The sequence below is a fragment of the Oceanobacillus sp. FSL W7-1309 genome, from assembly GCF_038002145.1.
GTDB classification, from domain to species: domain Bacteria; phylum Bacillota; class Bacilli; order Bacillales; family Amphibacillaceae; genus Oceanobacillus; species Oceanobacillus profundus.
Window position 1 is genome coordinate 692056 of record NZ_JBBOBX010000002.1, and the last position, 57671, is coordinate 749726.

General features: G+C 36.2%; 60 protein-coding genes, 1 other RNA gene and 1 pseudogene (2 of these 62 only partly in view). 40 read left to right on the forward strand and 22 right to left on the reverse strand.

Features of this window, described 5'->3' with window-relative positions; genetic code table 11:
• The 5 genes from dinG to nth form a co-directional block, all read left to right on the forward strand.
• On the forward strand, positions 1-2108 hold the 3' portion of the coding sequence (gene dinG, locus NST46_RS16090; protein WP_341137473.1) for an ATP-dependent DNA helicase DinG. Its footprint begins 694 nt before the window's first position; only the last 2108 of its 2802 coding nucleotides appear in the window; its start codon lies beyond the left edge, outside the window; its stop codon occupies positions 2106-2108.
• 381 nt (positions 2109-2489) lie between these two features.
• On the forward strand, positions 2490-2999 hold the full coding sequence (locus tag NST46_RS16095) for a cell wall elongation regulator TseB-like domain-containing protein (protein ID WP_341137474.1): 510 nt from the start codon (positions 2490-2492) through the stop codon (positions 2997-2999).
• A gap of 231 nt (positions 3000-3230) precedes the next feature.
• Complete coding sequence (gene asnS / locus NST46_RS16100) at positions 3231-4523, forward strand: asparagine--tRNA ligase (RefSeq protein ID WP_095309101.1); 1293 nt, start codon at positions 3231-3233, stop codon at positions 4521-4523.
• Between the two features lie 172 nt (positions 4524-4695).
• Positions 4696-5385 (forward strand): DnaD domain-containing protein, encoded by a 690-nt coding sequence (locus NST46_RS16105; RefSeq protein WP_095309027.1) that lies wholly within the window; start codon positions 4696-4698, stop codon positions 5383-5385.
• A gap of 4 nt (positions 5386-5389) precedes the next feature.
• On the forward strand, positions 5390-6043 hold the full coding sequence (gene nth, locus NST46_RS16110; protein ID WP_095309029.1) for an endonuclease III: 654 nt from the start codon (positions 5390-5392) through the stop codon (positions 6041-6043).
• 83 nt (positions 6044-6126) lie between these two features.
• Here nth and NST46_RS16115 read toward each other — a convergent pair whose 3' ends face one another.
• Both NST46_RS16115 and recU read right to left on the reverse strand, forming a co-directional pair.
• A complete protein-coding gene (locus NST46_RS16115; RefSeq protein ID WP_095309031.1) occupies positions 6127-8868 on the reverse strand; it encodes a penicillin-binding protein 1A in 2742 nt (913 codons plus the stop codon).
• 18 nt (positions 8869-8886) lie between these two features.
• Positions 8887-9471 (reverse strand): Holliday junction resolvase RecU, encoded by a 585-nt coding sequence (recU, locus tag NST46_RS16120; protein ID WP_095309034.1) that lies wholly within the window; start codon positions 9469-9471, stop codon positions 8887-8889.
• A 655-nt stretch (positions 9472-10126) separates the two neighbouring features.
• On the opposite strand from recU, the gene NST46_RS16125 reads away from it, so the two are divergent.
• The 6 genes from NST46_RS16125 (at position 10127) to NST46_RS16150 (ending at position 13611) form a co-directional block, all read left to right on the forward strand.
• Positions 10127-10324, forward strand: a complete 198-nt coding sequence (locus NST46_RS16125) for a hypothetical protein (RefSeq protein WP_095309036.1) — start codon at positions 10127-10129, stop codon at positions 10322-10324.
• Positions 10325-10405: 81 nt separating this feature from the next.
• Positions 10406-10756 (forward strand): DUF1798 family protein, encoded by a 351-nt coding sequence (locus NST46_RS16130; RefSeq protein WP_095309038.1) that lies wholly within the window; start codon positions 10406-10408, stop codon positions 10754-10756.
• Between the two features lie 57 nt (positions 10757-10813).
• Positions 10814-11215 (forward strand): cytidine deaminase, encoded by a 402-nt coding sequence (locus NST46_RS16135; protein WP_095309041.1) that lies wholly within the window; start codon positions 10814-10816, stop codon positions 11213-11215.
• A 195-nt stretch (positions 11216-11410) separates the two neighbouring features.
• Positions 11411-11719, forward strand: coding sequence for a cell division regulator GpsB (gene gpsB, locus NST46_RS16140; protein WP_095309043.1), 309 nt, complete (start codon positions 11411-11413; stop codon positions 11717-11719).
• Positions 11720-11801: 82 nt separating this feature from the next.
• An RNA gene (gene rnpB / locus NST46_RS16145) (RNase P RNA component class B) lies at positions 11802-12175 on the forward strand.
• 308 nt (positions 12176-12483) lie between these two features.
• Complete coding sequence (locus NST46_RS16150; RefSeq protein ID WP_341137475.1) at positions 12484-13611, forward strand: THUMP domain-containing class I SAM-dependent RNA methyltransferase; 1128 nt, start codon at positions 12484-12486, stop codon at positions 13609-13611.
• Positions 13612-13661: 50 nt separating this feature from the next.
• Here the strand turns inward: NST46_RS16150 and NST46_RS16155 are convergent, their stop codons facing one another.
• Genes NST46_RS16155 through NST46_RS16165 form a run of 3 tightly spaced genes read right to left on the reverse strand, consistent with a single transcriptional unit; the run spans position 13662 to position 16023 of the window.
• Positions 13662-15353, reverse strand: coding sequence for a b(o/a)3-type cytochrome-c oxidase subunit 1 (locus tag NST46_RS16155; RefSeq protein ID WP_419776329.1), 1692 nt, complete (start codon positions 15351-15353; stop codon positions 13662-13664).
• Positions 15353-15856: a cytochrome B5 gene (locus NST46_RS16160; RefSeq protein ID WP_341137476.1), complete on the reverse strand. Its 504-nt coding sequence runs from the start codon at positions 15854-15856 to the stop codon at positions 15353-15355. Before NST46_RS16160 ends, NST46_RS16155 begins: the two co-directional genes overlap by 1 nt.
• Before the next feature lie 29 nt (positions 15857-15885).
• On the reverse strand, positions 15886-16023 hold the full coding sequence (locus NST46_RS16165) for a cytochrome c oxidase subunit 2A (RefSeq protein ID WP_095309051.1): 138 nt from the start codon (positions 16021-16023) through the stop codon (positions 15886-15888).
• 414 nt (positions 16024-16437) lie between these two features.
• On the opposite strand from NST46_RS16165, the gene NST46_RS16170 reads away from it, so the two are divergent.
• The 4 genes from NST46_RS16170 to NST46_RS16185 all read left to right on the forward strand — a co-directional run bounded on the left by NST46_RS16170 (position 16438) and on the right by NST46_RS16185 (position 17921).
• A complete protein-coding gene (locus tag NST46_RS16170) occupies positions 16438-16869 on the forward strand; it encodes an SRPBCC domain-containing protein (RefSeq protein ID WP_341137477.1) in 432 nt (143 codons plus the stop codon).
• Positions 16856-17044 (forward strand): helix-turn-helix domain-containing protein, encoded by a 189-nt coding sequence (locus tag NST46_RS16175; RefSeq protein ID WP_341137478.1) that lies wholly within the window; start codon positions 16856-16858, stop codon positions 17042-17044. Before NST46_RS16170 ends, NST46_RS16175 begins: the two co-directional genes overlap by 14 nt.
• The gene (locus NST46_RS16180; protein WP_341137479.1) at positions 17037-17186 is read left to right on the forward strand and encodes a hypothetical protein; all 150 of its coding nucleotides are present in this window, start codon (positions 17037-17039) and stop codon (positions 17184-17186) included. The genes NST46_RS16175 and NST46_RS16180 overlap by 8 nt, the downstream gene beginning before the upstream one ends.
• Positions 17187-17459: 273 nt before the next feature.
• A complete protein-coding gene (locus tag NST46_RS16185; protein WP_341137480.1) occupies positions 17460-17921 on the forward strand; it encodes an SRPBCC family protein in 462 nt (153 codons plus the stop codon).
• Positions 17922-18499: 578 nt separating this feature from the next.
• Here NST46_RS16185 and NST46_RS16190 read toward each other — a convergent pair.
• Positions 18500-18700 (reverse strand): cold-shock protein, encoded by a 201-nt coding sequence (locus NST46_RS16190; RefSeq protein ID WP_095309061.1) that lies wholly within the window; start codon positions 18698-18700, stop codon positions 18500-18502.
• Positions 18701-19018: 318 nt separating this feature from the next.
• Here NST46_RS16190 and NST46_RS16195 point away from each other — a divergent pair, with 318 nt between their 5' ends.
• The 12 genes from NST46_RS16195 to NST46_RS16250 all read left to right on the forward strand — a co-directional run bounded on the left by NST46_RS16195 (position 19019) and on the right by NST46_RS16250 (position 27932).
• Entirely contained in the window at positions 19019-20689 is a 1671-nt protein-coding gene (locus NST46_RS16195) for a formate--tetrahydrofolate ligase (protein ID WP_303449239.1), read from the forward strand.
• A complete protein-coding gene (locus tag NST46_RS16200; protein WP_340001928.1) occupies positions 20689-21279 on the forward strand; it encodes an HD domain-containing protein in 591 nt (196 codons plus the stop codon). Before NST46_RS16195 ends, NST46_RS16200 begins: the two co-directional genes overlap by 1 nt.
• Before the next feature lie 299 nt (positions 21280-21578).
• Positions 21579-22535 carry a thymidylate synthase gene (locus tag NST46_RS16205; protein ID WP_095309067.1) on the forward strand — a complete coding sequence of 319 codons (957 nt, stop codon included), beginning with the start codon at positions 21579-21581 and terminating at the stop codon, positions 22533-22535.
• 17 nt (positions 22536-22552) lie between these two features.
• Positions 22553-23041 (forward strand): dihydrofolate reductase, encoded by a 489-nt coding sequence (locus NST46_RS16210; RefSeq protein WP_095309069.1) that lies wholly within the window; start codon positions 22553-22555, stop codon positions 23039-23041.
• A gap of 108 nt (positions 23042-23149) precedes the next feature.
• Positions 23150-23362 carry a twin-arginine translocase TatA/TatE family subunit gene (gene tatA, locus NST46_RS16215; protein ID WP_095309071.1) on the forward strand — a complete coding sequence of 71 codons (213 nt, stop codon included), beginning with the start codon at positions 23150-23152 and terminating at the stop codon, positions 23360-23362.
• 18 nt (positions 23363-23380) lie between these two features.
• Complete coding sequence (tatA, locus tag NST46_RS16220; RefSeq protein ID WP_095309073.1) at positions 23381-23563, forward strand: twin-arginine translocase TatA/TatE family subunit; 183 nt, start codon at positions 23381-23383, stop codon at positions 23561-23563.
• A gap of 486 nt (positions 23564-24049) precedes the next feature.
• A complete protein-coding gene (tatC, locus tag NST46_RS16225; RefSeq protein ID WP_095309075.1) occupies positions 24050-24817 on the forward strand; it encodes a twin-arginine translocase subunit TatC in 768 nt (255 codons plus the stop codon).
• An 11-nt stretch (positions 24818-24828) separates the two neighbouring features.
• Entirely contained in the window at positions 24829-25041 is a 213-nt protein-coding gene (locus NST46_RS16230) for a YozE family protein (RefSeq protein WP_095309077.1), read from the forward strand.
• Positions 25042-25459: 418 nt separating this feature from the next.
• Positions 25460-25738, forward strand: coding sequence for a YqfQ family protein (locus NST46_RS16235; RefSeq protein ID WP_240033789.1), 279 nt, complete (start codon positions 25460-25462; stop codon positions 25736-25738).
• Positions 25739-25893: 155 nt separating this feature from the next.
• The gene (gene msrA / locus NST46_RS16240) at positions 25894-26853 is read left to right on the forward strand and encodes a peptide-methionine (S)-S-oxide reductase MsrA (RefSeq protein ID WP_095309082.1); all 960 of its coding nucleotides are present in this window, start codon (positions 25894-25896) and stop codon (positions 26851-26853) included.
• 40 nt (positions 26854-26893) lie between these two features.
• On the forward strand, positions 26894-27103 hold the full coding sequence (locus tag NST46_RS16245; RefSeq protein WP_095309084.1) for a DUF6501 family protein: 210 nt from the start codon (positions 26894-26896) through the stop codon (positions 27101-27103).
• A 268-nt stretch (positions 27104-27371) separates the two neighbouring features.
• Positions 27372-27932: a histidine phosphatase family protein gene (locus NST46_RS16250; protein WP_340001926.1), complete on the forward strand. Its 561-nt coding sequence runs from the start codon at positions 27372-27374 to the stop codon at positions 27930-27932.
• Positions 27933-28026: 94 nt separating this feature from the next.
• On the opposite strand, the gene NST46_RS16255 is transcribed toward NST46_RS16250, so the two are convergent.
• On the reverse strand, positions 28027-29217 hold the full coding sequence (locus NST46_RS16255) for a M14 family metallopeptidase (RefSeq protein WP_341137481.1): 1191 nt from the start codon (positions 29215-29217) through the stop codon (positions 28027-28029).
• 143 nt (positions 29218-29360) lie between these two features.
• Here NST46_RS16255 and NST46_RS16260 point away from each other — a divergent pair, with 143 nt between their 5' ends.
• Both NST46_RS16260 and NST46_RS16265 read left to right on the forward strand, forming a co-directional pair.
• On the forward strand, positions 29361-29600 hold the full coding sequence (locus NST46_RS16260) for an indolepyruvate ferredoxin oxidoreductase subunit alpha (protein WP_303449252.1): 240 nt from the start codon (positions 29361-29363) through the stop codon (positions 29598-29600).
• Positions 29601-29771: 171 nt separating this feature from the next.
• Complete coding sequence (locus NST46_RS16265; RefSeq protein ID WP_341137482.1) at positions 29772-31298, forward strand: FAD-dependent oxidoreductase; 1527 nt, start codon at positions 29772-29774, stop codon at positions 31296-31298.
• A 47-nt stretch (positions 31299-31345) separates the two neighbouring features.
• Here the strand turns inward: NST46_RS16265 and NST46_RS16270 are convergent, their stop codons facing one another.
• Positions 31346-32233: a LysR family transcriptional regulator gene (locus NST46_RS16270; protein WP_303449256.1), complete on the reverse strand. Its 888-nt coding sequence runs from the start codon at positions 32231-32233 to the stop codon at positions 31346-31348.
• Positions 32234-32329: 96 nt separating this feature from the next.
• Between NST46_RS16270 and NST46_RS16275 the strand changes: the two genes are divergently transcribed.
• Positions 32330-33394, forward strand: coding sequence for a citrate synthase/methylcitrate synthase (locus tag NST46_RS16275; RefSeq protein ID WP_341137483.1), 1065 nt, complete (start codon positions 32330-32332; stop codon positions 33392-33394).
• A gap of 660 nt (positions 33395-34054) precedes the next feature.
• On the opposite strand, the pseudogene NST46_RS16280 reads toward NST46_RS16275, so the two are convergent.
• Positions 34055-34276, reverse strand: a pseudogene (locus NST46_RS16280) (alpha/beta fold hydrolase); the annotation flags it as partial.
• A 271-nt stretch (positions 34277-34547) separates the two neighbouring features.
• Between NST46_RS16280 and NST46_RS16285 the strand changes: the two are divergent.
• Together NST46_RS16285 and NST46_RS16290 are read left to right on the forward strand one after the other, a co-directional pair.
• Entirely contained in the window at positions 34548-35324 is a 777-nt protein-coding gene (locus NST46_RS16285; RefSeq protein WP_095306908.1) for a YqcI/YcgG family protein, read from the forward strand.
• 446 nt (positions 35325-35770) lie between these two features.
• Entirely contained in the window at positions 35771-37090 is a 1320-nt protein-coding gene (locus tag NST46_RS16290; protein WP_303449262.1) for an amino acid permease, read from the forward strand.
• Here NST46_RS16290 and NST46_RS16295 read toward each other — a convergent pair.
• Complete coding sequence (locus NST46_RS16295; RefSeq protein ID WP_341137484.1) at positions 37087-37716, reverse strand: LysE family transporter; 630 nt, start codon at positions 37714-37716, stop codon at positions 37087-37089. The genes NST46_RS16290 and NST46_RS16295 overlap by 4 nt on opposite strands.
• Positions 37717-38207: 491 nt before the next feature.
• Here NST46_RS16295 and NST46_RS16300 point away from each other — a divergent pair, with 491 nt between their 5' ends.
• Together NST46_RS16300 and NST46_RS16305 are read left to right on the forward strand one after the other, a co-directional pair.
• The gene (locus NST46_RS16300) at positions 38208-38984 is read left to right on the forward strand and encodes a hypothetical protein (protein WP_341137485.1); all 777 of its coding nucleotides are present in this window, start codon (positions 38208-38210) and stop codon (positions 38982-38984) included.
• Positions 38984-39856: a DUF3307 domain-containing protein gene (locus NST46_RS16305; protein WP_095306913.1), complete on the forward strand. Its 873-nt coding sequence runs from the start codon at positions 38984-38986 to the stop codon at positions 39854-39856. Before NST46_RS16300 ends, NST46_RS16305 begins: the two co-directional genes overlap by 1 nt.
• 245 nt (positions 39857-40101) lie before the next feature.
• Here the strand turns inward: NST46_RS16305 and NST46_RS16310 are convergent, their stop codons facing one another.
• Together NST46_RS16310 and bla are read right to left on the reverse strand one after the other, a co-directional pair.
• Positions 40102-42135 (reverse strand): penicillin-binding transpeptidase domain-containing protein, encoded by a 2034-nt coding sequence (locus tag NST46_RS16310; RefSeq protein WP_341137486.1) that lies wholly within the window; start codon positions 42133-42135, stop codon positions 40102-40104.
• Positions 42136-42163: 28 nt separating this feature from the next.
• Positions 42164-43081, reverse strand: a complete 918-nt coding sequence (gene bla, locus NST46_RS16315) for a class A beta-lactamase (protein ID WP_187393160.1) — start codon at positions 43079-43081, stop codon at positions 42164-42166.
• A 315-nt stretch (positions 43082-43396) separates the two neighbouring features.
• Here bla and NST46_RS16320 point away from each other — a divergent pair, with 315 nt between their 5' ends.
• Together NST46_RS16320 and blaI are read left to right on the forward strand one after the other, a co-directional pair.
• Entirely contained in the window at positions 43397-45166 is a 1770-nt protein-coding gene (locus tag NST46_RS16320; protein WP_095306917.1) for a BlaR1 family beta-lactam sensor/signal transducer, read from the forward strand.
• A 67-nt stretch (positions 45167-45233) separates the two neighbouring features.
• Positions 45234-45614 carry a penicillinase repressor BlaI gene (gene blaI, locus NST46_RS16325; protein WP_095306918.1) on the forward strand — a complete coding sequence of 127 codons (381 nt, stop codon included), beginning with the start codon at positions 45234-45236 and terminating at the stop codon, positions 45612-45614.
• A gap of 557 nt (positions 45615-46171) precedes the next feature.
• Here blaI and NST46_RS16330 read toward each other — a convergent pair.
• The gene (locus NST46_RS16330; protein WP_118889622.1) at positions 46172-46942 is read right to left on the reverse strand and encodes an HAD-IIB family hydrolase; all 771 of its coding nucleotides are present in this window, start codon (positions 46940-46942) and stop codon (positions 46172-46174) included.
• 87 nt (positions 46943-47029) lie between these two features.
• Here NST46_RS16330 and NST46_RS16335 point away from each other — a divergent pair, with 87 nt between their 5' ends.
• Positions 47030-47728, forward strand: a complete 699-nt coding sequence (locus NST46_RS16335) for a Crp/Fnr family transcriptional regulator (RefSeq protein WP_118889623.1) — start codon at positions 47030-47032, stop codon at positions 47726-47728.
• A gap of 349 nt (positions 47729-48077) precedes the next feature.
• Here the strand turns inward: NST46_RS16335 and NST46_RS16340 are convergent, their stop codons facing one another.
• Together NST46_RS16340 and NST46_RS16345 are read right to left on the reverse strand one after the other, a co-directional pair.
• Positions 48078-48644 (reverse strand): NADPH-dependent FMN reductase, encoded by a 567-nt coding sequence (locus tag NST46_RS16340; RefSeq protein ID WP_095306922.1) that lies wholly within the window; start codon positions 48642-48644, stop codon positions 48078-48080.
• Positions 48645-48656: 12 nt separating this feature from the next.
• Entirely contained in the window at positions 48657-49715 is a 1059-nt protein-coding gene (locus NST46_RS16345; RefSeq protein ID WP_341137487.1) for an LLM class flavin-dependent oxidoreductase, read from the reverse strand.
• Between the two features lie 162 nt (positions 49716-49877).
• Here NST46_RS16345 and NST46_RS16350 point away from each other — a divergent pair, with 162 nt between their 5' ends.
• Positions 49878-50228: a winged helix-turn-helix transcriptional regulator gene (locus NST46_RS16350; protein ID WP_095306924.1), complete on the forward strand. Its 351-nt coding sequence runs from the start codon at positions 49878-49880 to the stop codon at positions 50226-50228.
• 49 nt (positions 50229-50277) lie between these two features.
• On the opposite strand, the gene ku is transcribed toward NST46_RS16350, so the two are convergent.
• Positions 50278-51114, reverse strand: a complete 837-nt coding sequence (gene ku / locus NST46_RS16355) for a non-homologous end joining protein Ku (RefSeq protein ID WP_118889626.1) — start codon at positions 51112-51114, stop codon at positions 50278-50280.
• Positions 51115-51218: 104 nt separating this feature from the next.
• Here ku and NST46_RS16360 point away from each other — a divergent pair, with 104 nt between their 5' ends.
• Positions 51219-53018, forward strand: a complete 1800-nt coding sequence (locus NST46_RS16360) for a DNA ligase D (protein WP_340001919.1) — start codon at positions 51219-51221, stop codon at positions 53016-53018.
• 103 nt (positions 53019-53121) lie between these two features.
• Positions 53122-53556, forward strand: coding sequence for a DUF2383 domain-containing protein (locus NST46_RS16365; protein WP_118889628.1), 435 nt, complete (start codon positions 53122-53124; stop codon positions 53554-53556).
• Positions 53557-53607: 51 nt separating this feature from the next.
• Here the strand turns inward: NST46_RS16365 and NST46_RS16370 are convergent, their stop codons facing one another.
• From NST46_RS16370 to NST46_RS16395, 6 genes are all read right to left on the reverse strand, one after another.
• Complete coding sequence (locus NST46_RS16370; RefSeq protein WP_095306930.1) at positions 53608-54033, reverse strand: YugN family protein; 426 nt, start codon at positions 54031-54033, stop codon at positions 53608-53610.
• 131 nt (positions 54034-54164) lie between these two features.
• Positions 54165-54320, reverse strand: coding sequence for a DUF1540 domain-containing protein (locus NST46_RS16375; protein ID WP_095306931.1), 156 nt, complete (start codon positions 54318-54320; stop codon positions 54165-54167).
• 177 nt (positions 54321-54497) lie between these two features.
• Positions 54498-55490, reverse strand: coding sequence for an aromatic acid exporter family protein (locus NST46_RS16380; protein ID WP_340001918.1), 993 nt, complete (start codon positions 55488-55490; stop codon positions 54498-54500).
• A 98-nt stretch (positions 55491-55588) separates the two neighbouring features.
• The gene (locus NST46_RS16385; protein WP_095306933.1) at positions 55589-56020 is read right to left on the reverse strand and encodes a BrxA/BrxB family bacilliredoxin; all 432 of its coding nucleotides are present in this window, start codon (positions 56018-56020) and stop codon (positions 55589-55591) included.
• A 104-nt stretch (positions 56021-56124) separates the two neighbouring features.
• Positions 56125-57375, reverse strand: a complete 1251-nt coding sequence (locus NST46_RS16390; RefSeq protein WP_118889629.1) for a dihydrolipoamide acetyltransferase family protein — start codon at positions 57373-57375, stop codon at positions 56125-56127.
• Positions 57376-57396: 21 nt separating this feature from the next.
• Positions 57397-57671 carry the final stretch of an alpha-ketoacid dehydrogenase subunit beta gene (locus tag NST46_RS16395; RefSeq protein WP_095306935.1) on the reverse strand. It continues 709 nt past the right edge of the window, so 275 of the gene's 984 nt are visible here — the last part of the coding sequence; its start codon lies off the right edge, out of view; its stop codon occupies positions 57397-57399.

Genomic DNA, 57671 nt, shown 5'->3' on the forward strand with positions numbered 1-57671 from the left:
TAAATCAGTCCTTTGGTGAATATCTTGATGGAATTTATGAAACAAATGGTTCTATGGAGAAGCAGATGAAAGGGTATGAAAAAAGAACTGGTCAACGTGAAATGTCAGAATTAATCTTTGACTCCTTTCAAGCTAACTCACATGCATTGATTGAAGCTGAAACTGGAACAGGGAAGTCGCTGGCATACTTAATTCCTGCAATTTTTGAAGCGGTAAAGTCAAATCAAAGGCTAATTATTAGTACATATACTACACAATTGCAAAGTCAATTGCTGGAAGAAGAGATTCCTGCTTTAAGAAGGCTGATTGCCATTCCGTTTCAGGTAGCACTCCTAAAGGGAAAAAGCCACTATATTAGCTTAGAAAAATTTGCATATGAGTTACATGATAGTTCAAACGACAACTATGATATTGCGTTAACAAAAGCAATGCTACTGATATGGTTAACGGAAACAGATACTGGAGATATTGACGAAATACAGTTACCATCAAGTGGATATTTTTTCTATCATAAAATATCCACGGATGCAGAAGGAAAGGTAGAGCCTTTCTCTCCATGGTACTCAAAGTCCTTTTATCAGAAAGCCCGCAGAAAAGCGCAAAAAGCTGATATTGTGATAACGAATCATGCATTACTATGTACAGATATGTTCAATGATTATCAATTCTTACCAGCATATGAAAAAGTAATTATCGATGAAGCACATCACTTTGAAGAAACTGCATCACATCATTATGGAATGAAACTTGATTACAACAATATACAATTTACCTTTAATCAGATCGGCCGGACGCATGATGGTAAATTATTTAGTAAGCTTGTATCGAGTTATTCATTGACAGATGTGGATGTTCCACTAGAAAAATGGGATCACCTATTTGATCAGGCAAAATATGAAATTGATGACTTATTTCAAAGCTTATATCAATATGTAGTGTCTCAACATAAAAACAATAAATCATTAAGTGATATCGGTAGATTACAATACCGACTTGATGAAGAAAAAGAAACAGGACAAACATGGGATGCAATTCAAGAAATGGTAACAAGGCTTACATTTTTTATTAGAGATCTTATTCATGTCCTTGCACTTATGGAACAGCATTTAACGAAAAAGAAGATAATGGACAAATATGATAAAGAAGAATTAGATGGTATTACGAACACATTTGAGGACTTTATTGATCGATTGGAACTGTTTTTCTTTATTGAAGGAAACGTTCCACATGTTAAATGGATTGAAATTGATACAAAAGGCACCAAAAATGTGGTTTATTTATATAGAGAGCCAGCAGAGGTTTCAGAACTACTTGCTAATGATTTTTTCCAAAGTAAGAAAAGCGTTATCTTGACAAGTGCTACATTGACGATGAAGAACTCATTCGATTACATTCAGAAAAGGTTAGGGTTAATTACGGATCGATTAATAACGAAGAAAATAGCGTCGCCTTTCTCCTATAAGAATCAAGTTCAATTACTTGTTCCAAATGATTTTCCAGATATTAAGTATGGAAACATTGATGATTTTATTTACGCTACATGTGAAGCAATATTGTCTTTAGCTGAAATTACCGAGGGTAGAATGCTCGTCTTATTTACATCGTACGATATGTTGAAGAAATCCTATACACTTTTAAAAGAAACGATTGATACAGGTAAATATGTCTTAATTGGACAAGGAATAACGAGTGGTAGTAGGTCAAGACTAAAAAAGAATTTTCAAACCTTTGATCATGCGATTTTGCTTGGAACAAGTTCATTTTGGGAGGGTGTTGATATACCAGGTGACGATTTGTCGTGCCTCGTGATCGTTAGACTTCCATTTCAGCCGCCAAACCATCCAGTGTTTGAAGCGAAGTCTAATCTGTTAAAAGAAGCCGGAAAAAATGCATTTATGGATTTATCATTACCAAATGCCGTTATTAAATTTAAGCAAGGATTTGGCAGGCTTATCCGTTCATCAAGTGATAGAGGCATTGTTTTTATTTGTGATGCCCGTATCATTAAAACACGGTATGGCAAATATTTCACAGACTCAATACCAGACGTACCTATTTCGTTTAATTCCACACAAGAGTTACTGGATAAAGCAGAAGAATGGTTTTAAACAACAACAGCGGGAGCCTGTAGCGGTATAAAGGGAAGAGTGAAGTCTCGCTCGCAGGAGAGGGACGAAAAAAACTACTGATGTTATTACACCAGTAGTGAGTGAAGATGTGATATGGGTTAGGTTTTTTGGTCAAATTAACAAATTAAAGCAAAGTCTTCGACTACTGGATTATTGTAGTTGTGCTTTTTAATTCGACGTTGCTTTTATTGTTTACATCCTTACAAGAGCTATGTATAGTAAAAATATCTAAAATAGAAACACAATTGTTGGAGGGATGTTGATGAATCAATATACAGTAAGTTTATTTTCAAATACTTTTGTTGATTGTTCGCATCATAAAGTTAAAAATTCAATCTATAGGCTGAGTTATTAATAATGATGAATAAATCAAAATGGCTATTATGGAGCTCATTGACCTTACTTATTATCCTTATTGCATTAGGTATTTATGGTATCGTTCTCTACAATAACTTATATGATAGCAAGACAGCAGGATTTGATGAAACAAGCAGGCAGATCCTAAGTCAAACGTCTATTACAGAAATAGAAAAAATTGAGCAATATAATGGCTCGGCGGCTTATCATGTTTTATTTGGAAAAAATGATGCAAATGAAGAAAAGCTTATTTTTTACCCGCTCGAAGGGAATGAAAAAAGCTTGACAACGATTGACAAATCTGAAATATTGACAGAGGAAGAAATCATTGAAAGATGGCAAGCAGAATGCGATAGCTGTGAGCTCATCAAGGTCACACCTGCATTGGAAGAAAACGAAGCATTATGGGAAATTGCCTATAACGACATGAATGATGATTATGTGCTTGACTATAAGTCCATCTATGATGGATCCGACGTCCATATGTATCGCTTTAAAAGAATGTTTAATTAGTGCTAAACCCACCCAGCGTTCTAAGACGAGCTATTTATCACGCATTACCTCAAAGATTGAGAATAAAAAATGTAAAGAAGAAGGATAAAACAGCTCGTAAATTCCTGACTCTGCACAAGGGCCTGTGGCTCTCCCTTGTGGTGCTAACATTCAGTGGGGAGGAAAGAAAGCCTTCACTGAATGAGTTTCATTTTATGGAAAAACATTTTAGTATTTGGAGGAAATATAAATATGAAAACAACTATTTCACAAGCAGCAAAACATAAAGATCAAGAAGTAACAATTGGTGCTTGGCTTACAAACAAACGATCTAGTGGAAAAATTGCTTTTTTACAATTACGTGATGGAACAGGATTTATTCAAGGAGTAGTCGTAAAGAATGACGTATCAGAAGAAACGTTTCAACTAGCAAAAAGTCTTACGCAGGAAACCAGTATGTATATTACCGGTAAAATTGTTGAGGATACAAGATCTTCTTTTGGCTATGAACTACAGGTTAGTGACATTGAAGTTATTCAGGAAGCAGTTGATTATCCAATTACACCTAAAGATCACGGTACTGAGTTTTTGATGGATCACCGTCATTTATGGTTACGCTCAAAGAAACAACATGCTGTGATGAAAATCCGAAATGAAATTATTCGTTCAACATACCAATTCTTCAATGAAAATGATTTTGTAAAAATTGATCCGCCAATTCTTACAGGATCTTCAGCAGAAGGAACAACTGAATTATTCCATACGAAATATTTTGACGAGGAAGCATACTTATCACAAAGTGGTCAACTTTATATGGAAGCAGCAGCAATGGCGTTTGGTAAAGTGTTTTCATTCGGACCAACCTTCCGTGCAGAAAAATCGAAAACGCGCAGGCATTTAATTGAATTCTGGATGATTGAACCAGAAATGGCATTTGTCGATCATGAAGAAAGCCTAGTAATTCAAGAGAATTATGTAAGCTATATCGCTCAGTCTGTACTGAAAAATTGTAAACTTGAACTAGAAGTTCTTGGACGAGATACAACCAAATTGGAAAATATTAAAGCACCATTCCCTAGAATTACGTATGATGATGCGATTGAATTGTTAAAAGAAAAAGGCTTTGATGATATCGAGTGGGGAGAAGACTTTGGAGCTCCGCATGAAACAGCAATTGCTGAAAGCTTTGATAAGCCTGTGTTCATTATTAATTATCCAGCAGCGATTAAAGCATTTTATATGAAGCCTCATCCAGAACGCTCTGATGTCGTCCTTTGTGCAGATTTAATCGCACCAGAAGGCTATGGTGAAATTATTGGTGGCTCACAGCGTATTGATGACTTAGCATTAATGCAGGAAAGGTATGAACAGCACGGACTGACAGGACCAGCATATGAATGGTATTTAGAATTAAGTAAGTATGGAAGTGTACCACATTCTGGATTTGGATTAGGTCTAGAACGTACGGTTGCCTGGCTGTCTGGGGTTGAGCACGTAAGAGAAACGATTCCATTCCCTAGATTGCTTAATCGTCTATATCCATAAGCAACCCTTAAAATCCCTTGCAAAATTATAAGCAAGGGATTTTAATTTCTGTTTAAGGACTTGCTGGTCTGTCTTGTGGTGCTTACATTTGGGGGGATCCTACTAAATAAGCTCCACTTTATGTTAGAATATACCTTTCATGCTATACTTAAAATAGAGGTGCAGACAAAACATGACAAATAAATTTTCATTACAACAAATTATTCTCAATCAATTACAGGTACCAATCGAATTGCTTTCTAAGTATAAGCAACTAGGGTTAAATGAAAAGGAAGTAATGCTTGTTCTTCAATTACTTCGTTATCTACAAATTAGAAATGATTTTCCTACACCGTATGAGCTTTCTCTTCATGTAACAATGGATGAGCAAGAATGTGCAAACTTATTGCGAAAATTAGTCAAAAAAGACCTCCTTTCCATTGAAAAAAAAGAAAATGAAAGTAAGCAATTGAGTGAAGCTTACTCGCTGGATCCCCTTTGGGAAAAGCTATTTTCAAAAGAAGAAATTCAAGAAGAGCATTCGATTGATACGATTGGTACCATATTTATTGTGTTTGAACAAGAATTTGGAAGACCATTATCTCCTTTTGAGATAGAAACAATTAATGCTTGGATTGATGAAGATGAAATAACCCCAGCATTAATCAAAGCTGGCTTACGTGAATCTGTGTTAATGGGAAAGCTTAATTTTAAGTATATTGACAGGATACTTCGAGAATGGAAAAAGAAAGGGATTCATTCTGTTGACCAAGCTCGTAACGCAAGCAAAAAATTTCACCTAACCCAATCAACTTCCAATCAAGAAAATATACCAAAACGCGACACATCATTCTACTATAATTGGCTAGAGGAGGAAGATTGAGACAATGTTAACGAAAAAGCAAATAAGATATTGCCTTGATGTCATGGAGGAAATGTTTCCGAACGCAGAAGGAGAGCTTGTCCATTCCAATCCATTTGAACTTGTTATCGCAGTTTTGCTATCTGCACAATGTACAGACAAGCTTGTAAATAAAGTAACGGCAAACTTATTTAAGAAATATAAAAAGCCAGAGGATTATCTTAACGTGACACTTGAAGAACTGGAACAAGATATAAAGTCAATTGGGCTTTACCGAACGAAAGCTAAAAATATAAGAAAGCTTTGTCAAGTTTTACTCGATAATTATAATGGGGAAGTACCACAGACAAAAGAAGAATTAATGAAGTTAGCAGGAGTAGGAAGGAAAACTGCAAATGTAGTTGCTTCCATTGCATTTAATGAGCCAGCAATTGCTGTGGATACACATGTCGAACGGGTTTCCAAACGGCTAGGTATATGCAGGTGGAAGGATTCTGTGATCCAGGTAGAAGAGACGCTTATGCGTAAAGTGCCAAGAGATGAATGGAGTGTTACACATCACCGTATGATTTTCTTCGGGAGATACCACTGTAAGGCAAGAAACCCAAATTGCCCAGAATGTCCACTGCTTGAGCTTTGTAGAGAAGGGCAAAAACGAATGAAAAAAGCGATCATGTAATTTTAGGGAATCGAAATGAATAATTTGCTTTAAATAACGAAAAAAGAGGTAAACTTTGCTAGTTTACCTCTTTTTCGTTATCGTTATTCTTCAGATTCTTCCTGGTCTTGCCCTTGGTCTTCTCCTTCACCTTGTCCTTGATCTTGGTCTTCTCCCTGACCTTGGTCTTGTTCAGGCTCTTCTTCGTTTTCTTCCTCTTCAGGCTCAACGCCTTCGTTTTCTGCTTCATTTTCATTAGCTTCTTCTTCCGCAGGGACCTCAACAGTGGTACTTTGAGAATCACCACGAGTATTATTCGCCCCAATTGGGGTAACATTAATTGTGTAGGTTTGTCCTGGTGCTGCACCACTGATTTCAATTCCATTCGATTGAACAGTTTGTGTCTGACCGTTTACAGATACTTCAAAGGACGCATCTGGTCCGTCATAGTTCCAATTTACATCAATGATTGAAGATGCTGCAATATACTGTGCTGTTAAGCCGCTAACCGGCGGGATATCTTCCTCTTCATTTTCTTCCTCATCTTCTCCTGGAACTGTGACAGAGGTAGTACTTGGATCACTTTTCATGGAACCATTTACTGCGACAACCTGTATTTCATAAGAAGCCCCTGGTTCCACTTCAGTAATTTCCATTGATGTATCTTCTGTAGAGGATAGGTTTTGCATTTGACCACCGTCTACACTTGCGCTTACTTCAAAGCTAACGTCGTCATCAGCACTATAATTCCACTCAACCTGAATGGCGTTCGATTCCTCATCATAAACCGCGTTTAAGCCGGAAACTGAATCTAATTGATCGAATTTCTCTGATGTTTGTTTCGGCTCTGTTCCTTTCACAAATAACTCGGTAATTTTATCTGAGTCTGGTGTATACTCACTCGGTAATGCAGGTGGGTTAGACCCTTTCTCAACGGTAACCTCTACAACCGAATCGGGTTTTGCAAAATCAGGTGTTTCAATTCCTTCGGATATTTTTTGCATGGTGTTTTTAAATAATGCCTGCGCGATACTTGTATCATTTAATGGTGCCCGCTTTCCATCTTCTGTATAGCCGCCAGTCCAGGCTGTAATCGTATAATTGGTACTATATCCAGCAAACCATGAATCTCGATTTTCGTTTGTCGTACCAGTTTTACCAGCTACTGGAACACCAGGTACATTTGCTGCTGTAGCAGTACCACTCGTAACAACTGATTTTAACATATCCGTAACCATATAGGCTGTGTAATCGGACATTGCTGCAGTTGAATCTGGAGTTAAATCAACTACTCTTCCGTCTGGGAATTCAACACTTGTTACGGCATAAGGCTCTGTATAAATTCCTTGATTGCCAAATGCATGGAATGCTCCAGCTAATTGAAGTGGCGTTACATTTGTTTCAGTTCCACCAATAGCATCTCGAATGTTCATTTGATCATTAGGGAATTTGATTCCTAGTCCTTCAGCAAATTCTTGTGCCTTATCAATTCCAACTTCATCCAGTAACTTCAAAGTCGGTACGTTCAAGGATTGGTTCATTGCATGGCGCATTGTGATCCAACCAGCATGGCTTCGATTCCAGTTTCTAACCGGAGAAGAACCAGCAATTTCATATGGTGCATCATCATTTAGTTGATGATAGGTCGAAAGCTTATTATATTCAATAGCTGGACCAAATGACATAATCGGCTTGGCTGTTGATCCGATCTGACTACCATCACGAATGGCGTAATTGAATCCTTGAACTCCTTCATTATTTCTGCTACCACCTATCGCCTGAATGGCACCACTTTTTGTATCTAAAACAGTCATAGCTGCTTGCATGTTATCATCAGGATAGTTGATCGGATTCTCCTCACTGTCCGTAAGTAAAAATTCTACGTATTCCTGTGCTTTTGGATCTATTGTCGTATAAACCTTCAAGCCATCTGAATAGATATCTGCATCGCCGACTTTTTCTCTAACCTCTTTATCTACCTGTTGGAGGAATGCTTCATACGGTGTTGGGTCTGGACGAGATTCAACCAATAGGGAGGGGATATCTACCTCTCTAGCTTCGTCAGCTTCTTCTTCTGTAATTTTCCCATGTCTAACCATTAATGTTAGCACCGTATTCATTCGCTTTTCTGTTAAATCCGGATTTTCAAAAGGATTATATGCAGTTGGACGTTGGGGTAAACCGGCTAGTATGGCCACTTCTGGTAACGTTAATTCATGTAAATCCGTTTTACCAAAATAGTTTTTCGCTGCCTCCGCTACACCATATGCTCTGTTACCGTAAAAGACTTTATTTAGATAGAATTCTAAGATTTCTTCTTTGGAATATTGTCTTTCCAACTGTAATGCCAGCCATTGTTCCTGTACTTTTAAACTTATTTTCTTGTCAGGTGGTAAAAATGATTTCTCAACGACCTGATGCGTAATTGTACTAGCACCCTGGGAACCAAAGCCGTCCGAAATATTTGCTAATATTGCGCCGCCAAGTCTTCGTAAGTCAATACCTGAATGTTCAAAGAACCTCGCATCCTCCGTAGCAGTTACTGCGTCTATTAATTCTTGAGGTAAGTCTTCATAAGATACTTTTGTTCGTTTTTCATCTCCACTTAGACTTGCGAATTCTTCCCCATATTTATCATAAACAGTAGAGGAGAAAGTATCTTCTAATTTTGTTGGATCCAATTCTGGAGCTGTTGCAATCCAATACGCCCCTAAGGCTGCGCCTCCTACTCCTAGTAATAAAAATATCAGGAGAAAGGAAAATAGTACTTTCTTCCAAATAGGTTTCTTTTTCGTTTTCTTCTTTTGTTTTCTTCTAGCTGCTCGACTCTGGCTATTATCTGCCATCGTTCAATACCTCCGTCTCTAAAAATAAAGCTTATCTATAATCGATAAATAATCAATACGCTTTTGAAAATGGAATGGAATTAAAAAGCTTTCCTGCTGAATCTTTTCATAAGAAATAGATTTTTTCCCATTATTTAATTTGTCGTTCCAAAACTGGAAAAGTTTCTTTGCCTCTAAAAAATATGTTTCATCATAGGTTGCAAACCGAATAATAATAAAGCAAATCCCGCCTTGATTAACAATTGCTTTCATATGTTCTATCTGGTGATCATGTATGTTCGCTAACGGAAAAAGCGTTTTGTTTTTTGTTTCCTTTGCTTCAAAGTCAATATATTTACCTTGATAAATACCATTATAATCTGTAGTAGAAGCTTGCTTAAAATATGCTTCTGTAATAACAGCTGCACTTCGTTTTGGATAATTGACATTTACAATTTGGACAGGTGTCGGTTTTTTGTGAATGACTGCTTTACCTGTATCAAGATAAAATTGATTCGTAATATTAATATCCTCTTCTAAGGACATCCCTCGGTTGCTAAATGTATTTTTATCTTGCTTTATCCTAACTGGCATCAGTTTTTTTTGCCCATTTGGATAGTTCAAAAGATATTCCCTCCCAACATATGAAAGTATAATATCAGAAAAAGAGGTAAATGATAACTTTAAACCACAAAGAATAGCTTATTTTATTTGTATCGCATGCAAATAAAATATGTAGCTAGTACTTTATTATATCATGATATAACAATTTAAAACCGACCACATTATTGACAATTTAACGATTGTTTCGTCAGACACCTTCCATTCTTTATTGTACATAATTTCACAATTGATTCAAGTTTATAACAGTGATAAGAAGAAATATTAATGTAACGATAGGGATTTTTGTATGGGTAGAATAACAATTTAATTTCTCCAATAGTAATGTAAGTATGTAAAAGGATTTGTGTTGATAAACCACACAAATCCTTTTACATACAATAATTATTTTATTTAAGTAGATGGGCGGTTTGGTCCATTCAGTTTCTTATCACCAGTTTTTAATGATTTTTCTTCACGACCAGCTGCATTTTTGCGTGCGTTCTTCGATTGTTTCAACCATAACACCTCCTTTGGTTCTAGTCTGTCTCATTTTAGTGAAAAAATAACCCTTTACACTAGTTTTGTAATATTGCTTCTAGTTTTGTCGAAGGAGAAGGGGAGTAACCTCTCGTTGGAGAATTGTAGCATTATCAAATAAAAAATTAAGGGTGATATTATGTCCTATCCTTTAAAAGAACAAACTGGTATTAGCAAAAGTAAGGCACATCATACACTACAACAAATGGAGAATCAGTTAAGACTTATTGATCAAAAACTAAAAGTGCATGTGGACCGCGAAGTGTGGATGCACTTTCAAAATGAGATTCATCAAATTGACTTTACCAAATCGTCAATTGAGAAAATGAGGGCCTGAAAGAAATAGATGCCTTCTTGACATAAAAATGGTAAAGTAGGGTATAAACAGTTATAAACAAATTAAAGGCGGAAATACAGCATGGAATTAAAAAAACAAACAGAAAGTCTGAAAAATCATCTCAACCAGTTAAAGGAAAGATTTGAGCATAATGAGGCACCTGCAGACAGTCGCGATAAGGCATTTTTTTTGAAAGTAAAAGAAGAAACCTTGCCAGTGTATACATTGTTGGAAGAATGGGAAGCATCTGCATTAAAAGTTGTTAAAAATAGAGAAGCAAAAGTGCATCCCCACCAAATAACGTCAACAAAAGAAAATATGGAACTTCTCTTAATGCACAGTTATTATATTGATGCACGTAGAAAACGATATATGGAACTATATACTTCCATTTTGTATGTGTTTGATTTACTGTTAGATGATATACCGTAATATATATTTCCTGGAAGTAACTTTAATAACTTGTAATAAAGCTAAAGGATGAGTGGAATGTCAACGAATAAACTAATTGAAGAAGCAATTAAAATAAGAGAACGCGCTTATGTCCCGTATTCAAAATTTCAAGTAGGTGCAGCGTTGCTTACTGAATCAGGGAAAATTTATACTGGATGTAATATTGAAAACGCAGCATATCCTGTTGCGTGTTGTGCTGAGCGTGTAGCAATCTTTAAAGCTATATCAGAAGGAGAGACAAAGTTTCAAGAGCTAGCTGTTGCAGCGGATACTGCAAGACCTGTTCCACCATGCGGGTCTTGTCGTCAAGTAATGAGTGAGTTCTTTGACAAGTCGATGCCAATTCATTTAACAAATCTAAAAAAAGAAATAAAATCGTTTACCATGGAAGAATTACTGCCATTTTCGTTTGAAACGAACGATTTACTTAAAAATTAAAGAATATTATACCTACTAAAGGTAGTCATTTTTCCTTATTTACGAAAAATAAAGGAGACTGATATTCAGTTTCCTTTTTTATGGTATAATAAAAATATAATTTCGGTAATAAAGCTTCTTTTGATTCATACATTTATAATTGAACCTAATTAATTCTATTAAAAATAGTATAGATGAAGATCATGAGGTGATGAGATGAGTATAAATCGAGTTCAACTTAGTGGAAAAGATATTTTGGAAAAGGATTTTAAAACAGCAATGCGTGGATATAATCAAGAAGAAGTTGATGAGTTTTTAGATATTATCATACAAGATTATGATTTGTTTAAGCAAGAAGTCGACCGATTACAAGCCGAAAATGAAAAACTCAGAAAAAATTCTACTGACCAAACAAGATCAAGAGCACCACAAGCTACTAGTCAAGTTAATTATGACGTATTAAAACGTCTATCTAATTTGGAAAAAGCAGTTTTTGGTAAAAAATTCGTTGAATCAGGTGAATAGTTTTTATCGAGGTTTAAAGCAGTTTTATGCAGTTGTTGAAAAATGTTCACAGGTATGATATGCTTATACGTACGGTAATTAAATGCTCATGTAATCGCTGCATGTAAATGCAGAGGAAAGTCCATGCTCACACAGACTGAGATGTCAGTAGTGTTCGTGCTTGATGAATTCATAAGTCAAGGTAGCTTTTATGCTAACGGCAGAAAACATTCCTAAGTCAAAAATGATATGGAACTATTCTTTAAAGTGCCACAGTGACGTAGCTGGAGTGGAAACACTCTGGGTGGAACGAGGTAAACCCCACGAGTGAGCAACCCAAATAATGGTAGGGGCATCCTTTAGTAGGGAATTCAACCGAAACAGGGACAAGTTTTAACTTGTAGATAGATGATTACAACCGGAGTACGAGGTTGACCACCGTTTGCAGTACTATGGTACAGAACATGGCTTATCGAGCATTTAATGGTCTGATTACGAATAGAAACCTTTCTTTGCCGGTATCGGTATAGGAAAGGTTTTTTTATTTTAAAGTTCTAGAAGTTGTTTGAAAAAGCCTGGAAAAAATGACACATCGAGAACAGAGGACCTTCGACTAAGTATCGACACGTGCTAGTGTCGGCGTTGCAACAAAGCTTTTCGATAGGGCGAGTAATCGTAGTCCCAGAACGTTGCGTTCTTAGTCACCTTGGACCTTTTTATCCTCCTTTTTGAATGCACACTAATATGGTAAACTAGGACTAACTTAAATTGAAGGGAATAGTTGGATGCAAAAAGTAACATTAATCGCAACTGCAGCAATGGGTTTAGAATCAATAGTTGCACATGAAGTAAAACAATTAGGATACGAAGTAACTGTAGACAACGGCAAAGTTATATTTGAAGCACCACTTTCAGCTATACCGCGCTGTAATTTATGGTTGCGCAGTGCTGACCGAATTAAATTAATTGTTGGCCAATTTAAGGCTACAACATTTGATGAGCTCTTTGAAGCAACGAAAGCATTACCGTGGGAATATTATATCGCAGAGGATGGCCAATTCCCGGTCTCAGGTAAATCTGTGAAATCAACGCTATTTAGTGTGTCTGACTGTCAAGCTATTGTAAAAAAGGCCATTGCAGAAAGATTAAAACTAAAATATGGCCTGGCTACCAAAATGCCAGAAACAGGAGCTTTCTATAAAACAGAAGTTGCGATATTAAAGGATACTGTAACATTAACAATCGATACATCAGGTACAGGCCTTCATAAACGAGGATACCGCGTTGGACAAGGTGAAGCGCCGCTAAAAGAAACATTAGCAGCTGCACTGATTATGCTAACGAACTGGAAACCCGAATATCCGTTGATTGATCCATTCTGCGGTTCCGGGACAATTGCAATTGAGGCGGCCCTAATTGGACAAAATATTGCACCTGGCTTCAATCGGGAGTTTGCTTCAGAGGATTGGACGCTTGTAAGAAGAAAGCTGTGGGATGATGCTTTTGAAGAAGCAGAAGACAAGGCAAACTATGACCAAAAGCTAATGATTACAGGCTCAGACATAGACCATAAAATGATCCAAATTGCTAATGACAATGCAATCGAAGCAGGGCTAGGAGATCTGATAACCTGGAAGCAGATGCAAGTAAGTGATTTAACTTTACGCCAGGAGAATGGATATATTATTAGCAACCCACCATATGGTCAGCGTATTGGGGACCAGGACATTGTTGCAGAGATGTATCGAGATTTAGGAAATATAATGAAAAACCATCCGTCCTGGAGCGTTTATATCATTACTGCCTTTGAAGCATTTGAAAAACATTATGGTGGACAGGCAACAAAGAAAAGAAAACTATTCAACGGATTTATCCAAACGAATTATTATCAATATTTTGGTGGAAAATTATGAGTAAATAAAATGGAAGAAGCAGCTGTTATCGCTGTTTCTTCCATTTTATTTTAGGAATTACCAATTGGCCAGTCGAACGGTACTGATCCCGGTGGTGAATTCTGTATAATATCTACAAACGGAATGGTGTATGCAAAAAGTATTAAAGCTATCGTGATGGCAATCCATAGCTTCCAGTTTTCCATCCACTTTGGTGTCGGCTCAGCATTTTCTTCTTCCTCTGCAATTGGGAATTCTTCCACTCCTTTTGGTGAGAAAAAGGTCAGCTTGATGAAAATATATACCATGAGAATAATCCCGACAAAAAGAATGGTGCCTCCAATCGCTTGTGCCATTTGATAAGCACCCCACGAGACAGCTTGTTCAGTTCCGCCATAATCCGAATATGCAGAACGTCTCGGTCCACCTAGCAGACCTTGGATATGCATGGCTCCGGACATGATTAGCATACCGACTCCCCAGACAATCGTTTGAAAAATACCTAAACGATTAACGGATTTTGTAAGCTTCCTACCTGTTAAATGCGGGATAAGCCAATACGTAATGCCGAAAAACGTTAAAATAACTGTGGTGGCAACAGTAAGATGAAAGTGCCCCGTAACCCAAATCGTATTATGGACAAGCGTGTTCACTTGATGAGAAGCATTTATTATTCCACCTGCGCCCCCAGGAATAAAAGCTAGCATACCAACAAATGGAGCAAAGAAGCGAACATCTTTCCACGGTAGATGCTTAAACCAACCAAACAAACCTCCATATCCTTTACGTCGGCCTGTGATTTCAAAAGTAGCAAATAAAGAAAATGCTGTCATTAAACTAGGAATGATAACCATAAATGTTAAAACTACCTGGATAAATTTCCATGTAGGGTCAATCCCTGGTTCTGTTAGCTGATGGTGAAATCCAACAGGTATGGAAAAAAACAGAAATAGCACAAATGATAATCTGGCTAAAGAATCACTAAACAGTTTTCCGCCAATAATCTTGGGGATAATCGCATACCACGCCATGTAAGCAGGCAATAGCCAAAAATATACTAATGGATGACCGAAATACCAGAATAATGTTCGACTAACGAGAACATTAATTGTTTCCGCATAACCAAGAGACCATGGAATAAATTGTACTAGTACCGCTGCAGCAACACCCAATGAAGCAATAAACCACATAATCATATTAATCGTTACCATAAATGCTAGTAAGGGAGATTTTTCTCCAGGATGACCTTTCTTCCATAAGTAGAGCTGGCGCCAATTTACAAAGGCAGCAACCCAAGTACCAACGATGACTAAAGCTAAACCGATATAAAAGGCTGGATGGGCTTTTAATGGTGCATAAAACGTATAGAGTACACTCGCTTTGCCTAATAAAATAGTTACGGCTGTAACCAGTGTTCCAATCGTCATAATCCAAAAGGCAAGCCATGATACCTTACGTTGTTTAACTGACATTCCAACCGTTTTACTCATTAACGTAAACTGAAAGCCGATAATAAAAAATGTTGTTAGTACAAGTGCTAGGATAACGCCATGTACTGTTAAAATTTGATAGTAACCAATACCAAATGGAAGTGTGAAACTTCCCGACCGAACTAGTACTTGCAACAAACCCATTAAACCACCAATAAATAAAGATATAAAAGCTACATACATAAAAGACATATAAAGTTTTGCTTCTTGTTTTGGAATTGCAAGCAATTGTCTAGGATCTTCATTAGGTAATACGACATTTCGAAGCGCCATTATTGATACACCTCCACGGTTGTATACATCATATGGTGACCAATACCACAGTACTCATTACAGAGTAAGGTAAATTCAGCTGCTTGATTCATTTCAACCTCCATACTACTGATATAACCAGGTTCAACCATCATATTTACATTTGTCCCAGCAATATTAAAACCATGAATTACATCCTTTGTTACAACTTGAAATAGTACAGTTGCACCTTTAGGGATTTCAATATGATTTATTGCATTGCCATCTGCATCAACACCAAAGTCATAATGGAATGCACTTGCAACGACATTGACAATATATCGGTCTTCATCCACTTTTGTCAGCCCTAAATTTTCAGGCTTAAAAGCTTCATGGGCCTCTACATTTTGAGGGTCAATTGTCACACCATGGCTTTGAGGGTGAGTGCCAAGATAAAAAGCTCCGTAACCAAGAATAACCAAAAATAGTACTAATGCTCCGATACCAAATGTAAGCCATATTTTTTCAAACTTATGAAAATGCATCTTTTCTCACTCCTTTTTAATCACCTTTCTTATCTTGAAAGGAAAATTGCAAAAACAACAGTCCAACTAATGACAATAAATAAACCTAAGGCTCCCACCGATAATAATGTACCTTTTAAATTTGGCTCTTTCTCATGATTCGTGTAAGTTTTCCCATTCTGTTTCACTGCATATCATCCTCCCATCATGTTATCGGTTACTTATATTTTCATCATACACAAAGTGGAAACATAAATTAGTGAAATAATTAACGTTTCACAATTTGTTCAATTACGCTAGTAACTATATATCTTAGGACTTTACTAACTTTTAAGTATAAAAAGTATGTGAAATAAGTATGAATAAATACCTATTTATCTTGACAATAAACTGGACTACTGTATGGTTTTTTAGATTAGAAGAAATACGAAGAAGTAAACTATCCGCCCGTTCGCTCTATAAGGGCACTTTAAATAATAAAGACTAAAGCGACCACTCCAAGTGATCGCCAACCGCTAAATTTAAGTGCAATTATAAAGTTGGACATAGTAGAAATATGTGCTAACCTATGGTTGCACGTCCTAAAGTTAGGAGGAGTGGTAATGAATGATGATCGTATTGAACGAGAGATCTTTATTAATGCATCTGTTCAAACGGTATGGGAGTTGATAAGCCAACCAGCATGGTGGGTGGGTGATGCACCAGGACCAGACAGGGTACAAGTAGACGGGTCACATATTGTAGCGGATACGAAGTATGGTAAATTCACGGTATTAATTGAACAAGAAGATTCACCTAACTACCTTTCATGTCGGTGGGCAAGTTCATTTCCCGGTGAGGAGCCAGGAGAAGATAACTCTACACTCGTTGAGTTTATGCTGAAAGAAAAGGATGGGGGTACTTGGCTTAGTGTAGTAGAAAGTGGATTTTCCAGCCTTGCCGTTTCTGAGGAAGAAAAACATAAATTTTTTAAAGAAAATGTAAAGGGATGGATTTATCAATTGGAAACGGTGCGAAAACTTGCTGAGCAGTAATATGCCATCTGCAGACAATAAAAATTTTGAAAAGGTTCTAATTGCGTTAGCAGACCCAACTCGTCGTGAGCTGCTTGACCACATTGCAATTATAGGACAAGTAACAGCAACAACATTGGCGACTAAGGTAACTGTATCTCGTCAAGCGGTTGTTAAACACCTCAGTTATGGATAATGCTGGATTAGTTACCTCCAAACGTGTTGGGCGGGAAGTTCGATACAAAGTGTGTCCAGAACAACTATCGAGTGAAGCGGATTGGGATAGAAAATTAGAATGGATTAAACGTGTAGCAGAAACAAACAATAATTCCGACTGACATAACCCATATAATCTTCGATACAACAATGGATAAACCTGAAAAATACAGCAGTGGACGACCTACCTGATGCAAGATTATGTAACTCTTGTGATTCCTCCCTCAAGAATAGTTCAGATGTAACTATAAAACATAAAGTACATTCTAACAGGAAAGAGGTATATACCTCAAAAAAAGCTTGGATCGAAATGTTTGAAGCAATGAAAGATGTAGAAGTGTTAGTTAAAGAGACTTATGAGGAATTGATTTTAAATGATGAAAGGAGAAATTAAAATGATAACACTGAATCATATACCGGTTATAAAATCAGAAATGCTTATTCGCAGACCGGTTGAAGAAGTATTTGAAGCTTTTATCAATCCGGAAATAACTACAAAATTTTGGTTTACCAAAAGCAGTGGGAGATTAGAAGAGGGGAAGCATATAAAGTGGGAATGGGAGATGTACGGCGTTTCTGATGACCTTTTTGTAAAAGAAATCGAGCAAAACAAAATAATTCGGATTGAATCCTCAGACAGCACTAAAACTGAGTGGATATTTACTCCCCGAACAGAAAACGAAACATTTGTCTCAATTACAAACTCAGGGTTTCCAGGCAATGGAGATGATATGGTAAACTATGCTATTGGATCAATGGGAGGATACACGATGGTCCTTTGTGCACTAAAGGCACTTCTTGAGCATAACATCATTCTAAATGTTGTAGCAGACAAAGCTCCTGATGATCACATTTAATAGTAAGAGATAGTTTGTAATCTAACCTATGAACTTGATTTACTATTGTATATGCAAGAAAGAATAGCGTATTTCTAATTGGTTCTGATGCTTCAGATATACTTGACCTCGTTCCGATAATAGATATTCGAATTTAAGGTTGCCAGAATTATTGAGAGTATTAAGGGTGACGAATAATGTAATTTTTCACCTGATCGATTGTGTCAGACAGTGTTTGCTTGTTTAAAGTTTCCCAAAAAGGAGTAACTAAAAGCCCCATTTCTCATTTTTAATAAAGAAAAATTAGGCTTTTTGTAATTTCGTTAACGTTATTAATCCGTATTTTCTGGCACTCTGCATTCATGTACACAGTCTTTGTAAGATTAATCCTATGCTTGTTATTATCTTTTCATATAAAAGTTTACTTCTATATTTGGGTAAACGCTATATGGTACGTACAATTCACAAAGTCTATATAACGCTAGGAGATTTTTTCTTTTTCATGATACCTCTATAACTTTCACAGGCAGCGTCTATGGTTTTAAAAGTATAATAAAAAAGCAGTGAATAATCACTGCTTTCACTTCTATGTGTTTTGCTTATTTTTTTACAACATTTGCGGCTTGTGGACCGCGTTCGCCTTCAACAATTTCAAAAGTAACTTCTTGCCCTTCTTCTAAAGACTTGAAGCCTTCCTCTTGGATTGCTGAGTAATGGACGAATACATCATTACCTTCTTCCAATTGGATAAATCCATAGCCTTTTTCAGCATTGAACCATTTTACTACTCCGTTTTCCATGTCTTATTCCTCCCAAATTCCCACGTGAAATGCGTGTTAATACAAAGTATAGACTCAGAATATATTAAAAAAGGCAGGTTCTATAGAAGTGTAGGATCATATTGCATCCACTTCTATAGAAGCTGCCTTTTCGTCAATGATTCCGTACATCTTCTTTGCTTGCCCCTAATATAGCTTATTTGGAACAACTCGTCAAGAAATTAACACTTAAATTCTGCATTTATCAAATCTTTACATTTATCCATTATCCATTTGTTAATGAAAAAAGCAATGGAAAGGGTTAAACTATATTATAGAACTATGAAAAGGAGCATCGATATGAAAACAGATATAGAAATCGCCCAACAGGCAAAATTAAAACCCATAACCGAAATTGCGAAAATGCTCGATTTAACCACGGATCACTACGAACCTTATGGTTATACAAAAGCAAAGCTTTCCGATAAATTATTAGAAAAATGGAAAGACAAGCCAAACGGAAAAATAATTCTCGTAACCTCCATTAATCCCACACCTGCAGGAGAAGGAAAGTCAACCGTAACAGTTGGCTTAGGGCAAGCGTTAAATCAGTTAGGAGAAAAGGCTGTTATCGCCTTGCGTGAACCATCGCTTGGTCCTGTGATGGGATTGAAGGGAGGAGCCGCTGGAGGAGGTTATTCCCAAGTATTACCGATGGAAGAAATTAATCTTCATTTTACCGGGGATATCCATGCAATCACGAGTGCAAATAACTTGTTATCTGCCGTAATCGACAATCATATTCACCGCGATAATAAGTTACATATTGATCCGAGAAAAGTGGAGTGGAAACGGGTTGTTGATATGAATGATCGAGCGCTGAGACAGGTAGTTGTTGGTCTAGGAGGTTCTTCCCAAGGTGTACCTAGAGAGGATGGCTATACAATAACAGCCGCCTCAGAAATAATGGCCATTTTATGTCTAGCAGATAACATGGAAGATTTGAAAACAAGACTTTCAAAAATTGTTATTGGCTATACATATGATGATCATCCAGTTACAGTGAAAGATCTTGAAGTAGAAGGAGCTTTAACATTACTTTTAAAGGATGCATTCAAGCCAAATCTCGTACAAACAATCGAAAATACGGCAGCTGTCATCCACGGTGGTCCTTTTGCCAATATTGCACATGGTTGTAATAGTATAATCGCTACAAAAACCGCTGCAAAATTAGGTGATTATGTTATAACTGAAGCTGGCTTTGGAGCGGATTTAGGTGCTGAAAAATTCCTGAATATAAAAACGCAAGCAGGTAATTTTCATCCTGATGCAATTGTTATTGTAGCTACTGTCAGAGCATTAAAAATGCACGGCGGCGTAACAAAGGAGAATTTGAATACAGAAAACATCGAGGCGTTGAAAGCGGGCATGGAAAACTTAAATAAACATATTGATACCATTGAACGATTTGGGCTCCCATATGTAATTGCCATTAATAAATTCCCAACTGATACAAGTGCTGAAACAGATTTTATCGAATCTTGGTGCCAATCCAGAGGAATCGATGTAGCATTAGCAGATGTATGGGCTAAAGGCGGAGCTGGCGGTATTGAGCTAGCTAGGAAAGTTATGACGAAAACAATGACGTCTGAAACCAAGTTTACTCGAACTTACAATGCTAATGATACGTTAGAAACGAAGATAAGAAAAATAGCACAGACGGTATATGGTGCTGATGATATTGAATTATCACTAAAGGCAAAGAAACAAATTGTTTTCTTTGAAAAACAAGGATGGGGCAATCTGCCAGTCTGTATGGCCAAAACACAATATTCTTTATCAGATGACCCAACATTATTAGGCCGACCGAGCGGTTTTACAATTTCTATTCGCGAGTTAAAAGCTTCTATTGGAGCTGGATTTATAGTTGTTCTAACAGGTGATCTCATGACAATGCCAGGATTACCTAAGACACCTGCCGCCTTACACATGGATATAGATGCAAACGGGAAAATTATGGGATTATCATAATGGAAAAAGAAGTACAAATTAAGCACATTCGAGATTATGTATTCACATTGTTTCAAGCTGACGAATCAGGTCATGATTATTTCCATATGGAACGTGTTGCACGTATCTCTAGAAAGATTGCTGAAGTGGAGCAGGCTAATGTTTTTCTTTGTGAAGCGGCTGCTTGGTTGCATGATGTTGGCGATAGGAAGCTCTTCCATAATCCAAATGAAGCTATAGAGGAAATGAACACTTTTTTATGTGATATTTCTTTAAATAAAATCCAAATTAATGAAATTAATCATATTATTTCTGGAATTTCTTTTAGTAAGGGAATTGCTGTTCCAGACACTTTAGAAGGAAGAATTGTTCAAGATGCGGACCGACTGGATGCGATTGGGGCAATTGGCATTGCGAGAACGTTTGCGTTTGGGGGTGCTAATCAGCAACTAATGTATCACCCAAACAGTAAATCGACATCCATTCAGCATTTTTATGATAAGCTTTTGACGTTAAAAGATTTAATGCATACAGAATCAGCCAGAGAAATGGCGAAAGAACGCCATCAATATATGGAATCGTTTCTTAAACAATTTTTTCAAGAATGGTAAACGTGCAGTTTAAGAAATTTGATCATTCTATTTTTATTCAATAAATAACTGTCACGTATATTTCTAGAAATATGTCTAGAAAGGAGGAAGCTGGGACATAACAAAAGTGTTTAATGTTAAAGACGAACGTTGCATAAACTTAGCGAAGTATATATCCGGAGCGGGTTATTTGCACCAATCATGTTCGGTTTTTATTTCATAAAAATACTTTTGGCTCAGCCTCAATAAAATCTGTTATAATAACAATTAATGTTTAAATACTGTTTCTTATGCAAGGCATAGGGGTTAGGAGTGATAGCATGATAAAAGGTGAACAAGCCTACTTGGATCTATGTCAGCATATCCTTGATAACGGCTTTAAAAAAGGAGATCGAACAAATACAGGAACATACTCTGTTTTTGGACATCAAATGCGCTTTGACTTAAGTGAAGGGTTTCCATTATTAACAACAAAAAGAGTACCATTTCGACTTGTTGCAAGTGAACTTCTCTGGTTTCTAAAGGGAGATACGAATATACGCTATCTATTGGAAAACAATAATAATATTTGGAATGAATGGGCGTTTGAAAAATGGATTCATAGTGAAAAATACACCGGTCCAGATATGACAAATTTCGGAATCCGCAGCCAAGAGGATGAAGAATTTAATCTGTTGTATCAGGAGCAAATGAACTTATTTAAGGAAAGAATCTGCAAAGATGAGGAATTTGCAAAGACGTTCGGTGATCTTGGGTCTGTTTATGGAAAACAGTGGCGTAAATGGAAAACGTCACGCAATGAAACAATCGATCAAGTACAGGAAGTGATTGAATCCATTCGTCATAACCCTAACTCCAGAAGGCATATTGTGTCGGCATGGAATCCAGAGGATCTTCCGGAAATGGCATTGCCACCTTGCCACACCTTATTCCAATTTTATGTTGCAGATGGCAAGCTTTCTTGTCAGTTGTATCAGCGAAGTGCAGATGTTTTCCTTGGGGTGCCATTCAACATTGCAAGCTATGCTTTATTGACACATTTAATTGCACATGAATGTAACTTAGAAGTTGGGGAGTTTGTACACACACTTGGAGACGCACATATCTATTCAAACCATGTTGAACAAGTTCAAACACAGCTTAAGCGTGAGGTACGTGCCTTTCCTAGCTTAAAGATAAATCAGGAAAAATCATCTATTTTTGATTTTGAACTTACAGATTTTGAAATTGTAGATTACAATCCACATCCAAGTATTAAAGCACCAATCGCAGTTTAAGCAGTGGAGGGACAGAAATGATATCATTATTACTCGCAATGGATCGCAATCACGTTATTGGTCTAAACAATGAAATGCCATGGCATCTTCCAAAAGATTTACGTTTTTTTAAAGAAAAAACAACTGGTAATACGATTATTATGGGGAGAAAAACATACGATTCCATGGGAGGCGCGTTACCGAATCGTGAGAATGTCGTATTAACGAAGTCAAAAACTGATTTTCCGGAACATGTGAAGGTAATTGACCAGTTACAAACAGTAGTTGAATGGAATACGGACAATCCGGATAAAGAGTATTTCATTATTGGCGGCGGAAATATTTTTAATCAAGTAATTGATATAGCGGATCGAATGTATATTACTTGGATTGATGAAGAATTTGATGGGGATACCTTTTTCCCGAGCTTTTCAGAAGGTGAATGGGAATTAACAGCTAAAGTTAAAGGTGAGAGAAACGAAACGAATCCTTATGACTATTATTTTTTACAATATGATAGAAAATAGCAGCGCTTGTTTAATAGGGAATAAAGAGGTAAAATATAGATAGAATTTGCTGTATTCTAAAATCAGCTGATTTTATGAGTTAAATTTTAGCATAGAGAAGGTGTACACATGTTAGCAAATATCGGGGTGCCTGGGTTAATATTGATTGTTTTACTTGCATTGATTGTATTTGGTCCAAAGAAACTCCCGGAAATTGGTAAAGCTGCTGGACAGACGCTGCGTGAATTCAAAAACTCTACTCGCAATCTAACAGAAGATGCGAAAGGGGAAATAAACGAAGTAAAGGCAATTGTTCATGGTGACAGCAAAGAAACTAAATAAATTTCGGAGTGATACAAAATGTTAGGTAACATTGGGATTCCTGGTTTAATTCTAATACTTATTGTTGCATTAATCGTTTTTGGCCCGTCTAAATTACCTGAAATCGGCAAGGCTTTTGGAAACTCTCTACGGGAATTTAAGAATGCTACACAGGGCATCGTAAACGATAAAGAAAATAAAAGCGAAGATAAAAACAGTTAATAGATCGGTGATGGAGGTGTAGGGACTATTCCTTACATCTTCTTTTGTGCTAACTTAGGAAGCAATAAAATTTGAATGCTGTGGATAACATTGTTACCTAAACAGCCAAGTCCAGCTGCAGCGCTTAAGCGTTAGCGATACTTCCCTCACCTCATGACAGGATAAAGAAGACTTGCCGACTGGCTAATACAAGAGGCCTAGTCGCACGTATACCCTTGCGGTGAAAGCTGGCACCTGACTTTAGTAAAAGGATGGGCGATTAAAACCAGGCTACGCCTAACATGGGCATACCCTAAAGGGGTCTTTTTAGATGAACTTGACTCTCGCCCGTAGAGGCGAAAGTCATAGATCATCTTATACTTTGGAGTGAATCTCCTGCATAGGAATGTTCGATCCATCGAACCACGTCAAAGTTCGGGACGCAGTCCGTACGTCGCTAACCGGGCGTTTGCGCTTTTGTTCTATAGATGGTAGGGAGTGATTAGAATGACAGAAGACCAGCAACAAGTAAATAATGATAAGGATATGAATTTAGTTGGCCACTTATCCGAATTAAGAAACAGACTCATTATAACAGCAGTTTTCTTTATTGTTTTTTTTATTGTTGGGTTTATATTTGTAGAAGATATTTATTCTTTTTTTCGTAAAGATATAGATTTAGAATTAACCGTAATAAGTCCAACTGAAATTATTTGGATTTATTTTTCGATGGCAGGATTAGTAGCAATCATTGGTACGATTCCAGTTCTATCCTATGAAATTTGGGCATTTATTAAACCTGGATTGACGCCGTATGAGCGAAAAGCATCTTTATCCTATATTCCAGCTCTATTTTTACTGTTTATTGGTGGATTAGTATTCGGCTATATCGTATTTGTTAAATTGATTATGCCGTTTTTACTTTCATTAAACGATGGTATGTTTAATGTCATGTTTACAGTGGATCGCTATTTCAAATTCTTATTACGGGTAACATTGCCGTTTGCGTTGCTATTTGAATTACCACTCATAACAATGTTCTTAACGACTTTAGGAGTAATTACTCCTGATTTCCTATCTAAAAACAGAAAATATGCCTATTTTATTTTAATTGTAATTGGTGTATTAATTACACCACCAGATTTTGTTTTACAACTTGTAGTGGCTATTCCGTTAATAATTCTATATGAAATCAGTATCTATATGTCTCGAATCGTTTACCGAAAGAAGCTGCGGAAAAATGAAGCCTTTATGCAAGAAAACAACATTTCGTAATGGGGGATTAGATGCGTTCTTTTTATCATTTCTTATTGACTTATCGTGGTAAAACAAGACCTGATGAAAAATCAAGACTTGCAGACTGGGCATTTAAAGATCATAATTTCCCTAAACAAGCAACGGATTATAATGATGTAAGTGATTATTTAGAATGGAACAGCCCCTTTCCAAATGCAGTAAATGTTTTTGATGAATTGTGGGAGATCTATCAATCCGATTAAAAAAGACCAAACTTCTCGCTTAACCAACCCCCTAGAAATGTATCTAGGGGGTTAGTTAAATTCTAAAATTAAACAAACGTTTGATCAATTATCAGAAATCCCATGTATGTTAAGTGTGGCATTAATATTACAAATTACGACTTATTTTTTGATTTAGAATGAGAGATCGTGTAGTATTTGTTGATTCCTGCGGTTTCCCAGGAAATATTTCCTCACCTATTTATTTGCCTACACATATTAATGCAAATAAACGTAAACTAATCATAGAGGATTTTATGTTGAAAGGGGATATCCTATGTTACTTCCATCCAGGCAACAAAGACAACGACAGTTCTATCCTTCCACAATGAACAGATCAATGCAGCGTAGCATACAACCTAGCCAATTGAAGACAACTAAAGTAGGAGGAAAAGGAGTTATGAGCGGTCTTTCAAAGACACTCGACGGGGTGCAGCAAGTACTAAACATGGTTCAAACAGGAGCTCCGATTGTGAAAGAATACGGACCAATGATAAAAAATCTACCTGCAATGTATCGAATGATAAAGGTTTTTAAAGAAATAGAAAAAAGTGATGATAAAGAAGAAGTCACTGAGACGCATGAAAGTAAACCATCTGAATCACAAGAAAGTGCGGCTGCATCAAGAACAAAACGGTCATCTACAATCAATGTTCCAAAACCCAGATTGTATATATAACATTTTAAGTCGCCCCACTTGATTTTTCTCTATAAAAAGGGAAAAATAAAGATAAGCCATTGGATTACTTTAAGTTAATCTGATAAAGATGATAATTTTCATATGAGTATATATAGTTTGATAAGAGCAATTCAATTTATACTGGAGGTATTTACATGTCTACAAATTTAAAGTTAGCAACATTTGCAGGTGGGTGTTTCTGGTGCATGGTCGAACCCTTTGATCAACGTCCTGGAATTGAAAGCATCGTTTCTGGTTATACTGGAGGGCATGTTGAAAATCCAACATATGAACAGGTTTGCACAAATACCACAGGACATGTGGAAGCAGTGCAAATAACATTTAATCCAAATTATATGTCTTATGAGGAACTAGTAAACACTTTCTGGCAGCAAATCGATCCAACAGATGCAGGGGGACAATTTAATGATAGGGGAGAGTCCTATCAAACAGCAATCTTCTATCATGATGAATCACAAAAGCAGATTGCCGAGAAATCAAAGCAAAAATTGGAAGCAAGTGGGAAATTCTCTAAACCGATTGCTACACAAATTCTTCCTGCTAAACCCTTCTACCGTGCGGAAGACAGTCACCAGGATTATTATAAAAAGCAATCGTTCCATTACCGGCTATATAAAAAAGGATCAGGTAGGGAAGATTTTATTAAGGATAATTGGCAAGAGAAGTATGATAAAGCAGCGTTAAAGAAAAAGTTAACACCAATCCAGTATCATGTAACACAAGAGAATGGGACTGAGCGTCCTTTTCAGAATGAGTATTGGGATAATAACAAGGAAGGCATTTATGTTGATGTTGTGTCTGGAAAAGCCCTTTTTTCCTCACAAGATCAATATGATGCTGGCTGTGGTTGGCCAAGCTTTACGAAGCCGATTGACGCATATCAACTAAAAGAAAACATGGATACTACTCATGGGATGATACGAACAGAAGTTAAAAGTAATAGTTCAAACTCTCATTTAGGACATGTATTTGAAGATGGACCAGTGGAGGCTGGTGGGTTACGTTATTGTATGAATTCTGCTGCAATGCGCTTTATCCCGAAAGAAAAAATGGCTGATGAAGGGTACGGGGAATACCTACATTTATTTAATTAACGGTAATATTATTATGTAAACCAGAAAGAAGGAATAAAAAATGATTCACTTAAATTGGGGAAATAGAGAAACACTAAAAAAAATTGAATGTGTTCATGCAGATGCTAAGAAATTTATTGTTCATCATAAGCTTACACCAGGAAAAATCTATGATGTAAAAAATGAATCGGATGAATTTTACTTTATCATTGATAATAGTAACCGGATGGCAGGATTTAGGAAAGATTATTTTAAAGAAGTGAAGAATTAAAAAAATAACAGGAGCAATCCTGTTATTTTTTATTCCTGCCAGGAAACTATATAGTTTGTATGCAGTGGATAACTTCATCTCGGAGCGACCACGACCAGTCACACCTCGCTATGCAGGTGCTTTTGCTTTTGTTCATTATATTTTCATTAAATTTTAGAATATATTGTTTTCTATTCCAACATTTGATGCTATAATTTATCTACTCATTTACAACTTATCCAACTGTAGACTTAGTAGAGAACCATCCAAACTGGAGGGATGATCGAACATGAAAAAAATTTATTTTGTCAGACATTGTTCCGCTCACGGTCAACACAGGGATTCTCCGTTAACAAAAGACGGAATTAAACAAGCAAGAGAGCTAGCCGAATATTTTAATGAGCTGCCGATAACGTTTGATCTAATTCTTTCAAGTCCTTACTTAAGAGCGATTGAAAGTATTAAGCCATATGCAGAATTAACAGATTCAACGATTCAAATTGACGAACGTTTAAAAGAGCGTATTCTTAGTGAAGAGCCGGTTGAAGACTGGATGGATGGACTGGAACAATCCTTTTTGGATGAACATTTTTCGTTGCCAGGTGGAGAGTCTGCACGAGATCTATTGCATCGATGTAATGGGGTTTTAAATCCTCTTTATAATGACTCTTCTATTAAACATGCTATTATAGTCAGTCATGGAAATTTATTATCCCATGTTTTTCATCAATTTGATAAACGCTTTGGCTTTAATCAATGGAAAGAATTAAGAAATCCAGATATCTATCTGTTGCAGTTTGATGATACTGACAGTATGCTGGAATGTGTCTGGAGACCAAATGAATTGTAAGAGGTTGTTCAAAAAAATGACACATCGAGAACAGAGGACGTTCGATTAGCTACCGACACGTCCTGCTTTAGGTCCTTTTCATCTTGAACAAGAATTATAAGTATAAATTTGCTAACATTATTCCCAAGCTGTCTTCATAAATTTCCTGAAATTGCTCGATCGGCAGGGGGTTGACACCTTCTCCAAGTTCTACTGTAAAGCCAGGTCTTCGAAATTCTTGAATAAACCAATCCTTATATCCTGCATAACTATCAACATATTGAATAGGTGTATAGCCACTGACTCTTTCATACTCATTTACAATTTCTGCGGATTCAGGTGGCTCTAATCCTTCAAATCCCCAAAAAATAACTTTTCCTTGAGTATGAAAAGCGTTCATCCTTCTAAAGTTTCTTTCTTCAGCTAAATTTGCCATTGCAATTGCTTCTGGTTCTGTTAATGGAGCAGTTCCTGGAAAATCTCTAGGTTGTGGAATTGTTGGTTTTCTATCTGCTTCAATTTCCCATAAAGCAGGAAATTGATTATTTAAATCAACGCCATTAATATTTGCCTTCCAACCTGAAAAATCTTGACTTTGCTGATTAATAGCTAAAACAGAATTACTATAGTCACCAGCTGCAGATGCTCCCTGTATTACGAGATTTACTCCATCCGGATTAACCATCGGCACAGCTGAAAATAGCGTTGCTTGGTACATTGGTAACGTTGCAAGGTCATTGATAGGCAGTCCATTTGTAAGCGATAAAGCATACTCATTAATAAATCGCATGATAATCGGAGTAGTAATCCATTCATTTGCATGAAATGATCCATTTAGGTGAACTTCAGTTGGTCCAGCACCAATTTGCAGTTCCGTAATATCTTTGCCCATTACAGAACTACCGATAGATCTTTTCATAATAAATGGATAAATGGAAAGCAGCTTATTTATATCTGTTACCATTCTTTCATACGTATAATTTGCTATATCATCAATTACAAATTCAGTAACTCTCCGAGGCAGATAAATGGTCTGGCCAACCTGAAGCTGTGAAGAATCAATTGTCGAATTCATTAATTCTATCAAATCTAATGGTATATTATTTTCGATTGCTAGTGTCCAAAATGTATCATTCGGTTCAATTGTATAATTTTCTCGTAAATAGCCTGGTATTTTAATTTCTTGCCCAACTTGAATTTGTAATGCATTTATCCCGGGATTTGAGGTTTCGATTAAGATTACTGGGATGTTAAATAACTGGCTATAATACCAAAGCGAATCACCTAAACGTACAGTAATTTTCATTATCATTCTCCCTTTCAACATGAATATTACATCATATGTTTATTGAAAAGAATGATGAATCTTTTATTTTTTTAAGATAATACGCTATAATAGGTAAACATACATGTAATAATACATCATTGTGTACGAAGGAGGAGATTTGTTTGGCTTTTGTAATTACATCACCTTGTAAAGCAGAAAAAGCAGGAGAATGTGTAGAAGTATGTCCTGTTGATTGTATAGAAGAAGGCAAAGATATGTTTTACATTGATCCTGACATTTGTATTGATTGCGGAGCATGTGAGGCAGTTTGTCCGGTAGAAGCAATTTTTATCGAAGACGAGGTCCCAGAAGAGGAAACACCTTATATTGCATTAAACCGTGCATTCTTTGAAGACAGATAACAAATCAGTAAGCCGCATACCACCATGGTTGCGGCTTTTTTCTTGATGAAGCTAACTATGCTAACAATCTGTTTCTTATCGTAGGATTTTTATATGCGTTTTGTAAGTCGTACATAAATTTCCCTGTATTGGTAATAATGATTCTATCTAAATAGATAGGAGAGAGGCAGATTGGCTAAATCAACATTACCACAATTTCCTGAACCTATATGGCGTGAAAATCTATCATTACCGAAATTCTCGACCTTAAATGAATCCATTAAAACAGATGTAGCCATTATTGGAGGAGGCATTACAGGAATAACTGCAGCGTATTTACTATCGAAACAGAATCTTAAGGTAGCATTACTTGATGCAGGCTCCATTTTAAATGGAACTACAGGCCATACTACCGCGAAAATAACAGCACAGCATGGCCTGATTTACGATGAATTAATTCACCATTTTGGTTTGGAAAAAGCATCCCTGTATTATCAGGCTGCTGAAGAAGCGAAACAGTTTATTGAAGACATAATAAGTAAGAAGGGGATTGAATGCAGCCTCACCACAGAGGATGCTTATCTTTACACAAACAATGACACATATTTGGAAAAAATAGAGAAGGAAAAAGAAGCATATGACAAATTAAAAATAACTAATAAATTAGTCGAAAGCATACCACTTAATATTCCAGTAAAAGCGGCTCTTGTTATGCAGGCACAAGCACAATTTCATCCATTAAACTATCTGAAAGCATTAGTGGAAGAGAGCTTACAAAAGTCTGTAACTATTTATGAAAATACAACAGCTGTAGATATTGAATATAATAAGCATCCTAGTGTCATAACAAGGGATGGACATCGAGTAACATGCCGATATGTAATTGTAGCTTCTCATTTCCCTTTCTATGACCGGGAAAGCTTTTATTTTACTCGCATGTTTTCTGAAAGATCATATCTTATCGCAGGAAAGTCGCCAAATGATTTTCCAGGAGGAATGTATATTAGTGCGGAATCACCAACACGCTCCATTAGATCTGTAAAGTTGCATGATGATATGGAGTTTGTGCTCATTGGTGGAGAAAATCATAAAACAGGTCAAGGCGACTCTACAATTGCGCATTATGAAGCCTTGCAGAAATTTGCTAACGTACACTTTCAAGTCGAAAAAATTGACTATAGGTGGTCAGCACAAGACTTAACAACCTTGGATAAAGTGCCATATATCGGACCAACGATGAAAGACGAGGATGCAGTACTTGTTGCTACAGGCTATCGTAAATGGGGGATGACGAATGGAACAATTGCAGCTAAGATACTGTCAGATACCATCTTGCGTAAAGAAAATCCATATGCAGATCTATTTAAACCATCAAGATTTCAAGCTGATCCTTCGGTAAAGAAATTTATGGAGGTAAATGCCGATGTAGCGAAACATTTGTTAAAAGGAAAACTAGAATTTACAAAGGATACGGTTAAAGACCTTAAGGCCGATGACGCAACAGTTACCAGGATCGACGGTAATCGAGTTGGTGTTTATAAAGATAAAGATAGTAAACTCCATATGGTGGATACAACTTGTACACATTTAGGGTGTGAAGTAGAGTGGAACTCCGGTGAACGTTCATGGGATTGCCCTTGCCACGGATCTCGATTTTCTTATACAGGCGAGGTTTTAGACGGACCTGCTAAAAAGCCTTTAAAACGAATTAAAAATTAAATTAAAAACATGGTCCTATTGAACAGGACCATGTTTTTAATTGGAATTTAACTATAATGGTAATTTTTAATAAAGTGGACAAATTCTTTTTCTATCGGAAGTCCAGGCTTACAAATGATGTACATACTGGATGAAGGGACGTCTATAAAATCAATTGGAACTTCTAAAATTCTTCCTTCCATCAGTTCGCGTTTGATTATTGATTTTGGCAAAAAGCTAATACCAATGCCTTCCATTACAAAACGCTTTGTAGCATGTGTTTGATTTACTTTCATCATCCGTAAAGCAGGGATGAGCTGCTTGAGTTGTTCTTTTAGATTGCTCCAATAACTTGGATGATTATCTGTAAATAAAATATGATTCTCTAATAATTCTTTCGCATCGATAACAGGACCAATTTCCAAATCATATCCATCATGATTACAAACAAGGCTAACGGGTTCTTCGTGGAATTTTATTGACTTTACGTTTGATAACCCGGGAATACAGGATAAGCCAATATCAACTTCTCCATTTTCGATTAAAGAAGAAATTTCAATTGATTCAACAACTTGAATCGATACTTCAACATATGGATTTTCATCTATATATGTTCGTAATATACTTGGTAAAATAGTCTCTGTGAACATGGGAGAAATAGCAATACGAATCGTTCGTTGATATCCTTGTTTATATCGATTGATAGCTTCCAAGCTTTTATCCATTTGAGAAAGGATCTCTTGTGCCTCCTGATAAAAAAATCTTCCGAACTCAGTTAGCTGTACATTTCTACCGTGTTTTATAAAGAGCCTCTCACCAAGTTCTTTTTCTAATAGTTTCATTTTCGATGTGATTGCAGGCTGGGTCATAAATAATTTTTCTGCGACAATTCTAAAATTTTCAACCTCTGCAGCCATTAAAAATGTTTGTAAGGTTCTTTGGTCGATTATAATCACCTCATTGATAAAACTTATTTATTATTATACTAAAAAATTAAAAATTTTAATAATGATTCTGTTCATTTATACTTACAAGAGAAAGGGGAGGATTACGTGTATTATCCAGGTTTAAAAGGAGTTACAGCTGTTGAAACAAAATTAAGTGATATTGATGGAGCAAATGGTCATTTAACGTATAGAGGGATTTCAGTACAAAAATTGGTAGAAAATTATTCCTTTGAGGAAATAGCATATTACTTGCTGCATGGAGTTTTTCCAAATCCAAATCAATTGCAGCTGTTCCAAACAGCTTTACGTGGGAACAGGGAATTACCTCCTTATATTAGGAACATATTATCCAACATTCCTATAGAGCAATCGATAATGGATGCTTTACGTACAACGATTTCAGCACTTTCAGCAAAAGAAGAAGCAGAAGATACGGCCATACAATTAATCGCTATTATTCCAACCATTATCGCGAACCGTTACCGGGTAATGAAAAAATTAGGTGTAATTGAACCTAATCCAAGATTAAATCATGTAGAGAACTTTATTTATATGTTAACAGGTGAAACGAATACAGCTAACGCAAGAATACTTGAAGCGTATTTAATTATGACAATGGAGCACGGATTAAATGCATCGACGTTTGCAGCTAGAGTGACAATTTCAACAGAAAGTGATCTCGTTTCAGCAATCACAAGTGCCATTGGAACGATGAAAGGACCATTACATGGCGGAGCACCATCTGGAGTAATAGATTTATTAGAGGAAATCGCGACAAAGGATCAAATAAGTGAAGTAATTCACAATAAAATAAAAAATAAAGAGAGAATTATGGGATTTGGTCACAGGGTTTACAAGACTGTAGATCCACGCGCAGTAGCATTAAAGCAAATCATTTACAAACTGGAATCGTCACCAGAATGGATTGAATTAGCAGTTGAGACTGAGAAAGTAACGATTGATATATTAAATGAACTGAAACCAAATCAAAAGCTATATACGAATGTAGAATATTATGCTGCAGCAATTATGAAATCACTGGAATTAGATCCAGAATTATTTACAGCTATATTTAGTTCAAGCCGAATCGTTGGTTGGTGTGCACATGCAATTGAACAGAAAAATAACAATGTAATTTTTAGACCAAATGCAACATACGTAGGAAATTAAATAAAAAATTACGCTATGAATATATTTTATAGCGTAATTTTTTATTTTATCTCAATATCACAAGTATACTTATATTATGAGATGGGAATTTCGATTTCCTAGTTTACTTCCTATAATATATATTATGTAAACTAGGAAAAATTTATAGAAAAGAGGTTGTTTACTACAACCTTTTAATTGATAAAATGTAAACTATACCCTCTATCACGTCATTTATGAATAGATTATTCTCTTTGGAAATTTTTTTATATTAGTTAACAACTCTTTTTTATCATAAGTCGTTTTAAATTGAATCCGATCATCCGGTCTTGTTTGGCTATTAAAAGATATTTCATTTTGTGCTAATAAATTTTTCAGTCCAATTTCAATTAAATGATTGAGATGCATTCTCTGTTTTTAGCAATCATTTGAAATAAACTAATGTTCTACTACTAATATTTGCGGAAAGATATTCTTCCATTTTTCAAATCATCATTGTTAATATGCGTATAAATTTTACGTAATAATATAATTAAATGGTATTTTTACATGAATTATCTGTTCAAAGATATAAAAATCAAAATTATTAAGACAAGAAACTCTAAACTCCCCTCTTCTACAACTTTTAAGACATGAAAGTCTAAACGAAAAATTTGCTCATCATTATTTACTCGTTTAAAATAAATCTAATTCTTCTCGAATAGCTTCTATATCATATATTGTCTCCAAGAAACTTAATTGATACGGTTCATTGGCCTTGTCTGAATTACCTGCTTCTCTTAAATTTATCAAGAATACATTGTTGTTTTTTGTAAATGTCTCTGCAAAATAATCCCCTGTGTGATTAAATTCTGAATAATGATGAGTGACACAAAATGGGTCTCCTGTACCCTTTACAAATATTTCAAAAACACCACGTGATGTTTTTAAGTAAAGTTCTTTCCCAAATCCCCATCAAAATCTTCCTATCTTATAAAACAATCCTGCTTCGTTAGCTGAATTACACTTCTTTACAATTTTATCAAAACGTGTTGAAACATTTTATAATGTAGTTAATCAACCTGGAGAATAAATAATGGAGAGAAAAATCATGCAAAAAAGGTACCCGTGAAGGACCTTCTTCCATACTATATAGCAAAAGCCCATAATTATAAAATGCAGGAGCTTGTCTTTTATGCTATCAATAATCAAGGGAGATGTATATAGAGTGTTACCCCCTTCAACTATACTAACGAAGACAATTATCGAGGAGGATAATCAGTCTATCCCCGAATGGTTTAAAAAAGAATATGCCCATTGGAAAGAAGTGGTTTCTGACAGAGAATTTCCTTGCCCATTTGGAACAGTTGCTGAAATAAAGGGACATTTAAGGTATTTTTATGTTGAAAATGATAATTTTCATTCTTTGCCCCATGTCCTCAGGGAATTTCTCGATCTATCGAGAAGAACTAGGACTAGGCATGCCTTTGTTATTTTTATAAAACCAGAAATTCCAGAAAAACCTTTTGCTTATTATGAATCTTATTTTTGGGATATTATAAATTATTTACATGTGAATGATGAGATGGAATGGTGTGAAGATATCTCAATACATCCGGATGACGCCAATTGGGAATTTTGTTTTGATGGAGAACCAATTTTTGTTTCTGCCAACATGCCTGGGTATAAACACAGGATTACGAGAAACATTGGAAACAGCCTTATCTTAATCTTCCAACCGAGAAGAATTTTTAATGATATCTCTTACAAAACAAATCGCGGTAAAAATGCTATCAATTTAATTAGGTCAAGGGTGGAATCTATTGAAAAACTCCCTTTTCATCCAGATTTAGGAGAATACGGCAATGAAGGTTACAGAGAATGGAAACAGTATATTATTACAGATGGCATAGAACCAAGAAGCGGCCAATGCCCTTTTCGTTCAAATGAAATCAGGAATGAAAAAAAGTAATCACCTTGTTGCTTTGCATTGCACTGGTTTTCTTAAGAGGTGGTCTAATGAACCACCTCTTATCTTTATCTACACAACCAAATTCAGCCGATATATCTGCAAAAAAGCCCCCTTTGATCTCTGGGTCCATGTTATATTGTCTAAATTTATTTATAAAATTTTCCTGTATCTGGAATATGATTTTTCAGATTGATTACTTCCTACTTTTTCACATTCTTTATCCATTCAATTTGACCCATTTCACCTGTTTGTGATGCTTTTGTTTTATTACCGATTTTGTATGAATTTTGTGAGCGTGACGCAAAATGGCTCCTGTTAAATTTCATACCAACATGCAGAAATTAGATATACCTTTGCTTATGTATTTCTAGTTCACTGATTATAATATCCAACATTTATTTCTGAATCTTGGGGATTATATAGAATGCGTGTGAAGGAGGATCAACATGGCAGGGTCAAAAATAGATGAGAAACATATGAAATGGTGGCAATTATCTTTATTTGGCGTGGGTTGTACGATTGGTACCGGCTTTTTTTTAGGTTCAAGTATCGGTATCGGGCAAGGTGGACCATCTATCGTCATAGCATATGTTTTGGCTGGAATCACAACATATATTGTTTTCGATGCGTTAGCCAAATTAACGGCAAGCCATCCTGAAAAGGGAGCATTCCGTTCCTATGCCAAACAAGCCTATGGCCCTTGGGCCGGGTTTAGTATCGGATGGATGTATTGGTTTGCAGAAATATTAATAATGGGAAGTCAGCTTACTGCGCTTTCAATTTTTTCTCGCTTTTGGTTTCCTAATATCCCTTTGTGGTTATTTGCAATCGGATATGCGATTCTGGGACTTTTTGTATTGCTCGTCGGCGCAAAGAAGTTAACGAGCATTGAAAATATATTTGCCGTCATAAAACTTGCTGCAATTCTCATGTTTATCATTATAGCCGGGTCATTTGTTTTTGGTATGTTTGATGGTGTAGAAAAATTACATATACCCAGTAGCATGGACGAGCTTTTTCCGACTGGATTCGCGGGATTTTGGGCAAGTCTGATTTTTGCCTTCTATGCATTCGGAGGTATTGAGGTAATGGGTCTTATGGCCGTACAACTGAAGCAACCTAAAGAAGCCCCGAAATCAGGCAAAGTAATGATATTATCACTAGTAACTATTTATACGATAGGATTGGCTTTGGCATTAGTTTTAGTGCCATGGGACGTTTTTAATACGAAGGAAAGTCCATTTATCGTTGCCCTTGAGGACTTTGATTTAGGATTTGTTCCACATATTTTCAATGGTGCATTGATTATTGCTGGTTTCTCCACCATGGTTGGATCTTTCTACGGTGTAACTACGATTCTCGTTTCATTAGCCCAAGATGGAGATGCACCTTCCTTTTTTGCAAAAGATGGGAAGTTGGCTGTACCGTTTCCTGCCTTAGGTTTACTTATTTTAGGGATTGCCGGGTCCATCGTGCTATCCTTGGCGCTTCCAGACAAAATATATACCTATATAACAACAGGTGCAGGTTTAATGCTCCTATACAACTGGTTATTCATCATCTTATCCGCCAGAAAGTTACAGAAGGATAAACTAAAAAACCGAATTAAATATTACGTTGGGATTATGTTGCTAATTGCAGGTATTAGTGGTACATTGATCGATAAAACTAATCGGCCTGGCCTTTTTATCAGTCTAGGAATTGTCGGTCTAATAGGGGTTTTTGCATTTTTTGTGAATAGAAAAAGAAAGATTAAGGACCGCTAATGCTGGATTAATAATAAAATCCCTTGCCATCCAAAGAATAGCCCGAAGCCAATGAGTGCCAAACCGGAAATAAACGCGATGCCAGTAAGTATGCGTTCATTAAGTAGTTTTCGGAAACTACTTGAAACTGCAGCCATGATAAAGTCCCAGGTCAATAAACCGATAAAGATTGCACAACTATATAGAATTAAGGTTTGCGTTCCATAGCTTGATGCAGTTTTTGCAAGTACGGAACCATAAATACCTAACCAAAACAGAATAGTTAACGGATTTGAAATTGACATGATAAACCCTGCGAAAAAGGATTTATATAAGGGTTCTGCAGTCCTTTCATGACTTGCTTTTAATTCCTTGGCACTTATCATGCTCTCGAATCCTGTGTAAATTAAAACAAATCCACCAAATAACCATAAGAATGTTTTTATAAATGGTGTGTCAACGATATGGACTACCCCCATATACACGATTAGCATATAAAATGCATCAGCTGTTACTGCTCCAAGTCCAACAAACCAAGCATGAAAAAAACCGCCTTTAATTCCCCGATCCATTTGAGCTGCGTTTACTGGTCCGATTGGTGCTGCAAGTGATAAGCCTAAAAGAATATAACTAAAAAAGACACCCAAAGTAAACACTCCTTCAATGACTGCAATGTAATTATTTATTTATATTCATAAAGGAGGGCTTGTACAACTAGAAAGGAGGGGAATATTTATTACTTGTGTATTTCCTGAATACTCATGAACTAAGGGATTAGAGGAATTAAATTTCTTTTAATACTATGGTAATTAGATAATTTATCTATTATGTTACAGAAACCATCAGATAAGGGAGATTTAGTAATTTTATTCATGTGATACCATTCTTGATTATAATTTGGCATAATAAGGTAAAGTGTCTCTGAGTCTATTATTTAATATGATGAATTTTATTCAGGTGACTTGTTAATATGATAATAAACTTGTCATATAGGGAACGGTAGTCTGTTAATGATTGCATCGTATCAGTCTAAATCATCTAACTTCTATAAAGTTTGACTATTTCATCTAACATTTGTTATATTTGATTATATAATCAAACTCCCCTGCTCTTTGGATAAGAAAGGAGCTGTTTATACATGGCAAATGAAGTCTCTGTCTTTATTATGGACGTAAGTAATTCATCTAAAGAAAATATCGGAAATGAATTAAGTGAATATCTAGAGCAATTAAAAAGTAGTATTGCTGAGTGGACACAACCTGTTGGCGTGACAAAGGTTAGTCACCGTGCTGGTGATGAATTGGTGGTTATAAGCAGTGGTTATGCATCGGCATATACACTTGCTTTCTTTATAAGCCGTATCTGGAAGTTCACAGATCACAAGCCTTATTTTGGTTTATCCTTTGGTAATATCCAAGAGGATTTAAGCACAATAAACATAGAAACATGGATTCATCCATTAATGAAACAAGCGAGAAATGCTAATGATTACCTGAAAAAGCAACAGAACAGATTGCTATTTCGATTTGCATTACCTCGTTTATCAGATAAACAAGACTTCACCGTTTTCAGCAAACAGTTCGAAACGTTAATAAATACAAGTTTAACTCTCAAGCAAGTTCAAATAAACGAACAAACCGATATACAATCTCGAGTATGTTCTTTATATTTAATGCTCGGTCAACAAAATAAAGTAAGCAAATATCTCGGTAGAACAACAGGTACTATCTCCCATCATATGAAACAGGGTAAAACGCAAGTCATCTTGCACGCATTTAATGACATTGTTAGGGTGCTGGATTTATTAGGTACGCAGAAGAATGAGCAACGTTTAACAGATAAGCTGCAATCAACCATTCGAAACAATATTATGAACCATATAAACGATTACTTTCCGAGAGAAAGGAGATTATAATGCCTGTACTATTGCTGCTCCTGGCGCATTTGGTTGCTGATTTTTGGCTTCAAACAGATCTAATGGTGAAAAATAAAATAAAACATTTAAAAAAACATCTGCTTCATCATCTGCTGACAACTGGAATCGCACTTGTCGTTATATGGGGTTATCACTTCGCGTTTCAACATATTATCAAGTATTTTATTCTGCCATTTATTTTTATTATTATCACGCATCTTTTAATTGATTTATTAAAAATAAAATTAATAGACTCCATTCCAAAAAGTGCAACAGATAATATGAAAAAACTCGGATACTTTCTTTTAGACCAGGCACTACATGTCATAATGATAATCATATCCTGTATTCTTTTCTTTCATATGAAGGCCCCAGAATTAGCGGCGAGTCTTTTAAACTTGAATGGAACAAGTAGTTTAAGCTTGCCCAACATAGTATTATTTATGATTATCATTTATATTTTGGCAACAACTGTTAGTGGTCATATCGTTAAATATATCATTGGTTCGCTGCCATCAGAACTTGCAAACTTTGAAGGTGAACTGACATTAAAAAATCAATTGAGTGCTGGACAAGAAAATAATCGACCGAAGACAGAAAATAGTTTTACAGAGGAATATCATTACTTTACATACTCCTCCCCACTTCGTTCGCGTGGAAAACTCATTGGCTATATAGAAAGATTGCTTGTTATTACATTAACAGTGATTGGTGCATACCCGTCGATAGCTTTTATTATTGCTGCAAAGTCGATTGCCCGATTCAAACAGTTAGATGATCGAAACTGGGCGGAATATTTCTTGTTAGGTACACTATCTTCTATTTTTTTAGGTCTGGTGCTCGGTCTAGTTGTACAGAGAATTATTATGTAAAAGATAAGGAGCCATTAACGAATGGCTCCACTTTCAGTTAAACATTTGAGATCATATCCTGCAATACTTTATTATGTTCTTCAATTTTCCAAAGCGCTTCAATTCCTAGCTGGAGGATCAGAACCAAAAATAAAATGAACATAACCAGGAAAATAAGATTTGCTCGATAAGAAAGTATGGCTCTTTTCTTTTATTCATACTCCTCCCCTACCTATCAAAACAACGGAGCTCATTTATATTCATTTCTAATCATTTTGGATCGTTTCAAAGATATGTTTTACTTTCGGGATCACATAACCACTGCCACCCCTTCCTTTGACATCCTCAACCATCATCGTTAGCAATAACGGAGAATCCTCCTCTGTCGTAAAACCGATGAACCAGCCATTCTCTGACCCGCTTTCATCACCTTTACTTGCTTTAATTTCTGCAGTACCAGATTTACCGCCGATTGTCATACCAGGGATACGGGCACGATACCCTGTCCCATCTGGATCTTCCACAACTTGAATTAAACTTTCCTTTATAAGCTCGGCTATACCGGCTTCAATCAGACTCTTTTTCCAAACAGTACGTTCTTCTGACTCAAGCAAATGTGGATATAATAAGTCACCTTGGTTTAAATAAGGTGTATAGGTTAGAGCAAGATGAAGTGGGCTCATCATGATTTCCCCTTGGCCATATGCTGAATCTGCAAGCTGTACTTCACGATCAATCCCATTATTAGAAAGGGTTGATGGCGCAATTGGAAATGGAATTGGCAGCTTTTCATCGAAACCAAATTTATATACTTCATTTGAAAATGAATCTATTCCCATTTCAAGTGCTTCTTGAGCAAAGTAAATATTGTCGGAATAAACAATTGCATCACGCAACGTTACTAATTTTTTATCGTGAACACGTGTAACATAATAGTCACCCCATGAATCATCCTTCTTCCAATGCTTACCTACAATTTTTCGAACTTCTTCCTGACTTGTAACACCAGTCTTTAATCCTACTGCAGCTGTAGTCGTCTTAAAGACAGACCCGGGAGAATAACGATTCGTAAAACGATTCAGAAATGGTTTGTTGGGATCTTCACTCCATTGCTTCCATTGCTTATCTGACAAACCTCTAACAAAAGTGTTCGGATCAAATGAAGGCGTACTGACTAAGGATAATATGGCACCTGTTTTAGGATCCAGTGCTACAGCCGCACCCGCGTCTTCCTTCAACTGTTCAAAAATTTCAAACTGCAGGGCTGCATCAATTGTTAATTCAATATCCTCTCCAGGGATTGCCTCTTCTTTAGCAAGAGTTTCTTTAAAACTTCCATCCGAACGCTTGATATAGATATGTCCTCCGTCTTTTCCTCTCAATCTATCTTCAAAAACTTTTTCCAGTCCACTATTCCCAACAACGTCTCCTGAAGCATATCCTTCTTGTTCTAATTCGCTTAGTTGATCAGCGGTAATTTCCCGAACATATCCAGTTATGTGGGCCGCTGATTCTCCAAATGGATATGTGCGAACTGTCTTTTCTTGTATTTTCACCCCGGGAATTTCTAAAAATGCATCCAGATTTGTTTCTCCCATCGGCAGCGTAACTAGTGGCACAAATACATCAGGCTCAACCCATTCTGCCTCTAGCTTGTGCTCTATCTCATCAATCGAAATCCCTAACAGCTTAGCTATTTTTGCCTTGGATGTTTTAGGTTCATCACCAAGTTTACTTGGAACAATACCGATCACATCAGCATGGTCATTGATAGCCACGCCGCTGCCATTACGATCGCGAATTTCCCCTCTAGAAGCCTTTAGCGTTTGAACTCCCACTTTATCGCCATCTTCGAGTGAGGGGAAAATAAGAGATGGATTCCAATCAACAAACCATTCTTGCTCAGAATCCCCTTTTTCTTTAATTAAAGTCGCTTGATGTGTAAATTCAATAGGTCCAACGAATGTTTCCATTTTTACCTTATAATCATAGCTGACAGAGGATTTGTCTTGCTGCTTTTTGGTGTTGTTTGAATCAACTTTTGTATCAACTTGCAACTTGTTCATTTCCATTCCTTCGTAAATATTTTCATACCTTTCCACAAATTCCTTCTGGCTGATTTCTGCTTTTGCTTCCTTAGAAAGACTTTGATACATTGCTGCAAAATTCATCTCCTGCCAATTGGAAAGATAGGCATTAAAAATTTCTTCTGGTGTTTCCTTATTGGAACAGCCTGTCACAAAGACGATGATTGTAAAAATCATCGTCAATCCCAGCCAGAAATGTTTCAACTTTTTCAATCCCTTCCATAACTCTTTGTTAAAAAGGTTATTTAAGCGCATCTACTGTAATTTCAGTTGCTTGCTTTATCAAATCATCATTATATTCTGCGTCTTCTGTATCACGGTTTGAAAGAATTGCGATGACAATAGGTTCTCGATCAGGCGGCCATACAATCCCAATATCATTTCGAGTTCCATATCCTCCTGCGCCGCTTTTATCACCAACTGTCCAATCTTCAGGAACCCCAGCACGGATTAAAGTATCACCCGTAGTATTCGTTTTGAGCCATTCCAGTAGCATATCTTGCTTAGACTCAGACAGTAACTGATCATCAAGTGCGAAAGCTTGCAGGCTAGTAGCAAGTGCCTTAGGAGTACTTGTATCACGAACATCTCCTGGTTTTGCTTCATTTAAATTTGTCTCTGTCCGATCCGAATTTATAACGTTATCCCCTATTTCCCTCATTGCTTTCTCAAGACCATCAGGACCACCTAATTCATTAAATAATAAATTACCAGCAGTATTATCGCTGTAACGAATAGCCGCTTCACTTATTTCCAATAAGTTCATACCAGTATCAACATGTTTCTCTGTGATTGGTGAATATGTTACCAAGTCATCTTCCGTATAAGTAACCGTTTCGTTTAATTCCTCAAAGGAGTTCTGCTTTAGCACCGCTCCTGCAGCTAATGGTTTAAATGTAGATGTATAGGCAAACCGTTCATCGGCTTGATAATCAATAATTTTTCCTGAACCAGTGTCAAGCGCGTAAACACCGAGCTTCGCATCAAACTCCTTTTCTAATTGGGCGAAATCATTGTCTGTTGTCTGATTGGTTTCTTCGTTATTGGATTGAGACATTGACTCGCTTGAATCCGTTTCTTTTGCACACCCAATCAGTGCAACCATTGCCATTAAGCAAATTGCTAGCATGAATTTGCTCTTCCCCATGCTGTAAACCATACTGAATCTCTTCTTCAAAATAAACCCTCCTTAAAATTCAACTTGTAGACTACAAGTGTAATACAATACTACATTTGTAGTCATTCTGTTGTCAATTATTTTTTTAATCCATTTTTTTACATTGATAATGCTAATTTGGAATGTTAGAATCATAATATTACATTTGTAATATTAACTTGGAACAGAGTGCGCTGAATTGTTGATAAAGTCATTCTGGGTAATCCCCTTCTTAGCTGAGTGTTAAAGTTTACCTTATATGTTTTAGCCCTAATGCTTGATAACTTACTGGATACGTCAGAATTGAGGTCGAAAGCTATGTTCTTTACTAATTTTGTAATAAGTTTTATCCTATCTACTTTTACAATTGCAGTAATTATGCTGATTAAAAAGATATTCCAAAAGCAGCTATCAGCAAAATGGCATTATAATCTATGGTTTTTGTTATTATTCGCGTTAGCTATTCCATTTTTACCGCAAAATCTTATTACGTTTGATAGTCATTTTATTTCACTGGATTCCATTCAAGGTAATGCTACTAATCACGGCACTGATCTTGGAGAAGCGGAAGCTGAAAGCGGAAATTGGATGAATGATTTTTCTCTATCCGTCAATCGCTCAAGCCCTAATTTCTTAAACGTCATCTTCGCTTGTTTATGGATTGCTGGAATACTATTCATGGGCATCTTAACCATAAAATCCTGGTATAAGCTAATGACTATTAAAAGCACAACACAGTCCATTAAAAATAAAGAACTTCTAACGCTATTTGAACAATGTAAGCAGCATTTAAATATATCTAAGCCTTTTTTTCTTAGAGAATCTTCATTAATCAAATCTCCGATGGCTTTTGGTTTGTTTAAGTCCTATATTGTATTACCAACCAATTTAGATAAATGGCTCTCTACGGAAGATATAAAATACATTCTTCTGCACGAATTAAATCATTTTAAAAACAAAGATGTCTTGACCAATTACTTCGTTATCCTTTTCCAAATCTTATACTGGTACCATCCACTAGTTTGGTATGCCTTTAAAGAAATGAGATTGGATCGTGAGATTGCATGTGATATTGCTGTGTTAAATTCAATGGGCGAACACTATTCCGTAAATTACGGAAATACAATCTTAAATTTTGCCGAGAAAACTTCTCACTTAAAAAATCTGGCTTTGGCAAATCACTTAAATGGATCAAAGAAGCAAATTAAAAAACGTATTATCAAAATTGCTGCATTTACAAGAGAGTCTAAACTGCTGAAACTAAAAAGTGTACTCATTTTTCTAATGGCTGGGATAATCATATCGTGTCAGTTGCCATTTGTTTCCGCTATGACAAGCAGCGATGATCAATACGAATTTAATCACCAGCGTGTGACTTACGAGGATCTTAGTGCATATTTTGAGGATTATGAAGGCAGTTTTGTATTATATGATGCACAGGCTGACAGATATAGTATCTATAATGAAAATCAAAGTACATTAAGAGTTCCTCCAAATTCAACTTACAAAATTTATAGTGCATTGTTTGGTTTGCAGGCAAATGCCATAACAAGTGAAAATTCTACCATCAAATGGGATGGCCAGGACTATCCTTTTGATTCTTGGAATAAAGATCATAATTTATCTACAGCCATGTCAAACTCAGTAAACTGGTATTTTAGTGAGTTAGATAAAACAATGTCACTTGATGATATCCAAGAGAATTTAAAAGGAATCCATTACGGAAATTACGACGTATCTGGTGGCAGAGAACAATTCTGGATAGAATCATCCTTAAAAATATCTCCAGTTGAACAGGTTCAATTATTAACAGCATTTTATTTCAATGAATTTGGGTTTGATGAGAAGAATGTGCAAGCTGTTAAAGATTCGCTGCGAATAGAGGAATTAGACGACTTCTATTTATCCGGGAAAACTGGTACTGGTACGGTCAATGGTAAAAATATTAATGGTTGGTTTATCGGTTACGTAGAAAAAGGAGAAAATATATACTTTTTTGCTACAAATATACAAAACGAAACGGATGCGTCTGGAAGTGCAGCTGCAGATATTACATCATCAATTTTAAACGATAAAGGCATCTATTAAGAATCAATTACGATTTCACCTTTAATCAAAATACTTTACAACAAATATGATCGGGAGGTTAGTAGCAGTGTCTAAACATATACCTAATATCTCAGAAGCAGAATGGGAAGTCATGAACGTGCTCTGGGAGAGAGCACCGCAGACAGCGAATGAAGTGATAGCCTCTTTACAGGCAAAAACTGACTGGAAACCGAAAACTGTACGTACGCTTCTTGATCGTCTTGCGCAAAAAGAAGTGGTCGGTATTAATAAAAATCAAAGAATCTATACTTTTTATCCGATTTATTCTCAGGAAGAATGTCAGCGAGCTGAAGCACATTCTTTTATTAAGCGAATCTATGGCGGAACGGTAAAATCGATGCTCGTTCAGTTCATGGAACAAGAATCTTTGTCTGAAGAGGATATTAAAGAATTGAGGACTATTTTGAATAAAAATCAAAAAAAATAATGTTAAAATAGCTTCATTCTGTGAGGTGTCCCTAACAGAATGAAGCGCAAAGTTAAAGAATTTACTCGGTTTCCTGTACAGTTTCCAGGACTTTAAATGTATCAAGCCCCTTCGAATAGTTCAACTTGTGCATAAGACTAGTATCAATCTCTTGTAATATACCCGAGCCCGTAGATATTAACTATTCTCGTTCATAAGTATCGACCTAATGACCTTTTATTTATAGTAATTATTGATAACGAAGTATATAGACCCGAGGAATTTTATACTAAATCAGTTTAATTGATAATCACCTTGAATAATTGATAATAGCGTCATCAATAAATTCAATCATGTCATTGGAAATATAAGAAGATAATACTTAGGGCTCATTTAGGCGGTTGCAGCAACAATCAAAATTGGCAATATACATAATGCCGTATGCTTAACTTGGAAGACACAGCTGGTACAAAAATGGCAATGGAACCCCTCTATTATAGGGTTTTCTCCATTAAATCTTACCTGTTTAAAGAGTAAGATTTGGTGGTTTACTAGCCTAAGTTAATTCTCTGTAAACGCTATATTTGTAACATATGTGGGCTTGCTAGCTTATCTAATCTATTTATTATTTTGCGTTCTATATCCTGTTCGATGAATAATTGCTCTGATGCAAATGGTTTTAACTGCTGATTATCACCTATCATTACAGTATGACCAGCATGCTGAAACATCGTTCTATCATTCGAATCATTACCAAATGCAATGTATTCCCTTTCTTTCACTCCCAACTGTTGCAAACCGCTCCATTTATCTATACCTTCAGGGCTAATATCGAAGATGCCCTCATCTCCATGGATGTGCACAACCACCTTCATTTTACTAAGTCGTTTCAATACTTCTTTTCTATCATCTGATGTAAGTATTAGTATCTTTATAATGGATGATAACTTATGTAATTCAACGTTCTTAGCTCGCTTTAGTGGATCCAGATTATTTAATATTGGATGGTCAGTTGGTCCAGTGTAAGCATAGTCCCATTCACTATCAATTAAATAAGTGATGTTAAATGCTTCTAGTAAGCGGCCCGTAGCTGCCATTGTTTCTTCACTAAAACATATGGTTGAAATGATTTTTCCGTTTGCTGCAACCATAGATCCATTCCCACCAACCATGGGGTAATGATGAAAACGCTCATGCAAGATAGGCAGTAGATCTCGTATTGGCCTGGCTGAAGCAAAAATAACTTCATGCCCTTTTGCTTTTAGATCTTCTATCGATGTGAGTAGATTTTCTGAGACAGGCTTGCCGTGAAAGCAGATTGTCCCATCTAAATCGAATACAAATTTCATTTTATCCCTTCTTTCTTCATTTATTGTCCATATTATCAGTTTATCTTATAATGAAAAGGACATATGTCCCAAAAAAAGGAGATTTTCATGCGAAATATTCAAGATTCAGAGTTATTGGAGAAATATTTAGAGGAATTTCAAATTAATAGAATGTTTCATCAATCAAAACAACTGCCATATCATATGCAGCAATATCATTCAGGGGAAATTATACGCTTTGAAGGGATGGAAATGAATTCCCTATTATTCTTAGTCAATGGTAAAGCTAGAATAACATCAAGTATTGAAACCGGAAAAGCACTGTTATTACGTTTTATTTATCCCCTTTCTGTTATTGGTGATATTGAATTAATTCGAGATGTTCCTGTTCAGTCACAAGTTCAAGCTGTCGATGAATGTTTAGTGATCGGCATTCCTTTTGATTACATCAAAAAATATGAAATAGACAACCCAAGACTTTTACATATGCTTTTAGAACATGTAAGTTTTAAACTTCAAACATGTACAACAGCTTCTCGTGTAAATTTATTAGCATCTGTTGAAAACAAGTTTGCAAGTTATCTAATGTCTACGCTGTCTCCTGATGCGGATAACGAATTCGGGATCGAATTACAGACCTCGAGCGTTAAAGAAATAGCCAGTTTGCTAGGTACGACTTATCGACATCTCAACCGTGTAATAGCTTCTTTAATCGAGCAAGGTATTATTGAAAGACAAAAAAACTCAATTCAAATATTAAACTGGAAGGAATTAGAAAAGGCAGCAAATGGAATTCGGTATAAATAAAGTATATAACACCTGAATGAATAATAAAGAATAAGATTTCTTCACGTACCTAGATTCACTTTGGATTATAAAGTAATAAAAAAGATAAGTCCTCCTAGTAAAAACAGCCAAATCATTATGTTGCTTCTTCACCAGAAATTTCTGAAATCCTCCGTGACCACACGCATTTCTAAAAACAGATCTGTTTCATTGGTTTACGAAAAATTTATGATTTCTAGAATTTATCATTTCAAATGGCACACTTATTTTACTACTTAATAATATTTTTTTGATTCTTTATTGCAAATTTTTCTAGATAATAGAAAAAGCCGCCTTTTTTTAGACGACTTTGAAAAAATAAGTAACCGGCTTAAAATCCATAAGCTGCTTCTTTTTCTTTACGGATTTTAATATAGGTCTCTGCTAGTAAGACTGTATCTTCAATTAAGCGATCGATTCGAAATAACACATCATCACTCGTTATTTCGTTTCGATAAAAATCCTTCTCCTCTATAAATACATACTTTTGGACAATTTGAGCTTGCATGTATGCAAGTATTGGTTTTAATTGCTGTTCTGCAATTAAATAATGCTTGGAAGAACCTGCTGTAACAAGCAGACTGACTATTTTATCTTGAAATGCGTTTATCGGCAGTAAATCAAATATATTCTTTAATGTAGCTGGGATTGATGCTTGAAAGATTGGCGTTCCAATTATGATAATATCTGCTTCCATGATTGTTTTTGCTACATACTTCGTATCCCCTGCATATTCTAAATAGTTACGTCCGTCACTAAACTGAATATCATAGTCAGCTAAATCAATCAGTGTCACATCCATTTCTGGAATTTTATCGTTTATTGATTTCACTGTGTAATTCATCGCTGTTTTTGTTTTCGTACCAACTTTTGATCCGGATAAAGCAACAATCTTCACTTTGCTTCCCTCCTATTTTCTTGCTGTATGCTTTTTAATTGCCGGTAAAATTTCTGTGCCAATCAATTCAATGTTTTTCTTTAACTTTTCAAATGGCACGCCACCGAAATCCATTTGGCCAATATAACGCTGGTGGCCAAACACTTCATGTTGATAAAGAATTTTCTCGATGATTTGTTGCGGGCTTCCAATATTCATAACGTCTCTTGGATCAGCCCCTTGAGCAAAATGCTGCTTTGGATAGCCTCGTCCATTCGTTAGCTTCATTCCTTCATTTATATAAGGATAATATTCTCTCTGAGCCTGCCCAGTTGTTTCGGCAGCATAGAAGAATCCTGCTGTTGATATCGGAAGCTCTGCTGGATCAAACCCGCTTTGACTCGCAGCTTCACGGAATGCATCAATCGATCGTTTGAAGCTTGTCGCTGGTCCTCCTAGCATAGCCAGGAACATCGGGACCCCTGCATATCCTGCCTTAATAGCACTGGCAGGTGCACCGCCTACTGCACGCCAAATCGGCAGGGAGCCTTCTTTCGGACGTGGAATTACCTTTGCGTTGTTTAGTGGAGCACGGAATTGTCCGCTCCAATTGATAACCTCATTTTTATTGATTTCAAGTAATAGTTCAAACTTTTCTTCATACAATTCTTCATAATCACGAAGATCATATCCTAATAAATCAAAAAGTCCTATTCTAGAAGCACGCCCTGCTATAATTTCTGCTCGTCCTTTTGAAATTAAATCAATCGTTGCAAAATCTTCATAAACACGAACTGGATCCAATGTGCTAATAATTGTAGAGGAACTAGCAATCTTGATCTTACTCGTCGCCTGCGCAATGGCCGCTAGTACAACTGAATGTGCCTGTGTTGTGAAATAATCCTGATGGCTTTCACCTACACTAAAAAAGTCAATACCTGCTTGTTCAGCAAGTTTCGCTAATTCAATAATTTCATGAATTCGCTGTTCTGCTGAGATTCGTTTTCCTGTATGTGGATCTGAAATATGATCGCCTAATGTGTATAGTCCAAACTCCAATCCTTTACTTGTATCGATACGGTAATTTTCCATACATACTTCAACCTTTCACTTCTAATGTCCTAATGCCTTCTAACAAAGAAGAATCTTCTTCCATCACATTCTATATAATGTTATTATGTCTTATATAACGAAAAATTGTAAGTACGCACTTTAATGGTACATAGTATACTAAAAGATACTTAGGAGGATTACATGGAAAAGAAACCAGAACTTTGTCGTGTTGAAGACGCTTTAGGAATATTGGTTGGGAAGTGGAAACCAATTATTTTGTTAAATCTTTTACAAGAAGGAACCAAACGATTTAGCGAATTAAAGCGAAGTATGCCAGGAATCACACAAAAGATGTTAACGAATCAACTGCGGGAATTAGAGGCTGAGGATATTGTGATGCGTAAAGTTTATCCGCAAGTACCTCCAAAAGTGGAGTATTCCATTACAGAATATGGAAAAAGTTTAGAACCAATTTTAGAAGCAATGCATGAATGGGGAGTGAAACACACATTGCATAAAATGGAGAAAGAAAATCGAGAGAATATACAGTAATAAAGAATTGGTGTTTTCACATAAGATACCTCCAACAAGTGGAGATGTCTTATGTGGCAACCTTTTTCTTCGTTGTTGTTTTTCGTTTTGCTTGTTTTGGCTTTGGTTTGTCTTTTTTCGCTCTATCCAATGATGCTTGGAGTGCATCCATTAAGTTCGTAACATTATCTGGTACGGCTTTTTCCTTACCAGTAGCAGTCTGTTCATTGTTTTTCTTTTCTTCAATTAATTCCATTAAAGCTGTACGATAATCATCTGTATACTTCTCAGGTTCAAAGTCGTTCGTTAACTGATCGATCAACATTTTAGCCGTGTCTAATTCTTTCTTTACGATTTCAACCTCTTCTGGGATGTTCGGAACATCCTGAACGCTTCTTACCTCATCTGGATAATGAATGGTCTCTACAACGAGTACATTTTCGTAAACCCGGATAATTGCAAGCTGTTCCTTTGCTCGAATGATCATTTTGGCAATCCCGATTTTCCCCGTATCACTCAGCGCGCTACGCAATAATCCATATGCTTTACCCCCTCCTTCATTTGGAGATAAATAATAACTCTTTTCAAAATAAATCGGATCAATATCCTCTAATTGGACAAAGTCCAGAATTTCAACAGCTTTGTCCTCTTGTTCTTTCTTTAAGGACTCTAGCTCTTCCTCATCTAAGATAACAAATTTATTTTTGGCATATTCATATGCTTTTACAATGTCTTCGTTTTTAACCTCTTTTTCACAGATGGGACACACTTTTTCATATTTTACTGGGGATTTGCATTCCTTATGCAGCTGTCTTAGTTTAATATCTTTATTTTCGGTAGCAGCGTGCATCTTTACGGGAATATTAACCAAGCCAAAGCTGATAGTTCCTTTCCACATCGTATGCATCGTAACAACCTCCTTTTTTCTTTAGTTTGCTGTTACTTTAAAATTCTATTCGATGGATTAATTTTCTCGAAATATGCCACTTTATGAATATGGAGGTGCTTCCAATGGATATTATGAAGCCTAGAATATCTTCTGAAATTCCACTTGGTGAAGATTGGATTTATGAGATGAAATATGATGGATTTAGATGCGTGTTTACATGGAGTGCGGATGGGACAATTACATTAGTGAGTAGAAATAATACAGATTTAACATTAAATTTCCCAGAGATAACTTCGTTTTGTAAGAAATTTTATCCAAGTATCAAATCTTCTTTACCCTTAACATTTGATGGAGAACTTGTTATCTGCAATACTGACTACCAAAGCAATTTTTCCCTGCTCCAAAAGAGAGGACGATTAAAGAATCAAGAAACTATCCAAAGTGCCGCACGTGTTCGGCCAGCTACATTTATTGTGTTTGATTTGCTGGTGTTAAGAGGGAACTCATATAAAGCCCAAAAACTTTACGTAAGAAAAAAAGCTCTTGAAGCTATATTCCGTAAACTGACTGGATCGCGTATACGACTAATCGAATCATTTCGTAGCGACGAGCTAATTACCACAATTATGTTTGATCAAAAAGCAGAGGGTATTGTTGCGAAAAGGAGAACAAGCACTTATCAAATTGGAAAGCGACATCATGATTGGTACAAAATTAAAAATTGGAGGGAAATTCAAGGATTTTTAACAGCATATGATATGAGCAACGATTATTTTGATATTGGTGTTTTTCATCATGAACAAATACGAACAATTGGTAAATGTAAGCATGGACTTGACGGAGAATCGTTTCAAACGGTAAAGCAATTATTTATGGCAAATGGGAAAAAACAAGGAAAACGTTATCTATTGCCTCCAGCCATTTGTGCTTCTATCCATACACTTGATTTATATAAAGAAGAGTTACGGGAACCTGAATTTGCTGATCTATTACCACAACGCAAACCGGAAGAATGTACGTTCGCAAACCTGGAGCTAGATTTAGCAATGCTTCCTAAGACAATTGATTTAACTAACACGAAAAAAATGCTATGGCCAACTGCTAATTTTTCAAAGGGGGATCTTCTTTTGTTCATGCGGGAAATTTCTCCATACATGCTCCCCTTTCTTCAAAACCGGGAACTAACGGTTATTCGGTGTCCGGATGGTATCGAGAAAGAACATTTTTTTCAGAAGCATTTACCGGACTATGCCCCTGATTTTATCACTTCTGTACCTTCTGGAAATGAACGGACATTTGTTTGCGATCGTTTAGATGCATTGATCTGGTTTGCGAATCACGGCGCAGTGGAATATCATATCCCTTTTCAGCATGTCAGAAGCGCTGTACCAGCAGAAATCGCTTTTGATCTAGACCCACCTGACAGAGAACATTTTCATTTAGCTATTCGTGCAGCCAAGCTTATAAAATCTTTATTAGATGATCTAGATCTTATCTCCTTTGTTAAAACATCTGGAAACAAGGGTTTACAGATTCATATTCCATTAAGACCCGGAAGTATGACGTACGAAGAAACCGCAACCTTCACGAAGGCAATCGCCGTTACAATTGAGAATACGTATCCTAAATACTTTACAACAGAGCGAATGAAGAAAAAAAGAAAAGGACGTTTATATATTGATTATGTTCAACATGGCAAAGATAAAACGTTGATTGCACCATATTCCCCTAGGATGACAACAGAAGGGACCGTCGCTACTCCGCTGTTTTGGGAAGAAGTTAACGAAGAACTTTATCCAACCTTATTTACAATTGACAATGTTATGGAGCGAGTGCAACAGTTAGGTTGTCCATTTGATAATTATTTTGAAATGGCCATGATACAGAAGCTGCATAAAGTCTTAAATTTAGTGAGAGATTAGGAACTCACTTCATAAATTCCAATTGTATATAATTATGTATCTTACTCAAAATAAGGCTGAAAACTATCTATTTGGCAACTATATTAAAGGAGATTACATCAAAATGAACGATAAGGATATTGTTAAGGAATTAAATGCGTATTTACAAGGAGAGTATATGGGCATCCACGCATATGAGCATTACATTAAACATACCAATGACCCAAAACTTAAAAATGAACTGCAGCGTATTCAGCAAGAGCATAAACAGCATGCTGCAAAGACTGCCGAACAAATCCAAAATCTGGGTGGTAAGGCCGTAGAAGATAACGGAATGAAGTTATCTGTGCAAGAATTGATGTTGCGTATGAAAGATTACCCTGACTATAATGAAGGTATTATTAAAGGTGTACTTAAAGGACAAGAAATGGGTATTCACCAGGTGGAGGAAATTATCCGAGGAGATATGGACTCGAAAAGTCTCGAAATTGTTAAGCATAATTTAGATGAAGACAGAGCCCATATAAAACAATTAAACCAATTAATGATGGATGAATAGCGTAAACAGAAAAAATCGACCCTTTATTGGAGAGGGGCCGATTTTTTCATGTTAGGAAATTTGCAAGTCATTGATGGAGCGATAAATACGATGTACGTGTTGTTCTCCAGCTTCTTCCCACCTACTTTTATCTATTATGTTTCCATCCTTATCAATCGGATTTTGAAACTGATTGAACCCGGTAGTCGTTAATAATGAACTTTCGTCCCAATCTAGTCCTGTATTGACAACATGTTTGATAACATATGGTTGTCCAAATTCAATATATGCACTGGGACGATCTAATTCACCTTTCAAGACATTAAAGGGAATTCTGATGTAAATTGTTTCACCTGCTTCTCGACATAACGCCATATCAAACTTTCCATGATCATAGTCAAAATTACTGCAAAAGGTAAATCCATTCGTTTTAAATATTTTATGTACATCACCAAAGTATGCTTTCATTCCTTCAATTTCGGTTTGTAATTTAAGCATTTTAATTCACTCCTTTGGTGACTAGTATTCACTTTTTCATAATTAAGATACCTACAGATGGACAATTTTCTAGCAAGTAACCGGTCATACCATAATTAAAGGGCAACCATTATATTGGTTACCCTTTAAAATTAAACTTTTGGGACAAATGTTTTGCAATCTGTTTCCTCGCTATTTGAAGCTTCTTTTCCTTTACGATTAACAATATAAATCGCATTGGCATGACATCTGTTCCCAGGTCCCCAGTACGTACAGCTATTTACTTCACACAATACATCCTTAGCCATCAAAACCCACCTCCCTTATTTGTTATCATGAACAAATTCGAGTTATTCATGCTATTATCGCATATGGAAAAAACTAACGCTTCATAACACGAGATTTGTGTCATGAAGCGTTAAACATTAGCTTTCACATTGCTTTTTTGCCTTTATAATAATGATTGAAGGCCTGCAGCTTGCATGTTAATTTTTTGTCTTTTTTTGATTTTTCAAACGTTTAAACACATTAACATCACTTTCTTTATATTTCAACTTGATGATTAAGTAATCTTCAATTTCATGTAATAATTGGAATAAATTTGCCCTAGCTTCAAAATCCTCTCTGGTCTTAGGGAGTTCTTCCTCATTAATTTGGGATCGTAGTTCTTTTAATTGATCAAGATAAATAATTGCAGTATTTCCTGGATGAACATTTTTGGAAAGCCCTTCAAAAAATTCAGCAATTTTTTCACCAATTGGGTCAGCATCTGGTAGTCTCGACACAAGCGGAAGCATTTTTTTCAATAACTCAAATTGCCTAGTTCGCATTCGGAAATAATCTCGATATGGATGTTTATTTCGTAGTAAATGATTTTCTCTATCACGTTCTACTAGCGTATTCGCTTCTAGTAAAATATCCTCTGATTCCGCAAGTTCGTCTCCTTTCCAAGTCGTATGCTTATATCGAATGTACTGAGAGTATTCATATAAAATAATCGTGAAATTCTGTTCCAATTTTTGTTGTTTTTCTTTTAACGGTTTATCCAGACTCGGCATATACAAATTTAATAAGAGCCCAACGCCAATACCAACAACAATTAATAGAAATTGATCGAATAGAGATGCCAATGTTATGGAGGAAGCACTGTATAAGTTTAAAATAACAACCGAGCTCGTTGCTATACCAGGAGTTACCTTAAGAAAAACAGTTGTAGGTATGAAAACAATTAACATAATACCGAGGACAAGAGGATGATAAGCGATCCACTCGAAGAAAATGTAAGCATATAGTGTAGCAATGATACATGCTGTAAACCTGTGCAAAGCGCTGTAGTAAGATCTCTTTCTAGAGGGCTGAATACACAAGATAGTTAGAATTCCAGCTGATACAAAGTTCGTCAAGCCTAATAGCTGAGCAATAGATATAGCTAAAGGTGTACCAATAGCTGTTTTAATCGTCCGATAGCCAATCTTCATTTTTCATACTCCTTGAAAAAATTAATCTGTTCAGCTGATTTCAAGTTATAAAAAAGAGACTGACTTACATGACAGTCTCTTTTTTATTCTAAAATCAATTAAAGTTCAGTACAATGCTCATCAAAAATTGTTTGTAATTTTGTAGTTACTTCCATAGGGCTATGACCCTCGATGTCATGACGTTCAATCATTGTTACAATCTTGCCATCCTTTAGTAAAGCAAATGAAGGTGAAGAAGGAGGATACCCTTCAAAGTATTCACGTGCTTTTTCAGTTGCTTCACGGTCTTGACCGGCGAAAACTGTTACAAGATTATCTGGACGTTTATCAAAATGAACTGAATGGGCAGCTGCCGGACGTGCAACTCCACCAGCACATCCACATGTTGAATTGATCATAACGAGTGTTGTTCCTTTTTCACTAAGTACAGCATCTACTTCCTCTGGAGTTTTTAACTCTTTATATCCTGCTTCGGTTATATCTTTTCGTGCAGCATCAACAACATCCTGCATGAATAAATTAAAATCCATTTAGCATCTCCATCCCTTTACGTTAATTTGTATAAATATTCTTCTTTAGCTTATCAAGTCTAGGCCTATTTTTCAATTTATAAATCTGAAGAAAGTATAAAGCATTAATACAAATTGATCGTATGCTCATTCATACTCTCAAGTATTTCTTTAACCCTTGATAAAAATCTGCCGCATACAAGACCATCTAAGATACGGTGATCCAACGATAGGGAGAGATTTACAATATCACGTGCTGCAAACATGTCATTAATAATTACTGGGCGTTTAACGATTGATTCTACCTGTAAGATTGCAGCCTGTGGATAGTTAATAACCCCCATTGAGGAAATTGATCCAAATGAACCCGTATTGTTAACAGTAAACGTTCCACCTTGCATATCCTGTGCAGTTAATTTGCCGTTTCGTGCTTTCATTGCAAGTTCATGGACATCTCGAGCAATTGCTTTAACTGTTTTTTCGTCTGCATGCTTAATAACTGGAACAAAAAGCTCGTTCTCTTTTGCCACAGCAATCGAAAGGTGAATATCCTTTTTCTGAATAATCTTATCGCCTGCCCACATGCTATTTAATTGAGGGTATTCTTTCAAGGCTTGTGCAACTGCTTTTACGAAAAAGGAAAAATAAGTTAAACTAAATCCTTCATCTTTTTTAAAAGCATTCTTGACTTTATTCCGATATGTTACAAGATCACTTACATCAACTTCAACAGTCATCCAAGCATGAGGGATTTCCTGTTTTGATTTGACCATATTTTCAGCTATTACTTTACGAACACCTTTGACAGGAATTTCAATATCACCGGCTTTCGTTTCTACAAATATGTCATTTTTTGTTTCATCTCTCGTGCTAGACGAACCTTGAATCGTTTCTTTCATTTCACCTATATCTGTTGGAATTTCACCAGAAGCAATTATTTTTTCGATGTCTTTTCTTGTAATTCTTCCTCCACGACCTGAACCTGTTACGTGTTCTAAATTAATATCGTTTTCTTGTGCTAATCGAAGCACTGCAGGAGAATAGCGTTTTTTCATCGAATCATCTACATCTGTTGGTTTGGAAGGCTCTGCTTCTGCTAGTTTGCTTTCAGTAGATTCGGTACGATTACTCGGTTCCTCTGTATCGATATAGCAAATTAACTCACCGACAGCAACCGTATCACCCTCGTCTGCAGTAAGCTCTTTGATTATCCCTGTATAGGAGGATGGAACCTCTGCATTTACTTTATCTGTCATTACTTCAGCAATTGGGTCATATTTAGTTACTTGATCTCCAACTTTAACGAGCCATGTACTAATTGTTCCTTCCGTTACACTTTCGCCGAGCTGGGGCATTGTAATTTTTTCAGTAGCCATTTGCTTCTCCCTCCTTCGTAATTAATATTCTGCTAAATCGCGCATTGCCTTTTCTACTTTATCCGGATTCATCATAAAATACTTTTCCATGGTCGGTGCATATGGCATTGCAGGGACATCAGGTCCTGCTAATCGATTAATTGGTGCATCTAAATCAAAAAGACAATGTTCAGCAATAATTGCTGCAACCTCACCAATGATACTACCTTCCTTATTGTCCTCTGTTATAAGTAAAACCTTACCAGTTTTCTTTGCTGCTTCAATAATTGCTTCCTGATCAAGCGGATAGACCGTTC

What these genes read in the sequence shown, in the direction of transcription:
- NST46_RS16095 (WP_341137474.1), top strand. Translation starts at nt 2,490, where the DNA reads ATGAATAAATCAAAATGGCTATTATGGAGCTCATTGACCTTACTTATT.
- asnS (WP_095309101.1), top strand. Translation starts at nt 3,231, where the DNA reads ATGAAAACAACTATTTCACAAGCAGCAAAACATAAAGATCAAGAAGTA.
- NST46_RS16105 (WP_095309027.1), top strand. Translation starts at nt 4,696, where the DNA reads ATGACAAATAAATTTTCATTACAACAAATTATTCTCAATCAATTACAG.
- nth (WP_095309029.1), top strand. Translation starts at nt 5,390, where the DNA reads ATGTTAACGAAAAAGCAAATAAGATATTGCCTTGATGTCATGGAGGAA.
- NST46_RS16115 (WP_095309031.1), bottom strand. Translation starts at nt 8,868, where the DNA reads ATGGCAGATAATAGCCAGAGTCGAGCAGCTAGAAGAAAACAAAAGAAG.
- NST46_RS16125 (WP_095309036.1), top strand. Translation starts at nt 10,127, where the DNA reads ATGTCCTATCCTTTAAAAGAACAAACTGGTATTAGCAAAAGTAAGGCA.
- NST46_RS16130 (WP_095309038.1), top strand. Translation starts at nt 10,406, where the DNA reads ATGGAATTAAAAAAACAAACAGAAAGTCTGAAAAATCATCTCAACCAG.
- NST46_RS16135 (WP_095309041.1), top strand. Translation starts at nt 10,814, where the DNA reads ATGTCAACGAATAAACTAATTGAAGAAGCAATTAAAATAAGAGAACGC.
- gpsB (WP_095309043.1), top strand. Translation starts at nt 11,411, where the DNA reads ATGAGTATAAATCGAGTTCAACTTAGTGGAAAAGATATTTTGGAAAAG.
- NST46_RS16150 (WP_341137475.1), top strand. Translation starts at nt 12,484, where the DNA reads ATGCAAAAAGTAACATTAATCGCAACTGCAGCAATGGGTTTAGAATCA.
- NST46_RS16155 (WP_419776329.1), bottom strand. Translation starts at nt 15,353, where the DNA reads ATGGCGCTTCGAAATGTCGTATTACCTAATGAAGATCCTAGACAATTG.
- NST46_RS16160 (WP_341137476.1), bottom strand. Translation starts at nt 15,856, where the DNA reads ATGCATTTTCATAAGTTTGAAAAAATATGGCTTACATTTGGTATCGGA.
- NST46_RS16170 (WP_341137477.1), top strand. Translation starts at nt 16,438, where the DNA reads ATGAATGATGATCGTATTGAACGAGAGATCTTTATTAATGCATCTGTT.
- NST46_RS16180 (WP_341137479.1), top strand. Translation starts at nt 17,037, where the DNA reads ATGGATAATGCTGGATTAGTTACCTCCAAACGTGTTGGGCGGGAAGTT.
- NST46_RS16185 (WP_341137480.1), top strand. Translation starts at nt 17,460, where the DNA reads ATGATAACACTGAATCATATACCGGTTATAAAATCAGAAATGCTTATT.
- NST46_RS16190 (WP_095309061.1), bottom strand. Translation starts at nt 18,700, where the DNA reads ATGGAAAACGGAGTAGTAAAATGGTTCAATGCTGAAAAAGGCTATGGA.
- NST46_RS16195 (WP_303449239.1), top strand. Translation starts at nt 19,019, where the DNA reads ATGAAAACAGATATAGAAATCGCCCAACAGGCAAAATTAAAACCCATA.
- NST46_RS16200 (WP_340001928.1), top strand. Translation starts at nt 20,689, where the DNA reads ATGGAAAAAGAAGTACAAATTAAGCACATTCGAGATTATGTATTCACA.
- NST46_RS16205 (WP_095309067.1), top strand. Translation starts at nt 21,579, where the DNA reads ATGATAAAAGGTGAACAAGCCTACTTGGATCTATGTCAGCATATCCTT.
- NST46_RS16210 (WP_095309069.1), top strand. Translation starts at nt 22,553, where the DNA reads ATGATATCATTATTACTCGCAATGGATCGCAATCACGTTATTGGTCTA.
- tatA (WP_095309071.1), top strand. Translation starts at nt 23,150, where the DNA reads ATGTTAGCAAATATCGGGGTGCCTGGGTTAATATTGATTGTTTTACTT.
- tatA (WP_095309073.1), top strand. Translation starts at nt 23,381, where the DNA reads ATGTTAGGTAACATTGGGATTCCTGGTTTAATTCTAATACTTATTGTT.
- tatC (WP_095309075.1), top strand. Translation starts at nt 24,050, where the DNA reads ATGACAGAAGACCAGCAACAAGTAAATAATGATAAGGATATGAATTTA.
- NST46_RS16230 (WP_095309077.1), top strand. Translation starts at nt 24,829, where the DNA reads ATGCGTTCTTTTTATCATTTCTTATTGACTTATCGTGGTAAAACAAGA.
- NST46_RS16235 (WP_240033789.1), top strand. Translation starts at nt 25,460, where the DNA reads ATGAGCGGTCTTTCAAAGACACTCGACGGGGTGCAGCAAGTACTAAAC.
- msrA (WP_095309082.1), top strand. Translation starts at nt 25,894, where the DNA reads ATGTCTACAAATTTAAAGTTAGCAACATTTGCAGGTGGGTGTTTCTGG.
- NST46_RS16245 (WP_095309084.1), top strand. Translation starts at nt 26,894, where the DNA reads ATGATTCACTTAAATTGGGGAAATAGAGAAACACTAAAAAAAATTGAA.
- NST46_RS16250 (WP_340001926.1), top strand. Translation starts at nt 27,372, where the DNA reads ATGAAAAAAATTTATTTTGTCAGACATTGTTCCGCTCACGGTCAACAC.
- NST46_RS16255 (WP_341137481.1), bottom strand. Translation starts at nt 29,217, where the DNA reads ATGAAAATTACTGTACGTTTAGGTGATTCGCTTTGGTATTATAGCCAG.
- NST46_RS16285 (WP_095306908.1), top strand. Translation starts at nt 34,548, where the DNA reads ATGCTATCAATAATCAAGGGAGATGTATATAGAGTGTTACCCCCTTCA.
- NST46_RS16290 (WP_303449262.1), top strand. Translation starts at nt 35,771, where the DNA reads ATGGCAGGGTCAAAAATAGATGAGAAACATATGAAATGGTGGCAATTA.
- NST46_RS16300 (WP_341137485.1), top strand. Translation starts at nt 38,208, where the DNA reads ATGGCAAATGAAGTCTCTGTCTTTATTATGGACGTAAGTAATTCATCT.
- NST46_RS16305 (WP_095306913.1), top strand. Translation starts at nt 38,984, where the DNA reads ATGCCTGTACTATTGCTGCTCCTGGCGCATTTGGTTGCTGATTTTTGG.
- bla (WP_187393160.1), bottom strand. Translation starts at nt 43,081, where the DNA reads ATGGTTTACAGCATGGGGAAGAGCAAATTCATGCTAGCAATTTGCTTA.
- NST46_RS16320 (WP_095306917.1), top strand. Translation starts at nt 43,397, where the DNA reads ATGTTCTTTACTAATTTTGTAATAAGTTTTATCCTATCTACTTTTACA.
- NST46_RS16330 (WP_118889622.1), bottom strand. Translation starts at nt 46,942, where the DNA reads ATGAAATTTGTATTCGATTTAGATGGGACAATCTGCTTTCACGGCAAG.
- NST46_RS16335 (WP_118889623.1), top strand. Translation starts at nt 47,030, where the DNA reads ATGCGAAATATTCAAGATTCAGAGTTATTGGAGAAATATTTAGAGGAA.
- NST46_RS16345 (WP_341137487.1), bottom strand. Translation starts at nt 49,715, where the DNA reads ATGGAAAATTACCGTATCGATACAAGTAAAGGATTGGAGTTTGGACTA.
- NST46_RS16350 (WP_095306924.1), top strand. Translation starts at nt 49,878, where the DNA reads ATGGAAAAGAAACCAGAACTTTGTCGTGTTGAAGACGCTTTAGGAATA.
- ku (WP_118889626.1), bottom strand. Translation starts at nt 51,114, where the DNA reads ATGCATACGATGTGGAAAGGAACTATCAGCTTTGGCTTGGTTAATATT.
- NST46_RS16360 (WP_340001919.1), top strand. Translation starts at nt 51,219, where the DNA reads ATGGATATTATGAAGCCTAGAATATCTTCTGAAATTCCACTTGGTGAA.
- NST46_RS16365 (WP_118889628.1), top strand. Translation starts at nt 53,122, where the DNA reads ATGAACGATAAGGATATTGTTAAGGAATTAAATGCGTATTTACAAGGA.
- NST46_RS16370 (WP_095306930.1), bottom strand. Translation starts at nt 54,033, where the DNA reads ATGCTTAAATTACAAACCGAAATTGAAGGAATGAAAGCATACTTTGGT.
- NST46_RS16375 (WP_095306931.1), bottom strand. Translation starts at nt 54,320, where the DNA reads ATGGCTAAGGATGTATTGTGTGAAGTAAATAGCTGTACGTACTGGGGA.
- NST46_RS16380 (WP_340001918.1), bottom strand. Translation starts at nt 55,490, where the DNA reads ATGAAGATTGGCTATCGGACGATTAAAACAGCTATTGGTACACCTTTA.
- NST46_RS16385 (WP_095306933.1), bottom strand. Translation starts at nt 56,020, where the DNA reads ATGGATTTTAATTTATTCATGCAGGATGTTGTTGATGCTGCACGAAAA.
- NST46_RS16390 (WP_118889629.1), bottom strand. Translation starts at nt 57,375, where the DNA reads ATGGCTACTGAAAAAATTACAATGCCCCAGCTCGGCGAAAGTGTAACG.